The organism is Stenotrophomonas maltophilia group sp. LNF247, from assembly GCF_054083135.1.
Genome location: NZ_JBSRQL010000009.1, coordinates 114,016 through 169,304, shown reverse-complemented (window position 1 = coordinate 169,304; position 55,289 = coordinate 114,016). Strand labels below are relative to the sequence as shown.

At 67.9% G+C, this 55,289-nt stretch carries 52 protein-coding genes and 1 tRNA gene (1 of these 53 running past the window's edge); 25 read left to right on the top strand and 28 right to left on the bottom strand.

Annotation, left to right across the window (positions count from 1 at the left end; genetic code table 11):
- A protein-coding gene (locus ACTXG9_RS11445) for a methyl-accepting chemotaxis protein (RefSeq protein WP_456115817.1) crosses the window boundary here: on the bottom strand, positions 1-1,362 show its 5' portion. Its footprint begins 759 nt before the window's first position; only the first 1,362 of its 2,121 coding nucleotides appear in the window; its start codon is at positions 1,360-1,362; the stop codon falls past the left edge of the window.
- Positions 1,363-1,545: 183 nt separating this feature from the next.
- Between ACTXG9_RS11445 and ACTXG9_RS11440 the strand changes: the two genes are divergently transcribed.
- The gene (locus tag ACTXG9_RS11440; protein ID WP_021203480.1) at positions 1,546-2,001 is read left to right on the top strand and encodes an Rrf2 family transcriptional regulator; all 456 of its coding nucleotides are present in this window, start codon (positions 1,546-1,548) and stop codon (positions 1,999-2,001) included.
- Positions 1,991-2,896, top strand: coding sequence for an NAD(P)/FAD-dependent oxidoreductase (locus tag ACTXG9_RS11435; RefSeq protein WP_021203479.1), 906 nt, complete (start codon positions 1,991-1,993; stop codon positions 2,894-2,896). The genes ACTXG9_RS11440 and ACTXG9_RS11435 overlap by 11 nt, the downstream gene beginning before the upstream one ends.
- 109 nt (positions 2,897-3,005) lie before the next feature.
- Here ACTXG9_RS11435 and ACTXG9_RS11430 read toward each other — a convergent pair whose 3' ends face one another.
- The 4 genes from ACTXG9_RS11430 to ACTXG9_RS11415 form a co-directional block, all read right to left on the bottom strand.
- Positions 3,006-4,226, bottom strand: a complete 1,221-nt coding sequence (locus tag ACTXG9_RS11430; protein ID WP_019661691.1) for an RtcB family protein — start codon at positions 4,224-4,226, stop codon at positions 3,006-3,008.
- 56 nt (positions 4,227-4,282) lie between these two features.
- Positions 4,283-5,407, bottom strand: a complete 1,125-nt coding sequence (locus ACTXG9_RS11425; protein WP_134730892.1) for a slipin family protein — start codon at positions 5,405-5,407, stop codon at positions 4,283-4,285.
- Between the two features lie 356 nt (positions 5,408-5,763).
- A tRNA-Gln gene (locus ACTXG9_RS11420) sits at positions 5,764-5,835 on the bottom strand.
- Between the two features lie 649 nt (positions 5,836-6,484).
- The gene (locus ACTXG9_RS11415) at positions 6,485-7,441 is read right to left on the bottom strand and encodes an aldo/keto reductase (RefSeq protein ID WP_021203477.1); all 957 of its coding nucleotides are present in this window, start codon (positions 7,439-7,441) and stop codon (positions 6,485-6,487) included.
- 169 nt (positions 7,442-7,610) lie between these two features.
- On the opposite strand from ACTXG9_RS11415, the gene ACTXG9_RS11410 reads away from it, so the two are divergent.
- From ACTXG9_RS11410 to ACTXG9_RS11400, 3 genes are all read left to right on the top strand, one after another.
- Complete coding sequence (locus ACTXG9_RS11410) at positions 7,611-8,468, top strand: class I SAM-dependent methyltransferase (protein WP_019661688.1); 858 nt, start codon at positions 7,611-7,613, stop codon at positions 8,466-8,468.
- A gap of 111 nt (positions 8,469-8,579) precedes the next feature.
- Positions 8,580-8,831 (top strand): hypothetical protein, encoded by a 252-nt coding sequence (locus ACTXG9_RS11405; protein ID WP_329866904.1) that lies wholly within the window; start codon positions 8,580-8,582, stop codon positions 8,829-8,831.
- 88 nt (positions 8,832-8,919) lie between these two features.
- Complete coding sequence (locus ACTXG9_RS11400) at positions 8,920-9,459, top strand: pseudouridine synthase (protein ID WP_026347220.1); 540 nt, start codon at positions 8,920-8,922, stop codon at positions 9,457-9,459.
- A 90-nt stretch (positions 9,460-9,549) separates the two neighbouring features.
- Here the strand turns inward: ACTXG9_RS11400 and ACTXG9_RS11395 are convergent, their stop codons facing one another.
- Positions 9,550-9,939 (bottom strand): hypothetical protein, encoded by a 390-nt coding sequence (locus tag ACTXG9_RS11395; RefSeq protein WP_019661686.1) that lies wholly within the window; start codon positions 9,937-9,939, stop codon positions 9,550-9,552.
- A 120-nt stretch (positions 9,940-10,059) separates the two neighbouring features.
- Positions 10,060-12,564 (bottom strand): ATP-dependent helicase HrpB, encoded by a 2,505-nt coding sequence (hrpB, locus tag ACTXG9_RS11390; protein WP_111104579.1) that lies wholly within the window; start codon positions 12,562-12,564, stop codon positions 10,060-10,062.
- A gap of 67 nt (positions 12,565-12,631) precedes the next feature.
- Between hrpB and ACTXG9_RS11385 the strand changes: the two genes are divergently transcribed.
- On the top strand, positions 12,632-13,429 hold the full coding sequence (locus ACTXG9_RS11385) for a TatD family hydrolase (RefSeq protein WP_031270260.1): 798 nt from the start codon (positions 12,632-12,634) through the stop codon (positions 13,427-13,429).
- Positions 13,430-13,507: 78 nt separating this feature from the next.
- Here the strand turns inward: ACTXG9_RS11385 and ACTXG9_RS11380 are convergent, their stop codons facing one another.
- From ACTXG9_RS11380 to ACTXG9_RS11365, 4 genes are all read right to left on the bottom strand, one after another.
- Complete coding sequence (locus tag ACTXG9_RS11380; protein ID WP_456115818.1) at positions 13,508-14,401, bottom strand: epimerase; 894 nt, start codon at positions 14,399-14,401, stop codon at positions 13,508-13,510.
- A gap of 29 nt (positions 14,402-14,430) precedes the next feature.
- A complete protein-coding gene (panE, locus tag ACTXG9_RS11375; RefSeq protein ID WP_021202554.1) occupies positions 14,431-15,369 on the bottom strand; it encodes a 2-dehydropantoate 2-reductase in 939 nt (312 codons plus the stop codon).
- Positions 15,370-15,755: 386 nt separating this feature from the next.
- Entirely contained in the window at positions 15,756-16,547 is a 792-nt protein-coding gene (locus ACTXG9_RS11370) for an ABC transporter permease (RefSeq protein ID WP_005411568.1), read from the bottom strand.
- A complete protein-coding gene (locus ACTXG9_RS11365; protein ID WP_181451893.1) occupies positions 16,544-17,512 on the bottom strand; it encodes an ABC transporter ATP-binding protein in 969 nt (322 codons plus the stop codon). The genes ACTXG9_RS11370 and ACTXG9_RS11365 overlap by 4 nt, the downstream gene beginning before the upstream one ends.
- An 84-nt stretch (positions 17,513-17,596) precedes the next feature.
- Here ACTXG9_RS11365 and ACTXG9_RS11360 point away from each other — a divergent pair, with 84 nt between their 5' ends.
- Positions 17,597-18,346, top strand: coding sequence for a ferredoxin--NADP reductase (locus ACTXG9_RS11360; protein WP_019661680.1), 750 nt, complete (start codon positions 17,597-17,599; stop codon positions 18,344-18,346).
- 113 nt (positions 18,347-18,459) lie between these two features.
- Here the strand turns inward: ACTXG9_RS11360 and ACTXG9_RS11355 are convergent, their stop codons facing one another.
- The 3 genes from ACTXG9_RS11355 to ACTXG9_RS11345 all read right to left on the bottom strand — a co-directional run bounded on the left by ACTXG9_RS11355 (position 18,460) and on the right by ACTXG9_RS11345 (position 21,702).
- Entirely contained in the window at positions 18,460-19,632 is a 1,173-nt protein-coding gene (locus ACTXG9_RS11355) for a lytic polysaccharide monooxygenase (RefSeq protein ID WP_111103948.1), read from the bottom strand.
- Positions 19,633-19,810: 178 nt separating this feature from the next.
- On the bottom strand, positions 19,811-20,983 hold the full coding sequence (locus tag ACTXG9_RS11350) for a lytic polysaccharide monooxygenase auxiliary activity family 9 protein (RefSeq protein ID WP_021203315.1): 1,173 nt from the start codon (positions 20,981-20,983) through the stop codon (positions 19,811-19,813).
- 191 nt (positions 20,984-21,174) lie between these two features.
- The gene (locus ACTXG9_RS11345; protein ID WP_021203316.1) at positions 21,175-21,702 is read right to left on the bottom strand and encodes a DUF1203 domain-containing protein; all 528 of its coding nucleotides are present in this window, start codon (positions 21,700-21,702) and stop codon (positions 21,175-21,177) included.
- A 296-nt stretch (positions 21,703-21,998) separates the two neighbouring features.
- Here ACTXG9_RS11345 and ACTXG9_RS11340 point away from each other — a divergent pair, with 296 nt between their 5' ends.
- Genes ACTXG9_RS11340 through ACTXG9_RS11330 form a run of 3 tightly spaced genes read left to right on the top strand, consistent with a single transcriptional unit; the run spans position 21,999 to position 25,449 of the window.
- Positions 21,999-23,525, top strand: a complete 1,527-nt coding sequence (locus ACTXG9_RS11340) for an alpha/beta fold hydrolase (protein ID WP_206621346.1) — start codon at positions 21,999-22,001, stop codon at positions 23,523-23,525.
- Positions 23,522-24,268 carry an ATP-binding cassette domain-containing protein gene (locus ACTXG9_RS11335; protein ID WP_206621345.1) on the top strand — a complete coding sequence of 249 codons (747 nt, stop codon included), beginning with the start codon at positions 23,522-23,524 and terminating at the stop codon, positions 24,266-24,268. Before ACTXG9_RS11340 ends, ACTXG9_RS11335 begins: the two co-directional genes overlap by 4 nt.
- On the top strand, positions 24,265-25,449 hold the full coding sequence (locus ACTXG9_RS11330; protein WP_019661674.1) for an ABC transporter permease: 1,185 nt from the start codon (positions 24,265-24,267) through the stop codon (positions 25,447-25,449). Before ACTXG9_RS11335 ends, ACTXG9_RS11330 begins: the two co-directional genes overlap by 4 nt.
- A gap of 24 nt (positions 25,450-25,473) precedes the next feature.
- On the opposite strand, the gene ACTXG9_RS11325 is transcribed toward ACTXG9_RS11330, so the two are convergent.
- Both ACTXG9_RS11325 and ACTXG9_RS11320 read right to left on the bottom strand, forming a co-directional pair.
- The gene (locus ACTXG9_RS11325) at positions 25,474-26,184 is read right to left on the bottom strand and encodes a transposase (protein ID WP_032959053.1); all 711 of its coding nucleotides are present in this window, start codon (positions 26,182-26,184) and stop codon (positions 25,474-25,476) included.
- Positions 26,185-26,283: 99 nt separating this feature from the next.
- The gene (locus ACTXG9_RS11320) at positions 26,284-27,081 is read right to left on the bottom strand and encodes a helix-turn-helix domain-containing protein (protein ID WP_111103940.1); all 798 of its coding nucleotides are present in this window, start codon (positions 27,079-27,081) and stop codon (positions 26,284-26,286) included.
- A gap of 78 nt (positions 27,082-27,159) precedes the next feature.
- Here ACTXG9_RS11320 and ACTXG9_RS11315 point away from each other — a divergent pair, with 78 nt between their 5' ends.
- Positions 27,160-27,414, top strand: coding sequence for a hypothetical protein (locus tag ACTXG9_RS11315; protein ID WP_021203321.1), 255 nt, complete (start codon positions 27,160-27,162; stop codon positions 27,412-27,414).
- An 83-nt stretch (positions 27,415-27,497) separates the two neighbouring features.
- Here the strand turns inward: ACTXG9_RS11315 and ACTXG9_RS11310 are convergent, their stop codons facing one another.
- Positions 27,498-28,499, bottom strand: coding sequence for an energy transducer TonB (locus ACTXG9_RS11310; RefSeq protein ID WP_019661670.1), 1,002 nt, complete (start codon positions 28,497-28,499; stop codon positions 27,498-27,500).
- A 201-nt stretch (positions 28,500-28,700) separates the two neighbouring features.
- Positions 28,701-29,342, bottom strand: a complete 642-nt coding sequence (locus ACTXG9_RS11305; RefSeq protein ID WP_019661669.1) for a TIGR00645 family protein — start codon at positions 29,340-29,342, stop codon at positions 28,701-28,703.
- A gap of 110 nt (positions 29,343-29,452) precedes the next feature.
- On the opposite strand from ACTXG9_RS11305, the gene ACTXG9_RS11300 reads away from it, so the two are divergent.
- The 4 genes from ACTXG9_RS11300 (at position 29,453) to ACTXG9_RS11285 (ending at position 35,134) form a co-directional block, all read left to right on the top strand.
- Entirely contained in the window at positions 29,453-30,142 is a 690-nt protein-coding gene (locus ACTXG9_RS11300; RefSeq protein ID WP_197575325.1) for a glutathione binding-like protein, read from the top strand.
- A gap of 186 nt (positions 30,143-30,328) precedes the next feature.
- The gene (locus tag ACTXG9_RS11295; RefSeq protein WP_111103938.1) at positions 30,329-32,554 is read left to right on the top strand and encodes a S9 family peptidase; all 2,226 of its coding nucleotides are present in this window, start codon (positions 30,329-30,331) and stop codon (positions 32,552-32,554) included.
- A gap of 25 nt (positions 32,555-32,579) precedes the next feature.
- Positions 32,580-33,095 carry a cytochrome c oxidase assembly factor Coa1 family protein gene (locus ACTXG9_RS11290; protein WP_019661666.1) on the top strand — a complete coding sequence of 172 codons (516 nt, stop codon included), beginning with the start codon at positions 32,580-32,582 and terminating at the stop codon, positions 33,093-33,095.
- A 236-nt stretch (positions 33,096-33,331) separates the two neighbouring features.
- Positions 33,332-35,134: a DUF885 domain-containing protein gene (locus ACTXG9_RS11285; protein WP_111099156.1), complete on the top strand. Its 1,803-nt coding sequence runs from the start codon at positions 33,332-33,334 to the stop codon at positions 35,132-35,134.
- Positions 35,135-35,218: 84 nt separating this feature from the next.
- Here the strand turns inward: ACTXG9_RS11285 and ACTXG9_RS11280 are convergent, their stop codons facing one another.
- Positions 35,219-35,677 carry a hypothetical protein gene (locus ACTXG9_RS11280; RefSeq protein ID WP_010482223.1) on the bottom strand — a complete coding sequence of 153 codons (459 nt, stop codon included), beginning with the start codon at positions 35,675-35,677 and terminating at the stop codon, positions 35,219-35,221.
- 184 nt (positions 35,678-35,861) lie between these two features.
- Here ACTXG9_RS11280 and ACTXG9_RS11275 point away from each other — a divergent pair, with 184 nt between their 5' ends.
- The 4 genes from ACTXG9_RS11275 (at position 35,862) to ACTXG9_RS11260 (ending at position 38,459) form a co-directional block, all read left to right on the top strand.
- Positions 35,862-36,110: a hypothetical protein gene (locus ACTXG9_RS11275; protein ID WP_006475755.1), complete on the top strand. Its 249-nt coding sequence runs from the start codon at positions 35,862-35,864 to the stop codon at positions 36,108-36,110.
- A gap of 122 nt (positions 36,111-36,232) precedes the next feature.
- Positions 36,233-37,150 (top strand): bestrophin family protein, encoded by a 918-nt coding sequence (locus ACTXG9_RS11270; protein ID WP_456115701.1) that lies wholly within the window; start codon positions 36,233-36,235, stop codon positions 37,148-37,150.
- A 19-nt stretch (positions 37,151-37,169) separates the two neighbouring features.
- Complete coding sequence (gene hemB, locus ACTXG9_RS11265) at positions 37,170-38,159, top strand: porphobilinogen synthase (protein WP_006400669.1); 990 nt, start codon at positions 37,170-37,172, stop codon at positions 38,157-38,159.
- 30 nt (positions 38,160-38,189) lie between these two features.
- Positions 38,190-38,459, top strand: a complete 270-nt coding sequence (locus tag ACTXG9_RS11260) for a hypothetical protein (RefSeq protein ID WP_019661663.1) — start codon at positions 38,190-38,192, stop codon at positions 38,457-38,459.
- A gap of 148 nt (positions 38,460-38,607) precedes the next feature.
- Here ACTXG9_RS11260 and ACTXG9_RS11255 read toward each other — a convergent pair whose 3' ends face one another.
- Positions 38,608-39,480, bottom strand: coding sequence for a TolB-like translocation protein (locus tag ACTXG9_RS11255; protein ID WP_021203325.1), 873 nt, complete (start codon positions 39,478-39,480; stop codon positions 38,608-38,610).
- Between the two features lie 48 nt (positions 39,481-39,528).
- Between ACTXG9_RS11255 and aroE the strand changes: the two genes are divergently transcribed.
- From aroE to dinG, 3 genes are all read left to right on the top strand, one after another.
- Positions 39,529-40,374, top strand: coding sequence for a shikimate dehydrogenase (gene aroE / locus ACTXG9_RS11250; protein WP_456115702.1), 846 nt, complete (start codon positions 39,529-39,531; stop codon positions 40,372-40,374).
- Between the two features lie 3 nt (positions 40,375-40,377).
- The gene (locus ACTXG9_RS11245; RefSeq protein WP_456115703.1) at positions 40,378-40,731 is read left to right on the top strand and encodes a hypothetical protein; all 354 of its coding nucleotides are present in this window, start codon (positions 40,378-40,380) and stop codon (positions 40,729-40,731) included.
- Between the two features lie 182 nt (positions 40,732-40,913).
- The gene (gene dinG / locus ACTXG9_RS11240; protein ID WP_181451894.1) at positions 40,914-42,989 is read left to right on the top strand and encodes an ATP-dependent DNA helicase DinG; all 2,076 of its coding nucleotides are present in this window, start codon (positions 40,914-40,916) and stop codon (positions 42,987-42,989) included.
- A 39-nt stretch (positions 42,990-43,028) separates the two neighbouring features.
- Here dinG and ACTXG9_RS11235 read toward each other — a convergent pair whose 3' ends face one another.
- Positions 43,029-43,637, bottom strand: coding sequence for a hypothetical protein (locus ACTXG9_RS11235; protein ID WP_021203329.1), 609 nt, complete (start codon positions 43,635-43,637; stop codon positions 43,029-43,031).
- Between the two features lie 61 nt (positions 43,638-43,698).
- A complete protein-coding gene (gene ilvD / locus ACTXG9_RS11230; RefSeq protein WP_021203330.1) occupies positions 43,699-45,537 on the bottom strand; it encodes a dihydroxy-acid dehydratase in 1,839 nt (612 codons plus the stop codon).
- A gap of 467 nt (positions 45,538-46,004) precedes the next feature.
- On the opposite strand from ilvD, the gene ACTXG9_RS11225 reads away from it, so the two are divergent.
- The 3 genes from ACTXG9_RS11225 to ACTXG9_RS11215 are packed head-to-tail and all read left to right on the top strand — an operon-like array spanning position 46,005 to position 48,413.
- A complete protein-coding gene (locus tag ACTXG9_RS11225) occupies positions 46,005-46,577 on the top strand; it encodes a DUF1190 domain-containing protein (RefSeq protein WP_021203331.1) in 573 nt (190 codons plus the stop codon).
- A gap of 7 nt (positions 46,578-46,584) precedes the next feature.
- The gene (locus ACTXG9_RS11220; protein WP_021203332.1) at positions 46,585-47,763 is read left to right on the top strand and encodes a glutathionylspermidine synthase family protein; all 1,179 of its coding nucleotides are present in this window, start codon (positions 46,585-46,587) and stop codon (positions 47,761-47,763) included.
- Complete coding sequence (locus ACTXG9_RS11215; RefSeq protein WP_031270168.1) at positions 47,763-48,413, top strand: hypothetical protein; 651 nt, start codon at positions 47,763-47,765, stop codon at positions 48,411-48,413. Before ACTXG9_RS11220 ends, ACTXG9_RS11215 begins: the two co-directional genes overlap by 1 nt.
- A gap of 82 nt (positions 48,414-48,495) precedes the next feature.
- On the opposite strand, the gene ACTXG9_RS11210 is transcribed toward ACTXG9_RS11215, so the two are convergent.
- Genes ACTXG9_RS11210 through ACTXG9_RS11185 form a run of 6 tightly spaced genes read right to left on the bottom strand, consistent with a single transcriptional unit; the run spans position 48,496 to position 55,245 of the window.
- Complete coding sequence (locus ACTXG9_RS11210; RefSeq protein WP_111098622.1) at positions 48,496-49,794, bottom strand: DUF58 domain-containing protein; 1,299 nt, start codon at positions 49,792-49,794, stop codon at positions 48,496-48,498.
- Complete coding sequence (locus tag ACTXG9_RS11205; RefSeq protein ID WP_014648782.1) at positions 49,791-50,777, bottom strand: AAA family ATPase; 987 nt, start codon at positions 50,775-50,777, stop codon at positions 49,791-49,793. The genes ACTXG9_RS11210 and ACTXG9_RS11205 overlap by 4 nt, the downstream gene beginning before the upstream one ends.
- Positions 50,774-51,958: a DUF4350 domain-containing protein gene (locus ACTXG9_RS11200; RefSeq protein WP_456115704.1), complete on the bottom strand. Its 1,185-nt coding sequence runs from the start codon at positions 51,956-51,958 to the stop codon at positions 50,774-50,776. The genes ACTXG9_RS11205 and ACTXG9_RS11200 overlap by 4 nt, the downstream gene beginning before the upstream one ends.
- The gene (locus ACTXG9_RS11195; RefSeq protein ID WP_031270172.1) at positions 51,955-53,577 is read right to left on the bottom strand and encodes a DUF4129 domain-containing protein; all 1,623 of its coding nucleotides are present in this window, start codon (positions 53,575-53,577) and stop codon (positions 51,955-51,957) included. The genes ACTXG9_RS11200 and ACTXG9_RS11195 overlap by 4 nt, the downstream gene beginning before the upstream one ends.
- Positions 53,567-54,559: a stage II sporulation protein M gene (locus tag ACTXG9_RS11190; RefSeq protein WP_021203337.1), complete on the bottom strand. Its 993-nt coding sequence runs from the start codon at positions 54,557-54,559 to the stop codon at positions 53,567-53,569. Before ACTXG9_RS11190 ends, ACTXG9_RS11195 begins: the two co-directional genes overlap by 11 nt.
- A complete protein-coding gene (locus ACTXG9_RS11185; protein ID WP_019661651.1) occupies positions 54,556-55,245 on the bottom strand; it encodes an RDD family protein in 690 nt (229 codons plus the stop codon). Before ACTXG9_RS11185 ends, ACTXG9_RS11190 begins: the two co-directional genes overlap by 4 nt.
- Positions 55,246-55,289 lie beyond the last annotated feature (44 nt).

Below are 55,289 nucleotides of genomic sequence, written 5' to 3'. Positions count from 1 at the left end.
CGTGTGGATGTTGCCGGAGGCGTGCTTGATGTCGGTGACGATGGTTGCCAGCTGCGTAGCGGTGGTGTTGGCGTCGCCGGCGATACGCGCGAACACGCCCTGGAAATCACCGTGCATGCGCGCGCCGAGGCGGCCATAGGCAATCGCGCGCAGCATGCTGGAGACCTCGCCGAGGTTCAGTTCAGTGGTCTGCATCAATCGGTTCAAGCCGTCGACCATTGCGCGGAAATCATGCTCGAAGCGTGCGCTGTCGCCGCGCTGGCTGAAGTCACCGGCGGCGGCGGCTTCGGCCAGGCGGCGGATCTCGCCGTTGATCATGCCGAGATTGGCCTTGGCCGTATCCAATGCGTTGGTGATCACGGCCTTTTCGCCGGGCAGGCGTTCCATGTCCTGGCTGAGGTCACCGACGGCATAGCGGCCCATGATCGAGATCGCGCGCATCTTCACCTGGATGTGCGCGTCAACCAGCGTGTTGCAGTCGGCCACCATGGTGCCGAACGCGCCCGGGAACGCACTGGCCTCCATGCGATGGCTGATGCTGCCGGCGTCATGCGCCTGCGCCATCGTCGCCTGTGCGTCCAGTACGCCGCGCAGCGTGGACTGCACCGCCTGCATCGCCTGCGCGAGGCGACCGATCTCGTCGCGGCTGCGCACCTGCACCACGTGCTGCAGATCACCGGCGGCCACGGCACGCGCAGCGGCTTCCACCGCCAGCACCGGCTGCACCACCGCGCGCCGCAGCCACCAGGCCAGGCCCATCAGCAGCAACACGGCGGCCAGCACGGTCAGCGCCGCGCACAGCAGCAGGGTCTGCCGGGCCTGCTGCGAACGTGCCGCCAGCGCCGCTTCGGCCACCTGCGTGGCATGCGTACTCAATGCATCCAGAGCGGTCGCCACCGCGCGATCCTTGCCGCGCACCAGGTTGTCGCCGGCGGCCGGATCGTAGCCGGCCGCGGCAAATGCCTGCAGCGCCGCGTGATAGTCCTGCTGCAGCTGCGCGTGCAGGCCAACGAACGCCTGCGCCAGTTCACGCGTGCGCGCGTCCGGGCTGGTCACCAGGCCCTTGGCCAGCCGTTCGACCAGGCGGCCTTCGTTGTCGAAAGCGTCCAGGTGGCGCTGACGCAACGCGTCGTCGTGGCCGCGGAGCAGCACGTTCTTCCATTCCTGCACCTGGCCGCGGAACTCACGCTGCAGGCGTTCGGCGTCGCGGCTGTGCGTGACTTCGGGCGGAACCTCGGTGGACAACTTGAACCAGGCGGAGGCCAGGCCAGCCAGCGCGCACAGCAGGACCACGGCCAAGCCAACAGACACCGCGCCGAGCAGCTTGGACTGCAGGCGCGGAGCACGGACAGACGCATTCATGGGGAAGCACTCTCGGGAAGGGGCATTGCGGTATCGACCCGCCAAGCTCCCGCTGAAGTGCGACATAAATCACATTAGCGTTTCGTTTAGTGATGTGAAGGAACTGTTTCATAGGACAAATGTGTCCGTATGGAACAAATGTGGACCCTGGACAGGGGATATAAATGTAACTATCGTAGTTACATGAAGACCGCGAACCCGCTCTCCGACGCCCTTCACGTGATGGCGCATCTGGTCGGCCAGGACGGCCCGCGCACCTCCGAGCAGCTGGCGTCCTGCCTGCCGACCCATCCGGTGGTGATCCGCCGTCTGCTGGCGCAGCTGCACAGGGCGGGCCTGGTTCGCAGCGCCCGTGGCCATGGCGGTGGCAGCCACCTGGCCCGTGATGCTGCAACGATCACCCTGCATGACATCTATCTGGCTGTGGGCGCACCACCGCTGGTGCAGGTCGGCGCCCGCGACTCCGGCGGTGGCTGCCCGATCCAGCGGCTGGTCAACAGCGCCTTGCTCGATGGGGCGCGCGAAGCGCAGCGCCTGCTCGAAGCGCGGCTGCAGGCGACCACGCTGGACCAGCTTGGCGCCGACTTCGCCCGCCATCTCGCCCATCACCGTTCCCTGGAAGGTCATCATGAATCCTGATGTGCTCATCGTCGGCGGCAGCTATGCCGGCATTGCCGCCGGCCTGATCCTCGCCCGCGCCCGTCGCCCGGTCACCGTCATCGATGCCGGTTCACCGCGCAACCGTTTCGCCGGCCATTCGCACGGCGTGCTGGGGCTGGATGGCATCAGCGGCGCCGAGCTGCTGAAGACCGCGCGACAGCAGCTGCTGGACTACCCCACAGTGCGTTGGGTGCATGCCGAAGCCGTGCAGGCCACCGCCCGCGCCGAAGGCGTGGAAGTGCGTACCGCCGATGGCCAGGTGCTGGCCGCGCGCAAGCTGCTGCTGGCCAGCGGCATCGCCGACCAGTTGCCGGCGTTGCCGGGCCTCGCCGAGCGCTGGGGCAGCACCGTGCTGCACTGCCCGTACTGTCATGGCTATGAAGTGGGTGGTGGTGCCATTGGCCTGCTTGGCGGTCATCCGATGTCCGCCAGCAAGGCGCCGCTGTTCGCCGACTGGGGCAATGTCACGTTCTTCAGCATGGGACTGGACATCACGGATGAGGAACGCGCCGCCATGCAGCAGCGCGGCGTGCAGATCGAGACATCACCCGTGCTGGGCGTGCAGGGCGACCAGCCGACCTGGCTGGAAGTGGAGCTGGCCGACGGCCGCCGAATCGCCCAGCGTGCCTTGTTCGTGCCGGCCGCCCAGGTGATGGCCACGCCATTGGTGCAGCAGCTGGGCTGCACGTTGGTCGAGAGCCCGCTGGGCGTGCTGATCGAGGTCGATGCGATGAAGCAGACCTCGGTGCCGAACGTGTATGCCGCAGGCGATGCGACGACGGTCGGCAACATCACCCTGGCCATGGCCGAAGGCGTGCGCGCGGGCATCGGCGTGCACCACGCGCTGGTGGCCGAAGACAGCATCGCGCGCTGAACGTTGCACAGGTAGAGGCCGACCTTGGTCGGCGCTGTTCCATCCACGCATGGCGTGGATCTACTGCAATCGGGTGCGGTGGGTGCCGGCCTTGGCCGGCACCGCTCCGTTACCCCTTCACGCACAACACCTGGCGCAGGGTGTGCACCACGTCGACCAGGTCCAGCTGCGCGGCCATCACATCGTCGATCGACTTGTACGCGGCCGGTGACTCGTCCAGCACGCCGCTGTCCTTGCGGCATTCCACGTGCGCGGTGGCCTCGCGATGCTGGGCCAGCGTGATCTGCTGGCGCGCGGCGCCACGGCTCATCACCCGGCCGGCACCGTGGCTGCAGCTGTGGAAGCTGTCCGCGTTGCCCTTGCCACGCACGATGTAGCTGCGCGTGCCCATGCTGCCGGGAATGATGCCCAGCTCACCCTCGCGAGCGCTGACGGCCCCCTTCCGGGTCACCAGCAGCTCCTGCCCGTGGTGCGTTTCCTTCTGTACATAGTTGTGGTGGCAGTTCACCGCCATTGCCGCCAGCTGGAACTTCGGCAGCCGGTGGCGCATCTCGGCCAGCACGCGCGACATCATCGCCTCGCGGTTCTGCCGGGCGTAGTCCTGCGCCCACGACACGGCTTCGACGTAGTCATCGAACAGCGGCTCGCCTTCCATGAAGAACGCCAGGTCCTTGTCCGGCAGGTGGAAGCCCAGCACGCGCCGGGCCAGTTCCTCGCGCGCCTTCTCGATGAAGTAGGTACCGATCAGGTTGCCGGTGCCGCGCGAGCCGCTGTGCAGCATCACCCACACCGTATCCGTCTCGTCCAGGCACAGTTCGATGAAGTGGTTGCCGCCGCCCAGCGTACCCAGCTGGCGGTCCAGCTTATCGGTGCGGATCCTGCGGTGCTTGTCCTTGATCTTCTCCAGGCCGTCGGCCAGCCCGGACTGCACCAGCCGCGTGTGGATGCTGTCGGGCATGCGGTGATGCTCGCCGCCGCGCCCGTTGCCGACCGGAATGCTGCGCTCGATGCTGTTGCGCAGCTGCCGCAGGTCGTCGGGCAGGTCGTTGGCGCGCAGCGTGGTGCGCACCGCCGCCATGCCGCAGCCGATGTCAACGCCGACCGCGGCCGGGATGATCGCACCGCGGGTCGGGATCACCGAGCCGACGGTCGCGCCCTTGCCCAGGTGCACGTCCGGCATCACGGCCACCCACGGCCCGACGAACGGGATCGCGGCGATGTTGCGCAGCTGCTCATGCGCCTGCGCTTCCAGCGGCACACCGTTGACCCAGCCCTTGATCGGCGTGGTGCCCTCGACGTGCAGCCATTGATAGTTGTGTTGAGTGTCCATGTCTTCGTGTATGTCCTTGATGGGCCGGCGGCGCGTCCCTGCGCCGCCGCTACCCCCTACCTGATCGTCACCAGCTGCTTCAGCACGCCATCCAGGCCGCCGAACACGGTGAGCGTGTCGATCTTCTCGGTGACCTTCTCCAGTGCCTCCAGCTCCTTCAAGCGCATCAGCACCGGGTTGTCCTCGATCAGCTTTGCGGTGTTGAGCTGTGATCGCGTGGCGTTGGCCTCCTCGCGGCGACGGATCACGCTGGCCTGGGCCTGCTTCTCGGCCAGCACCACGCCGTTGAGGATCTCCTTCATCTCGCCCGGCAGGATCACGTCCTTGATGCCGACGCTGAGCAACCGCACGCCGTGGCCCTCGATTGCCGCCTGCACATGTGAGGCGATCTCGCCGTCCAGCGCCGCCTTGTCACCCAGCAGCTCATCCAGGCTGCGCACGGCAATCGCCTGGCGCAGGCCGAACTGCAGCTGCCGATAGATGAACTCATCGGCATTGCTCAGCGTGCGGTGTGCACGCACCGGGTCGACCACCTGCACGGTCGCGGCCAGGTTCACCCGCAGGGTCACCTTGTCGCGGCTGAGCAGCTCCTGGCCGGACACGTCCAGTGAACGTGCACGCAGTTCCACACGCTCCACCGACACGTTGCCGTTGAAGTTCCAGAACGCGTGCAGGCCGGCATCCAGCGTCTGCCGCAGCGTGCCGTCGATGAACAGCAGGCCCACCGACTCGCTCGGCACGGTGCTGATCACCGCCACACGCGGCAGCACGCCCAACTGGCCCAGGCGCTGCTGCACGTCCGCCGGAATGCGCGGATCGTCACCCAGCGCCATGACGCGTACCTGGGTGTCGACCGAACCGCGCCAGTACAGACGGCGGCTGCCCGGCGGCAGCACTTCATCTATGCGGCCGTTGCGCAGCAACAGACCGACCTCGCTGGCGCCGACGTTGGCCAGCACGAAGTGCGTGTCCAACCGCGCGCCCAGTGCCTCGATCAGGCTGTCCTGGTCGCTGCCGGTGTAGGCCGTGCCCTTCGATGCAGTGTGGATGTCCACGTGTGGGCGGCCGCCGAACAGCGACAGGCGGTGCACGCCCGGCAGCAGGATCTGCTGGAAACGACGGTTGCGATACACCAGGCCGCGCTCGCCGTCGCCGATCACGACCTTGATGGTCCAGAACATGGGAGTCTCTCCTTGTATGGCTCTGGTGGTTCGACCCGTTGCGGATGAATCGCCATGACCCGGGTCGATCAGGTCGTGGCGCGGCCGCCTGCACACCGCGTGCAGGCAGCGGAAGAGGGCGGCCATCGGCGGACGGTCCGCGCGCGGAGCTTTCGGTGCACCGGCAGTGCTGCCATCGTCGTTCCCGGCAGGCAGCACCGGGGCGGAACGTGGCTGGCAGTGGCGGCGGGCCGGGGCCCGGCGTGCGGTCCGTTGCCGTCCACGCCCCGTCCGAAGGCGATGGCGGTGGACGGCGACGATGGCCGCTGGGGCTTGCGCCCCGGGTGTTGCTTCAAGTCATGACGTGACAGGTCATGTGGTTGGAGTGGGAGTCGAACCCACGACAGACGGAATCAGGATCCGTTGCTCTGACCAAGCTGAGCTATCCAGTTGGGGACCGCGCGGAATCGAACCGCGTACCGGCGAACCGGCGCCTGCCTCCAGCAGGCGATCCAGGCGATGGCATGTCCGCGACCTCCGGCATACGCCACGGCAACGCCGCGCGCACCAGCCCGTGGTGGAAACGGGACCGTTGGAGAATCGAGGGTGCAGGCCACCGACATTATCGGCGAGCGATAATGTTTGGGTGCGATGCAGATAATGTCCAGGCGCTGCCGGTCGCGCGAAGTAAATCCTTCGGCGGGGCAGGAAAGGCCTGGGTCAGTGAGCGGCGGGTTGCCGCGCGGGGTGCAGTTCTGGCATCGCGGGTCCTTGTGCCGACGCAAAAAAAACGCCCCCGGGACTTGCGTTCCGAGGGCGTCGTCAGGCCTCGGAGATCGGGGTGGCCGATCTCCGCAGGGCGGATATCAGGCCGTTGTAAGCTGGTCTTCCTTGCCGAACGCGCGCGCCAGCACGTCCATGCGCAGGCATGGCAGCAGTTTGGCGGTGGCGACGGAATGCGCGTTCAAGGGAAGTTTCCAGTGGTTGTTGAAACGAGGTGCGCACGATAAACCACGATTTAGTCGCGCGCAACCAATTTGTTCAATTATTTTCTTCGGTATGCGTGCAATGCCGGCCAGCGGCCGGCACTACCGGCCCTCAGGCTTCCGCGCTGGCGGCATCCAGCTGCGCGACATCCTGCACGCTCAGCGATACGTTGGCTGCTGCCAGCAGATCGTGCAGTTGTTCGACGCTGGTGGCGCTGACGATCGGTGCGGTGATCGACGGCCGTGCGATCTGCCAGGCCAGTGCGATCTGCGCAGCGCTGGCGCCGTGCTTGCTGGCCACGTCATCCAGCGCCTGCAGGATGCGCAGGCCGCGCGGATTCAGATAGCGCTTCACCACCGTTTCGCCACGTGCCGGGCTCTTGGCTGCATCGGCCGGCGTGCGGTACTTGCCGCTGAGGAAGCCACTGGCCAGCGCGTAGTAGCCGATCACGCCGATCTGTTCGCGCTGCACCAGCGGTTCCAGTTCCTTTTCGTAGCCGGCGCGGTCATACAAGTTGTACTCCGGCTGCAGGGTTTCGTAACGCGGCAGTTTGTAGTCGGTGGACACCTTCAGCGCATCGGCCAGGCGCGTAGCGCTGTAGTTGGAGGCGCCGATCGCACGCACCTTGCCGGCTTCGATCAACCGCCCGAACGCGGCCAGGGTCGCTTCCAGCGGCGTCGACTCGTCATCCTCGTGGGCCTGGTACAGGTCGATCACGTCGGTCTGCAGGCGGCGCAGCGAATCCTCGACCGCGGCATTGATGTTGTCCGGGGTCAGGCCGGGGCGTTCGGCCCACTTGGCCACCTTGGTTGCCAGCACCACCTTGTCGCGCTTTCCGCTGCGGGCAAACCACTTGCCGATCAGCGTCTCCGATTCGCCGCCGGCATTGCCGGGCACCCAGGCCGAGTACACATCGGCGGTGTCGACCAGGTTGAAGCCGGCATCGACGAAGGCATCGAGCAGGGCGAAGCTGGCCTTTTCATCGGCGCTCCAGCCGAACACGTTGCCACCGAAGGCGAGCGGACGTACATGCAGGCCGGAACGGCCCAGTTCGCGGGTTGCCGTCATGGGCACGGACTCCTTGGGGGAAGTGCTGCAGAATAGAACGCGTAGTGTGACCGTGCTGCGGCGGTGACCACAAAACAGTGTTCCGCGCCGCGCACGCCGCTAACGTTTTGTGAACACCTGGGACGCCGCGGCTGCTAGTCTCGCCGCATCTTCCGCTGGAGTCGCTCCGATGATGCCTGCTTCGTCCCTGCGTGGTTGCCGCCTGCTGCTTGCTTCGGCCCTGCTTGCCGCCGTTCCCGCGTTCGCCGCACCGTCCACGGTGGCGCCGGCGAAGATCCAGGTCTCACCGGCCATCGATGCGGCGGTGAAGGCGTCGACCCGTGATGCCAACAACGTCAAGCGCGATGGCTTCCGTCATCCGGCGCAGACGCTGTCGTTCTTCAAGGTGGCACCGGAAAAGACCGTCATCGAGATCACCCCCGGCAACGGCTGGTACTCGGAGATCCTGGCGCCGCTGTTGCACGACAAGGGCCACTACGTTGCTGCGGTGGTCGATCCGATGGCGGTGCCCGAAGGCCGCGGCCGTGACTACCAGCAGCGCAGCCGCGACAGCCTGGAGAAGAAGTACGCCGGTGCGCCGGCACAGTTCGGCAAGACTGCCGTGGTCGCCTACGATCCGGCCAAGCCGGTGTTCGGCCCGGCCAATTCAGCCGATGTGGTGCTGACCTTCCGCAACGTGCACAACTGGCGCAAGGCCGGCCAGGCGCAGGGCATGTTCCAGGGCTTCTTCAACGTGCTCAAGCCGGGCGGCGTGCTGGGCGTGGTCGAGCATCGTGCCAAGGCCGACGTAGCCGACGATGATGACACCGGCTATGTCGGCCAGCAGCAGGTGATCGCGATGGCCGAGGCGGCTGGTTTCAAGCTGGATGCACGCAGCGAGGTCAACGCCAACCCGCGCGACACCAAGGACCACCCGAACGGCGTGTGGACGCTGCCGCCGACCAACCAGCACGACAAGGCCGATGATGCGAAGTACCAGGCGATCGGTGAAAGCGACCGCATGACCCTGCGCTTCATCAAGCCGTAGCGGGCGGCGCCGGGCTGCGCCCGGTGAGCGCTGCGGCGTCACAATGGACGTAACGTGTATCCGCCGGGCGTGGCCCGGCCCTGCTGCCAATGGAGTGGACAGTTGAAGAAGGTGTTCTATATCGCTGTTGCAGTGCTGGTGTTGGCGCGGCTGATTGACTTCGTGTTCTACGGTGGCCATGCCTACGACCTGGTGGCGACCGTGGGGTTTGCCGTGCTGTTTGCCGGTGCGCTGCTGGAGGAGCGTGCGCGTGCCATGAATTCGCCGCCGGTTCGCCTGCGGCGCCGGGCCAATGTCATCGCGGCGTGCGGCATCGCACTGGTGTTGGGTTCGTTCCTGCTGGAGTGGAAGGTCTTCGGCTGATCCCGCCGCAGCCTCGGCCAAAGCGGTGCCCGGCGAGCGAGCAGCGCGGCGTGGGACAATGCGCCATCTGCCGCCCGCCGTGCCCGCAATGCTGATCGCCTTCAACAAGCCCTTCAACGTGCTCTGCCAGTTCACCGACCGCAGCGTACCGCCGCGGCCGACGCTGGCCGGGTTCGGCCTGCCGCCGCGCGTGTATGCCGCCGGTCGCCTGGACCATGACAGCGAAGGCCTGCTGCTGCTGACGGATAACGGTACGCTGGCGCACAAGCTGACCGACCCCAGGCATAAGGCCGACAAGACCTACTGGGTGCAGGTGGAAGGCACGCCCAGCGATGAGCAGCTGCAACGGCTGCGCGATGGGGTGGAGCTGAATGACGGACCGACCTTGCCGGCGAAGATCGAGCGCCTCGATCCGGCGCCGTCGCTGTGGACACGCGATCCGCCGGTGCGCTTCCGCAAGACCGTGCCCGACAGTTGGCTGGCGATCACGATCCGCGAGGGCCGCAACCGCCAGGTGCGGCGGATGACCGCGGCGGTGAACCTGCCGACGCTGCGGCTGGTCCGCGTGTCGATGGGACCCTACCGCCTGGACGACCTGCAGCCGGGGCAGTGGCGGCAGATCGGCTGAAACAGGAAGGGCCGGATACCCTACGGTATCCGGCCCTCATAGCGGGCTGATGGGCTCAGTTCCTGCGGAAGGAAGCCGACCCCGGCAGACTCAGGCGTCGCTGCCGATATCGCTGTGCTCGTCCACCACGGTGTCGTTGCGGCGGTCACGCGCATTGATGCGCTGCGCCTGGCCATTCACCACGTGGCCGTTGGCGGCCTTCTTCTTCTGCTGCTTGCGGTACAGCGCATAGCCGAGCAGGCCGACACCCACCGCAGCGGCGGCAATGGTCACCGCCGGGTTGCGCCGGGCGAACTTGGTGGCCACCTTGCCACCGGTCTTGACGGCGCCCAGCGCCGCGCCGGTCTTGATCCAGTCACTGGCCTGCGGCCCAAGGTGGCGCAGGCTGCCACCGGCACTCTTCAGGCCGTCGCCGGCGCTGTGGGCCAGGTCCAGGGCGCGCTCCAGAGCGCGGTCGGTGATTACGGTCAGCTTGCTCATGCGGGGGTCCTTTGCCTCGGGTCGAAGTCCAGTGTCGCGTGTTGCCCGTAAACGGTATGTCAGTCGAGGTGGCACGCGGTGTGACTTTACCGCAGCCATTCAGGATCAGGCAGGGTCCGGCTACGTCCCGCGCGGCTTGGCCCGATGCGTGGCCGTGGCCGTCCACGGGTCATCCGGCCACGGATGGCGCGGATAACGGCCCTTCATTTCCTTTTTCACCTCGGCGTAGGTGCTTTCCCAGAAGTTGCGCAGGTCCTGGGTGACCTGCAGCGGGCGGCCGCCGGGGGAGAGCAGGTGCAGGGTCAGCGGCACGCGGCCATCGGCGATGCGCGGCGTGTCGGCCAGGCCGAACAGTTCCTGCAGCTTCACCGCCAGCACCGGCGGCAGCGGGTCGCCGCTCTCGCTGTCCAGTGCGTAGGTGATCGGCCGCTCCAACCCAGAGGGCACGGTGATGCGGGTCGGTGCATGACGCTCGACCAGCTGCCGTTGTGACCACTCCAGGGGCGACTTCAGCGCCTCGCCGAAGCTGGATTCATCCAGCGCATCCAGTCGCGTCCTGCCGGCGAACGCGGGCTGCAGCCATTGTGCGCGCGTGGCCAGCAGGGCGTCGTCGCTGCAGTCGGGCAGGCCGAGCTCGGGCATCCAGCGGCGCAGCGATTCCACCCGTGCCTGCCACTGGCGCAGGCCTTCGGTCCACGGCAGCGCCTGCAGGCCGAGCTCGGCCACCGCATCGGTCAGCGCCTGCGCGGCGTGCTGCGGATCGACCCGGCCGGCCGAGCGGCTGTCCAACACGATCCGGTCGAAACGGGTCTCGCGCAGGGCCACCAGGGCGCGGCGCTCGCTGTCCCAGCGCACCACGTCTTCGGTGACGAAGCGCTCCGGCCACGCATGGCGCAGAGCACTTTCATCGACCGGTGCGGCACGCAGCAACAACGCATCGCGCGCTTCGAAGCGCAGTTCGCTGGCCACCAGCCACGGCTCGCCGCGCAGGTCGCTCAGCTCGTGCAGGCGCGCGCTGCGGCCATTGGCCAGGAGGTAGCGCAATGGATCGCTGGGATGCTGGACGCCAATCCGGTCTGGGAAGGCGTGCGCGAGCAGGTCGCCCAGCTCATGGGCCTCGATGCTGGCCGGCGGCGTGGCTTCGCAGCGCAGGCGGCGACGCCACTGCCTGGCGGCGGCATCGATGGCGGCCAGCCCGCTGCGGTTGGCATCGCCCGGTATGCGGCCATTGCGGAACGCAGCCAGTGCGCGCCAGCGGCTCGCCAGCGCGTCACCGCCCTGGCGCAGCGGGTCGCGCGCTTCCAGCAGGGCGGCCAGATCGGTGGCCAGCGCCTGCGCGCGGGCATCGGGCGCTGCCAGCAGCATCGCCGCCATCCGCGGGTGCGTACCCAGCGCCAGTACACGGCGCCCGAGTGCGGTGATCGCGCCCGAGTCCGACAGTGCACCCAGGCGTTGCAGCAGTTCGCGCGCCGCACCCATCGGGCCGGCCGGTGGCGGGTCGAGGAAGCGCAGGTCGCTGCTGCCCCACGCGGCCAGTTCCAGCGCCAGTCCGGCCAGTTCCACCTGGTCGATCTCGGCACGGCGCTGCGGCTCCAATCGCTGCGACTGCGGCCACAGCCGCCAGGCCACGCCTTCGGCCACGCGACCGGCGCGACCGGCGCGCTGGTCGGCCGACGCCTGGGCGATGGACACCACGTCCAGCCGGGTGAAGCCGCTGTTGGGGTCGTAGCGCGGTTCGCGCGCCTGGCCGCTGTCGATCACCACGCGCACGCCGGGCAGGGTCACCGACGACTCGGCCACGTTGGTCGCCAGCACCACGCGACGGCGGCCATCGCTGGCCATCTGCAGCACGCGCGCCTGTTGTTCCACCGGCAGCTCGCCATGCAACGCCAGCACCTCGACGTTGCCATCGAGTGACTCCTGCAGGCCGGCCTGGACGCGCGCGATCTCGCGCTGGCCGGGCAGGAACACCAGCAGGTCACCGGGGTGATCGGCCAGGGCCTGCTGCACCGCGCGGCGCACCTGCAGTTCCAGCGTCTCATCGCGGCGCGCCGGGAAATGGCTGACCGTCACCGGGTAGCTGCGGCCCTCGCTGCTCAGCCGCGGCGCATCGAGGAAGCGTGCCAGGCGCTCGCCATCCAGCGTGGCCGACATCACTACCAGGCGCAGGTCATCGCGCAGCTGCGCCTGCACGTCCAGCGCCAGCGCCAGGCCGAGGTCACCGCTGAGATGGCGCTCGTGGAATTCGTCGAACAGGATCGCGCCGACCTCTTCCAGCATCGGGTCCTCCTGCAGCATGCGGGTCAGGATGCCTTCGGTGACGACTTCAATGCGCGTACGCGCCGAAACCTTGTTCTCGAAGCGGATACGGTAGCCGACCGTGCCACCGACCTCCTCGCCCAGCTGCCGTGCCATGAACAGCGCGGCGCTGCGTGCGGCGACCCGGCGCGGCTCCAGCAGGATGATTTTCCGGCCTTGCAGCCATGACGCTTCGAGCAGGGCCAGTGGTACCTGGGTGGTCTTGCCGGCGCCGGGCGGGGCTTCCAGCACCAGCCGTGGCTGCACGGCCAGGTGCTGCTGGATCTGCGGCAGCAGCGGGGAAATCGGGAAGAGCGGGGCGTTCATGTGCAAAGGATAAGGGGCCACGGCGGGCGCAGGTACAATGCGCGGGCACTTTTCCCCCGCGATGACCATGCACCTGATCGATATCGGCGCCAACCTGACCCACGATTCCTTCGACCGCGACCGTGACGCCGTGCTGGACCGCGCGCGCCAGGCCGGCGTGGTGCAGATGGTCATCACCGGCGCCAGCCGCGAGCACTCGCCGTTGGCGGTGCAGCTGGCCCAGCAGCACCCGGGCTTCCTGTACGCGACGGCCGGCGTGCACCCGCATCACGCGGTGGAGTACACCGAGGAATGTGATGCCGAGATGCGCGCGCTGCATGACCACCCGGAAGTGGTGGCCGTGGGTGAGTGCGGGCTGGACTACTTCCGTGACTTCTCGCCGCGCCCGGCGCAGCACCGTGCCTTCGAGCGACAGCTGCAGCTGGCCGCTGAGAATGGAAAGCCGCTGTTCCTGCACCAACGCGATGCGCATACCGATTTCATGGCACAGATGAAGAACTTCGAAGGCCGCATCGGCCCGGCGGTGGTGCATTGCTTCACCGGCGAACGCGACGAACTGTTCGACTACCTGGATCAGGACTGGTACATCGGCATCACCGGCTGGCTGTGTGACGAGCGCCGTGGCGCGCACCTGCGCGAACTGGTGAAGAACATCCCGGCCAACCGCCTGATGATCGAGACCGACGCACCGTACCTGCTGCCGCGCACGCTGAAGCCGATGCCGAAGGACCGCCGCAACGAACCGATGTTCCTCTCGCATATCGTGGAAGAACTGGCACGTGACCGTGGCGAGGACGTTGCAGTGACGGCGGCCAATGCGACTGCGGCGACGCGTGCGTTCTTCCGCCTGCCCAACGCCGGTTGATCCGTAGAGCCGAGCCCATGCTCGGCTTATCGCGCGCAGCGCGAAAGACGCAAAGAGCAGCCGAGCATGGGCTCGGCTCTACAAAGCGCTGTCCGGTAGCGCCGGGCCATGCCCGGCGAGCGAAGCGGCCAGCGCCTGCAGCCCTTCCCGATACGTTGGAAACCGCGGTGCCCACCCCAGCGCTTCACGCGTGCCACGGCTGTCGATGCGCTTGTTGCTCTCGTAGAAGCGCCGTAGCGTCGGGCTGAGTGCAGGGTCGTCCCACGCCACGGCAGGTGGCATCGCAAACCCGCCCAGCTTCGCGGCGAAGGCCAGCACATCCTGCGTTGGTGCCGGCTCGTCATCGCTGGGCAGGTATATCCCCTGCGCAACCGGTCGCTGCATCGCCGCGACGATCACTGCCGCAAGATCCTCTACGTGCAGGCGGTTGAACGCCAGGCCCGGCCGAATCACATGGCGGGCACGGCCCTGTGACAGCTGCAGCAACGCATTGCGCCCCGGCCCGTACAGGCCGGGCAGGCGGAACACCGCCGAAGCGATGCCACGTACCTCTGCAAGCGCACGCCATTGCGCTTCGGCACGCAGGCGCTGCACGCCGGCTGCTTCGGTGGCATCGGCTGCGCTGCGCTCGTCAACCCAGCCGCCGGCCCGATCGGCATACACCGACGTGGACGACAGATAGCCCAGCCATCGCAGTGCCGGGCTGGCCCGCAGAGCCGGCAGCAGCAGGCGCAGTGCCGGGTCGCCCGCGGCATCTGGCGGCACGCTGCACAGCACGGCCTCGGCCTGCGCGACCTCATCGAGCAGGGCGGGCGACGGTGGGGAGTCAGCGTGCAGCTGATGCCGCAGCAGGCCATCGTCGGGCGCCGACGAGGGGTTACGCACCGTGCCGACGACGTGCACGCCCCGCGCCTGCAGATGCGGGGCCAGCACGCATCCGCTCCAGCCCATACCGAGGATCAGCACCCGCATAGGCAGCGCGCTGGCCTGCAACGGGAGGCTCACGCGCCGCGCAGTGCCTGGTAGGCCTGCAGGCTGCTGTAGGCGACCTGCAGCAGCAGGGCTTCCTGGTCGGCCTTGCGTGCACGCGCCAGCATGTCGCCGACGATCTGCTCGGCCTCGACCTGCTGGCCAGCCTCCAGGTCCCGCAGCATCGATGCCTTCAATGCAGAGCCGGCCTGGGTGAGGGTGCCGCGCGCGGTGTCCTGCGCGGCATCGGGAATCGGCTCACCGGCAGCTTCGGCCACGGCCAGGCACTCGTCGTACAGGCCACGTACGATCGCCTCGCCATCATCGGTGGCGACGATGGTGCCGATATCCGCACGCAGCAGGCAGGTCGCGGCGGCCAGCGCGGTCAGGAAGGTGTACTTGATCCACTGTTCCTGGCCGATGTGTTCGCTCGCCAGGTGATCAAGATGGGCCTGCGCGCAGACAGCGGCGAAGGCACGCACGCGTGCGGACGCCGCGCCGCCATCGCGCTCGCCGAAGGTGAGCTTGGCCGGCTTGCCCAGGTGCAGCACCGCACCGTCGGGGGCCTTGGTGGCGCTGATGAAGCACAGGCCGCCGAGCACGGCGTCGCGGCCGAAGCGCAGGTCCAGCGCGTTGTAGTGGTGCAGGCCGTTGAGGATCGGCAGCACGGCGGTGTTCGCACCCACGGCTGGAGCAATGGCGTCGATCGAGCTGTCGAGGTCGTAGGCCTTGCAGCTGAGGATGACCAGATCGAACGGCTTCTGCGCGGCCAATGCGGGCAGTGCATCAGCGGTGACATGCTGCACGGGGAAGCTGGCATCGCCGAGCGGGCTGCGGATCACCAGGCCGTCGCGGTCCAGCTGGGCGGCGCGCGCGGGGCGCACGAGGAAGGTCACGTCCACGCCGGCCTGGGCCAGGCGACCACCGAAGTAACCGCCGGTACCGCCGGCGCCGAGGATCAGGATGCGCATTGCACGTTCACCGCTTTCTGGGGGAATCAGATCTGCGATTGTGCCGGAGATTGCGGGCAAAAAAGAGCCGAGCATCGGCTTGGCTCTACAGAGATCGCTTCATCCACGCATGGCTTGGATCCATCGTGTCGACCAAGGTCGACACCTACCAACAGCAGCGCAGAACGGCTCCCCGGCAGATCGCAGGAATTTGTCGAAGGCGGGGTGGGTCCGGTTGCGGGGGCGTGAGCGCCATGGATGGCGCGACCGAGCCTCCATGGACGGATTCACGGCGTCCCCCGCAACCGGACCCACCCCGCCATCCCCCGGATAGTCAGCTTTTGCCGTTGAAGTTGACGTTGACGTTGATTCAGCGGGTGCAGGGCCGCAGGCCCTGCAGGCAAAACTCAGCTGCGCATGCCCACGCCACGGCGCAGCAGCCACAGCGCCAGCGCCGTCAGCACCACCACGAAACCGATCATCAGACCGTAGGCCACCGGCAGCGGTACATCGCTGCTGCCCAACAGGCCATAGCGGAACGCGTTGACCATGTAGAAGATCGGGTTGGCGTGCGTGGCCGCCTCGGCCCAGCCCGGCAGCAGCTTCACCGAATAGAACACGCCACCCAGATAGGTCAGCGGGGTCAGGATGAAGGTCGGCACGATCGCCACGTCATCGAACTTCTTCGCATACACCGCGTTGATGAAACCGGCCAGCGAGAAGATCGTCGCGCCCAGGATCACCGTGGTCAGCATCACCAGCGGGTGCGGGATGCGCACCGGGGTGAAGAACATCGCGATGATCAGCACGATCACGCCCACCATCAGGCCGCGCAGCACCGCGCCAGCCACATAGCCCCACAGGATCACCCAGTTCGGCATCGGGCTGACCAGCAGCTCTTCGACGTGGCGGCCGAATTTGGCGCCGAAAAACGAGGAGCTGATGTTGCCGTAGCTGTTCTGGATCACGCTCATCATCACCAGGCCCGGCACGATGAACTGCATGTAGGTGTAGCCGCCCATGTCACCCACGCGCGACCCGATCAGGTTGCCGAAGATGAGGAAGTACAGGGTCATGGTGATCGCCGGCGGCACCAGGGTCTGGCCCCAGATGCGCATGATGCGGGCGACTTCGCGGCGCACGATGGTCATCAGCGCGATGCGGTTGCGCTGGCCGTCGGTCAGCTCGGTGGTGCTCATGCAGGCTTCTCCATGTTGCCGGTGAGGCGCACGAACAGCTCCTCCAGGCGGTTGCTCTTGGTACGCATCGAACGCACGCGGATGCCGGACTCGTTCAGCGTAGCGAACACGCGGTTGAGGTCCATCGCGCGTGGCATGTCGATGTCCAGCGTGTGCGGGTCCGGGGCGGTCAGCGTCGCGCCCTCGATCACCGGCAGCTGCGCCGGCAGGTCACCGTCGATGTCCAGCAGGAAGCCTTCCACGTCCAGCTTGGCCAGCAGGGTGCGCATCGGCCCCTGTTCGACGATCTGGCCATGGTTGATGATCGCCAGGTGGCGGCACAGGTACTCGGCCTCTTCCAGGTAGTGCGTGGTGAGGATGATCGTGGTGCCGGCACCGTTGATCTCCTTCAGCACGCGCCACATGTCGCGGCGGATCTCGATGTCCACGCCGGCGGTCGGTTCGTCCAGGATCAGCAGGCGCGGGCGGGTCATCATCGCGCGGGCGATCATCAGCCGGCGCTTCATGCCGCCGGACAGTGTGCGGCTCATCACCTGTGCCTTTTCCCACAGGTGCGCGCGCTTCAGTTCCTCTTCGGCGCGCTGCTCGGCTTCCTCGCGCGGCACGCCATAGAAGCCGGCGTAGTTCACCAGGATGTCGAAGGGCTTCTCGAACAGGTTGAAGTTGATTTCCTGAGGCACCAGCCCGATCAGGCGCATGGTCGCGCTGCGGTTGCGCACCAGGTCGCTGCCGAACACCTCCACCTGGCCCTCGCTGAGGTTGACCAGGGAGCTGATGATGCCGATCAGGGTCGACTTGCCGGCCCCGTTGGGGCCGAGCAGGGCGAAGAAGTCGCCCGGGGCCACTTCCAGGGAAACGCCCTTCAGGGCCTGGGTGCCGTTGTCGTAGGTCTTGCGCAGGTCGCGCACGCGCAGGGCGGGCGCCGTATCGTTCTGGGATGCCAAGCTCGAAGCCTTCGCGCCCATGGGCTGGCGCTGGAGAGGGGCGGGGAGGGGCTATTATAGAAGACCCCGAGGGCTTGCCCCGGCTACACACTGTCCCGAAAAGTCGTGCCTGTTCAATTCCCCCTCAAGCTGGTCGGCTGCCGCATGCTGGCCCCGACCGTCGGCCACTACCAGTTCGTGCGTGATGATGGACAGCCACTGGATTTCCAGCCCGGCCAGTTCATCCAGGTCCATTTCAGCTACGCCGACGGCACCGAAACCAAGCGCAGCTACTCGCTGGCGACCATCCACGACCATGCGCTGGGCCCGGGCGAGGCGGTGGACATCGCGGTCAGTTTCGTGCCCGGTGGTGCTGCCACGGCCCTGTTCGAGGCACTGGAGCCGGGCGGCCAGATCAGTGCGTCCGGCCCCTATGGCCGGTTCTGCCTGAATCCCGGTGACCACAACGCCCGTTACCTGCTGATCGCCACCGGTACCGGCGTTACCCCGTACCGTTCCATGCTGCCGCTGCTGGAAAAGGCCATGGCCGAACGCGATGTGCAGATCGTGCTGCTGCAGGGCGCGCGCAGCCCGGGCGAGCTGCTGTACAGCGAAGATTTCTACAGCTTCGCCGAAAAGCACGCGAACTTCCGCTATGTTCCGTGCCTGTCGCGCGAATTGCCGGCCGAACCGCACCCGGATGTACAGCACGGCTACGTGCAGCAGGCGCTGGCCGGTTTCACGCCGGACCCGGCCACCGACATCGCCTACCTGTGCGGCAACCCGGACATGGTCGATGCCTGCGCCGAGCTGCTGAAGGCCGCCGGCCTGGGCAACCCGCAGATCCGCCGCGAGAAGTACGTCAGCAGCAAGTAAGCCAGGGTAGTGCCGGCCGCTGGCCGGCAACCCCACGAACCCTGGTAATGCCGGCCGCTGGCCGGCAATCCCGCAAATCGGAGGCGGCATCACGCCGCCCCCGGTGCCATGCCTCAGTACGCGATCCAGGCATCACGCCAGGCAAAGCCGGTGCCTGGGCGATAGGCATCGGCGTTGATGTTGCACCACGCACCTTCCGGGAACGGGCGGCAGGCGTACAGCTTGCCGTCGGTGCCCTTCACCACGGTCTCGCCCGGCTTGTAGCTGCCGAGGCCTGCCGGATACACGAAGTCGAAATCGCCACCCGGCGGATCGACCGGATCGACCGGGCCCGGACCCGGAATCTGGGTTTCCAGTTCAAAGCGATGACCCGGCTTCAGGTAGACACGGTTCTCGGTGGCGGACGCCACCGGCGTGATCACGCCGTTCTTCATCACGCCGACGCGGGCGTGCTGGGCGCTGCCATTGACCTTGCTGGCCAGCGCCATCGGCCACTGCGCCGGAGCGGTCTGGCCGGCGGCCAGGGTCACTTCCGGGCGCTCCAGATCGTTGCCGTTGGCATTGAACACGCGCAGGGTCAGCGTGGTGCCTGCCTCCAGCGCACCGCGGGCGGTGACCGGGCCGGCATCCTGCCACTGCGGCGGCGGAATCACGCCGTTGCCGCCTTCGAAGCGGACATCCATGCAGGTGTAGAACGCTTCACCCGAATCCGAACGCTGCCAGGTGTTGTAGATGATGTGCTGGCCACTGCGCTTGGGCAGCGGGCAGTCCAGCTTGTAGGTCTTGCCGTCCACCGGCACGTTGCCCAGTGTGCAGAATTCCTGCAGGTCGGCCCAGCGCAGCGGGCTGCCCGGCTGCCAGCCATCACGGGTGACATAGAACTTCCACTCGCGGGTGGCATGCGGGGCCGGGGCATAGAACTCAAAGGTGTAGCGGCCACGCGCGTCGGCGCGGATTGGTGTGGTCGGCCAGTCGGTACGGTTCAGGTCAAGGCCGCGGTACTTGGGAATGCTGGCACTGCACAGTTCGCCATCGCGCACCAGTTCGCGATGGTTGCCATTGGCATTGCCGTGGGCAATCGCGCTCCAGTCGTAGAACGGCTGCGCGCCGCCAATGGCCTTGGCTGCGGCACAGGCCGGGTTGGTCGGGTTTTCCGGATTGCCCTCGTGGCACTGCTTCACGCGGCTGAGCGGCTTGGTCATGGTGCCGTGGGCGAAGGCGCTGCCGGACAAGGCCAGGCCGGCGACGACGGACAGTGCGAAGACTGCCCGATGGGACAGGTGCATGCAGAGACTCCTTTGCGAGGTGTGGGAAACCTCAAGGAGTCTTCACATGCAGATGCGCCGGCAACATCGGACAAGTTTGAAATCGATGGCGGCTGTGTTCGATCTGCAACACGGTGCTTACTTTGCCGTCATCCGGGCGAAAGGCGGTGCGTTGTGCACCGCCTCCCGCATCACTGCCTCAGTACGCGATCCACGCATCGCGCCAGGCCGCGCCCACGCCCGGCCGGTAGGCCTCGGCATTGACGTTGCACCATGCACCCTCCGGGAACGGACGGCAGGCGTACAGCTTGCCGTCGGTGCCCTTCACCACGGTCTGGCCCGGCACGTAGCCGCCGATACCGGCCGGGTACACATGGTCGAAATCACCGCCCGGCGACGGCGTGCCCGGGTCCGGCACCTTCGTGTCGAGCTGGAAGCGGTTGCCATCCTTCAGGTACACGCGGTTGGCGGTGGCCGAGGCCGTCGGCGTGATTGCACCATTGGCCAGCACGCCCACGCGCGCATGCTGGGCACTGGCATTGACCTTGCGGGCCAGCGCCAAGGGCCATTGCGCGGCCGAGGTCTGGCCGCTGGCCAGCGTCGCTTCCACACGTTCGACATCGTTGCCGCTGGCATTGAACACGCGCAGTGCCAGCGTCGTACCGACCGGCAATTCACCGCGGGCGGTGACCGGGCCGGCATCCTGCCATTGCGGAGCCGGCGTCGTACCACCGCCGCCGCCTTCAAAGCGCACGTCCATGCAGGTGTAGAACGCCTCGGTCGAATCCGAGCGCTGCCAGGTGTTGTAGATCACATGCTGGCCGGTGCGCTGCGGCAGCGTGCACTGCAGCTTGTAGGTGCCATCGGCAGAGAGCGGTGTATTGCCCAGCGTGCAGAACTCCTGCAGGTCGGCCCAGCGCAACGGGCTGCCCGGTTGCCAGCCGTCGCGGGTGACGAAGAAGCGCCAGTCGCGCGTGGCGTGCGGCGCGGTTGCCTTGAACACGAAGGTGAACCTGCCATTGGCATCGGCGTGGATCGGCGTGGTCTGCCAGTCACTGCGGTTCACGTCCAGGCCGCGGAAGGTCGGGTTGTTGCCGCTGCACAGCTTGCCGTCGGGCACCACGGCCTGATGGTTGCCGTTGGCGTTGGCCTGGTTGATGCCGTTCCAGTCGTAGAACGCCTGTGAACCGCCAATCGCTTTTGCAGCGGCACAGGCCGGGTTGGTCGGATTCTCGGGATTGCCCTGGAAGCAGGCATAGACGCGGCTGACCGGCGTGGTCATCGTGCCGTGGGCGAACGCGTTGCCGGCCAGGCACAGGCCCGCAGCGGCGAACGAGGTGGCCAGCAACAGCGGTGTGGGTCGGAATGACATGGCGCATCCTTGTGGTCGTCGAAAGGGAACGGTGACCGCAGGCGCTGCGCTGGGCGGCGGACTTTCGGCGGCACCAGGGCGAGTATCGAGTCGCACTGCAGGCGGCGGAACCATCGCAGTGCCGATCCGTGACTGCGCATGTGAAGCCCTTCCCGCAGGCTTCACGCAGGGCTGAACGGATGCGCTGGACGTCACGTGACCGGCGTGGCATCGATCACGTCATGGAGATCACGCGACGCAGTCCCGGTACCCACCCGATCTGCCTGGCACGAGAAACAGCCATGCGCGGCGTTGTGCAGCTGGACAAACGCCACCGACGGGTCGGCAAACAGCGCATCCAGATGGCCGCCCACCTCGGTGCCCGCACAGACCTGGGCACCGCACATCAGCGCGGCGTGGTCATAGGCACGCATCGAGATCATCCGGCGCTGCACATACGGGGGCACCTCGCCCGGCGGCAGGACGCAACGGGTCACGCCGCGCTGCACGAAGATCGGGCCGGCGGCGCGGTACGGCGAATGCAGCGGCAGGTGGGCGTGGGACAGCAGGAGCAGCTCGCTGCCAGGCGCGGGATCGCTCAGGCTGATCCGGCAGGGATGTCCGCCGCTGGCGCCGACCCAGCGACGCTGGATGCCGAGCGCAGCGAGCGCGCAGTCGCTCATCTCGAACAGGTGCAGGAAGGGGCGATGGTCGATGCCACCGAGGTACCACGTGTGCATGGGTGTCTCCTGGGTCTGCGGCGGATTCTGCGCGTGCGCCGGCGGCCGTGCTCGCCGTTTTCAGACCCCGCATCGCCGTCAGGCCGGGGCACTGGCCCGTGGGGCGCTGCGGGTCGCCGCCGATGCCGCCCTGTGCCGACCAAGGCCGAGGGGCAGGACCGTCCGGTCTGCGCGCCGTTGGCGGCGGATTCGTCATTGCCCATCGCCGTCGGCGCGCTGCCCGTGTAAGTTGGGTCACATCTTCCGCGGCAGCCCGTCGTGGTTGCCAGGAACGTCTTCCAGGGGAAACGAGCACGATGCAAAGACACCTCCTCGCGCTGGCCGGGATGCTGGCCAGCCTGATGCTTGCCGGTTGCAGCCAGTCGCCGTCACCCGGCGCCGAGGGCGCCACTGACGCACCCGGCCGCCGCTTCGGCACGATCGATTTCCAGCCCTGCACGCTGTCCACGGTAGGTGCCAGCGCCAACGTGGAGGCGCAGTGCGCCACCCTGCAGGTGCCGGAGGACCGGGCCCAGCCTGACGGTCGCCGGATCGGCCTGCGTATCGCCTGGCTGGAATCGGGCAGCAGCGGCGCCAGCCAGCCGGATCCGGTGTTCTTCCTGGCCGGCGGCCCCGGCCAGGCGGCCAGCGAGGTGGCGGTCATCGTCGATACTGCACTGCGCCAGGTGCGCAAACAGCGCGACGTGTTCCTGATCGACCAGCGCGGCACCGGCGGTTCCAACCCGCTCAGCTGCCTGGGCGCGGACGGGAAGGAGCTGCCGATGGACGAGGATGCCGCGCCTTCCGAGGCATCGCTGCGCGACTACGCCCAGCGCTGTGCCGCATCGCTGCAGGGGCGTGCCGATGCGCGCTTCTACACCACCACCGAGGCGATCGCCGATCTGGATGCGGTGCGTGCGGCGCTCGGTGTGAACCAGCTCAACCTGGTTGGCGGCTCCTACGGTACCCGCGTGGCCCAGCGCTATGCGGGTACCTATCCACAGCACACCCGCAGCATCGTCATCGATGGCGTGGTGCCGAATGAGCTGGTGGTGGGCGGCGATTTCGCCAGGACATTCGAGGACGCGATCGCCCTGCAGTCGGCGCAGTGCCGCAAGGACGTTACCTGCAGCAAGCGCTTCCCGACCGATACCCGTGCGCAGCTGCGCAGCGTGGTCGAGACCCTGCGCCGTGCACCGGTTCCGGTCGAGTATCGCGACCCCGGCACCTACGGGACCCGGAAGGATGTGCTGACACCGGACAGCGTGGTGGGCTTGGCTTTTGCGTTTTCCTACGTACCCCAGTACGCCTCATTGCTGCCGCTGGTTCTTGATGAAGCCGCGCACGGCCGCTACGCGCCGCTCGCCTCGCTGGCACGCGGTGCGAACCGCAGCATGGATTTCCAGATCAACCGCGGGATGCATTGGTCGGTGATCTGTAGCGAAGATGCGCCGCGCTACCACGCGCCGGCCGAGGATCCCGAGCGGCTGTTTGGCAACGAGGTGGCCAGTGCGTTCTTCGCGGCCTGCCCGGTGTGGCCGCACCGTCCGGCACCGGCAGCCAATGCCGTGCCGCTGCGCAGTGACGTACCGGCGCTGCTGTTGTCTGGTGAACTGGACCCGGTGACCCCGCCGCGCTATGCCGAGCAGGTCCTCAAGGGCCTGCCCAATGGACGCGCGCTGGTCGCCCGTGGCCAGGGCCACGGCACGCTGACCGCCGGCTGCATGCCGCGCCTGCTCGGCCAGTTCATCGACACGACCGATGCCAAGGCGCTGGACGCCGGCTGCCTGGATACGCTGAGCTACGTGCCGGCGTTCACCTCGTTCAACGGATGGGAACCATGATCGTCGCCGACAACCTGCACAAGGCCTTCGACACCCGCACCGGCCGTATCCAGGCAGTGTCCAACGTCGGCTTCCGCGCCGGGGATGGCCGCATCACCGGCCTGCTGGGGCCCAATGGTGCCGGCAAGACCACCACCATGCGCATGCTGTACACGCTGATGACGCCCGATCAGGGCAGCATCACTGTCGACGGCATCGATGCGGCGCGCAATCCGGTGGAGGTGCGTCGCCACCTCGGCGTGCTGCCTGATGCGCGTGGCGTCTACAAGCGCCTGACTGCGCGCGAGAACATCGCCTACTTCGGCGAACTGCATGGCCTGTCGGCCGAGCGCATCCGCGAACGCATCGAGGTGCTCTCGCATGCGCTGGACATGAGTGACATCCTCGACCGCCAGACCGATGGCTTCTCGCAGGGCCAGCGCACCAAGACCGCGATTGCCCGCGCGCTGGTGCACGACCCTCGCAACGTCATTCTCGATGAACCGACCAACGGCCTGGACGTGATGACCACGCGCGCGCTGCGCCGCTTCCTGCTGGGCCTGCGCGACGAGGGTCGCTGCGTGATCCTGTCCAGCCACATCATGCAGGAGGTGGCCGCGCTGTGCGATCACATCGTGATCATCGCCAAGGGCACGGTGATGGCCGCCGGCAGCGCCGACGAACTGCGTGCGCAGGCCGGCGAATCCAACCTGGAAGATGCGTTCGTGAAACTGATCGGCAGCGAAGAGGGCCTGCACGCATGAGCATGATGTCGACCCTGATGACGGTGATGCGCAAGGAGCTGCGTGACCTGTCGCGTGACCGCCGCACGCTGCTTCTGACCCTGCTGTTCGGGCCACTGCTGTACCCGGTGCTGCTGCTGGGCATGGGCAAGCTGGCCGAGAGCCGGGTGCGCACCCAGATTGAACAACCGCTGCAGATTCCGACCATCGGTGCGGACAACGCGCCGAACCTGGTGCGCTTCCTCGCCGCGCAGGGGCTGAACACCGCACCGGCACCGAAGGACCTGGCCGAGGCCATCCGCACCCAGGACATCGATGTGGCGCTGCGCATCAGCGATGAGTTCGGCAAGGACTGGGCCGAGGGCAAGCCGGCGCTGGTGGAGGTGATCAAGGACAGCACGCGTCGCGCGGCCGAAGTACCCAGTGCACGCCTGGAGGCGGCGCTGGCCACCTACAACGGCCAGGTCGGTGCCTTGCGCCTGATGGCACGCGGCATCGACGCACAGGTGGCACGCCCGCTGGACGTGGCGCGCCAGGACCTGGCCAGTGCCGAGGCCAAGCGCGGCATGATCCTGTCGATGCTGCTGCCGGTACTGCTGACGCTGACCTCGTTCATCGGTGGCGCCTACCTGGTGATGGACGCCACGGCCGGCGAGCGCGAGCGGCAGTCACTGGAACCCTTGCTGGCCACGCCGGGCTCGCGCAGTGCGATCGTCAGCGGCAAGATCGCCGCCGCCTGCGTGGTCGGTTTCGTGTCGCTGCTGCTGACCCTGGTCGCGTTCAAGGTGAGCGCGCAGATCGCCCCCGGCAACATCGGCCGCCAGTTCAACATGAACGTCGGCTCGATGCTGCAGATGCTGCTGGTGATGTTGCCGATGCTGCTGATCGGCACCTCGCTGCTGACCTTCCTGTCGGCTGCGGCCAAGAGCATGAAGGAAGCGCAGAGCCACATGACCTGGCTGATGCTGCTGCCGATGCTGCCTGGCTACGCCCTGGTGGCCTATCCGCTGAAGAGCGAGATGTGGCAGTACGCCGTGCCGTTCCTGTCGCAGAACCAGATGCTGCTGAAGGTGATCCGCCACGAGACCATCACCCCGACGGTCTGGGCGATCTACCTCGGTGCCAGCCTCGGCCTGGCCGCTATGCTGTGGTTCGCCGCCGTGCGCCGCTACCACAACGAGCGCCTGGCCATCTCCGGCTGACCGCAAAAAAGGGGACGGAGGGGATTAAGTCGTTTCTGCCCCTCCCGTCCCCTCCTTGCGCGGGCGGCCTTGTCTTCGCATCGCCACCGGCCGCCCGAGCGTCTTCTCTACCATCCGCAGGAACGCAGCATCCCCCAACGGACGCTGTTTGGCGCTATGACTGCGGATTGCGGGCAGATCGGCGGACGCATTCACATCGCGCAGGAATCGCGCATACACCGCCGTCCTGTTGCGAGCGGTCGCGGCCAACGCTCTGAATGCGGGATGCGGGGTCAGCATGGGGTCATCGCGTCGTTGAAGGTTGCCGTGCACGCTGGACCACGGATGATCTTCAGCACTGACCGCAATGCCGGCACGAACGGGATTGCGTTCGATGTAGCGGTATACGCTGAGCAGGTAAGCGTCGCTGTCGATCATCGAGGAATGGAAGCGGCCCTGCCACAGGGGACCGGTGCGGCCGTGCCGCTGGTTGAAAGCCTGCACATAGTTGTTGCCCTGCATGCGCATTGCATCGGCCAGCCCACGCTGCGTGGATGGCGTGGCCAGCAGGTGGATGTGGTTGTCCATCAGTACGTAGGCATGCAGTGCGACGCGGTGCTTGAGGAAAGCGCTGTGCAGCAGATGCAGGAACAGTTGCCGGTCGATGTCGTCGACAAAGATCGCACCCTTGTTCACACCGCGCTGGATCACGTGATAGGCCTGGCCGGCCAGCATCAGGCGCGCTTGTCGGGGCATGGGATTCCCAGGTCGAAGGGTGCCTCAGCCTGGCATCGGCACCGTGGCGTGGGGCATCAGGTAATGCCGCGCCGGCGTATCGGAGGAGTCAGAAGCGACCTAATCCCCTCCGTCCCCTTTTGCGTACCGCGCAGGCGTCACACCCATCTCGCGCTTGAACACGGCGATGAACGAACTGGGCGTGTCGTAGCCCATCGACAGCGCAACGCTGATCACCGGCTCGCCTGCCAGCAGGCGTGGCAGTGACAGCAGCACGCGCAGGCGCTGCCGCCACTGGCTCAAGGTCATGCCAGTTTCGGCCTGCCAACGGCGGGCGAGACTGCGGCTGGACAGTCCGCTGGTGGCTGCCCACGCTTCGACGCTGCGAAGGTCGTCCGGCGACCGTGCCAGCGCCGCCGCGATCCGCCGCAACCGTCGATCCTGCGGTTGTGGCAGGGCAAGTGGCAAGGGAATGCTGGCACGGATCTCATCGGCGATGACGCCGGCCAGGCGTGCCTGCGCAGCGTCCAGTGCCTGATGCGGCCAGCGCAGTGCCCGCGTCACCGCCGCCTGCAACAGCACGTCGGGTTGGAAAATGCGGGGCAGCGGCGGCAGATCCAGGCCGGCATCGGCGCGGACGTACAGGCTCCAGCCATCGAATGCGTCTGCCCCTACCAGGGCGTGGGGCAGCAAGGGCGGTATCCAGGCAACATGCCCCGCCGGCAGCAGCCAGTGCAGGTCGCCGGCCTCGATCCGCAGCAGGCCGTGGTGGGCACCCAGCAACTGGCCGCGCACGTGCTGGTGGCGCGCGGTGCGCCGCCTTCCGGGCACGCGCAGCTGGCCGGCCAGCACGATGGGGCCGTCGTCGGCGTCCGCCAATGCCGGATCAATCAAGCCGGTCGGTGTCTGATCTGCCATATCCATTGGCAGTTATACGGCAGAAGCGCCGATCCGCGCGCGCCACACTGGGCGCCCATTCCAACACGAGCCGCCCCGATGCAGCCCCAGGACATTCTTCCCGACCATCAGAACGACGTGCAGGTAAACGGCCTCACCGTGCGCAAGGGCAGCGTGGGCGCCTTCCTCGCCAGCGTCCGTGACTGGCAGGACCCCGCCAGCGATGACGCCACCCGCGCCACCGCCGAAGCAGATCTGCGTGGGCTGCTGCCGGGCCTGCATGCGCTGGGCCTGTTCCAGGTGCTGGCCGCGCGCGATCCGGCACTGCAAGGCCTGATTGACAGCCTCTCCTGAAGCGGAAACGGCCCGGAGATGCCGGGCCGTGTGGTCATTTTGGGGCGGAAACGACTTAATCCCCTCCGTCCCCTTTTCTGCGGTCAGCCGCCTGGCGCGAACACCAGGGTGCGGCGGGTGGTGACCGGCGCGCTGACCGGCTCGAAGCGCCAGCGCTTGACTGCGTTCAGGGCTTCGCGGTCGAAGGTGCGGCCGGAGGTTGCGCGCAGCACGCGGGCGTTGACCACCGAGCCGTCGGTACCGACCGTGATCTCCACCAGCACTTCGCCCGACGTTCCCGAACGCAGTGCCTCGGCCGGATAGCGCGGCGCCGGCGTACTGATCGGGCGCAGGGTGGGCGCGGCGGCAGCCGCGGCCTGGCGCGCCGCGCTGGCCTGCTGGGCCGCGGCCTGCTGCTGCTTCTGTTCGGCTTCGCGGCGTGCGGCGGCCTGGCGCTCGGCTTCCTGGCGTTCGTTGTCGCGGCGTGCGGCGTCCTGCTGGGCAGCGATCTGCTTGGCCGCGTCGGCTTCCTTGGCGCGTTGTTCGGCCAGGCGCTGCTGTTCGATCTGCTGCTTGCTGCGCTCCTCGGCGTCCTTCTTTGCCTTCTCCGCTTCGGTCTCGGTGCGCTTGGCCGCGTTTTCCACGCCCTTGGACAGACCGTCCTTCAGGCGCGGCAGGGCGGGCGCGGAGGCATCCACCTTCTCGATCAGTGCCACCAGGCGCTGTGCTTCGGTGTAGTCCTCGCGGCCCAGGTGCTGCTCGGCGGCGATCAGGGTGTAGGGCAGCAGGTCGGTCAGCGCGCTCTTCACCGAGGCGTCGTCCGGGGTCTTGTCGCGCAGGGCGAGGTAGTACTCGATGGCATTGTCGCCGGCCGGCGCGTACATGCGGTTCTCGCGCAGGGCCTGGCTGGCCGACTCACGCAGCTGCTCGGTGCCCATCGACTGCACCTTGGCGGCGACCACCGGTGCGGCCGGTGCAGCGGCGGTGGGGGCGGCGGCCGGAGCCGGTGCTGCGGATTCTTCCTTGCCCGAGCAGGCGGCCAGCGCCAGTGCCAAAGCAACCGGCAGCCACCGGCGCGCGGCGGTGATCGTTGAGACGTGCGACATCCTGCTCCCCTCTAGAAGACGACGTGACGTAAATCATTGATATGCATGGCCGGGACCCGTGGTCCAGGCGCGGCAGGGTGGCGTTTCCCGACGCCACCGCCGGCAACGGCGAGGATGCAATCTAGCATCCCGGCCACCGCCCCGCACAAGGGGTGGTGGCCGGGTGGGGCCGCAGTGATCATGTCGTGGCCGGCGGCGACCTCAGTGGTCGTGTGCCTTGTCGTGCGACTTGCTGTGGCCGTTGGACATCAGCTTGTCGGTCCAGGCGATGCCGATCGCCGACAGGATGAACACGCAGTGGATGATGGTCTGCCACAGCACACCTTCCTGGGTCATGGTCGTGCAGGTATCGACGCCAGCGTTGTAGAAACTGGTCGACGCCGAAGACACTGCCGCTGCCCATTGTTCCGGTTTGCACAGCGGCAGTCCCTTCAACGCGCTGGTGGCGATGAAGGTCTTCAGCAGGTGGATCGAGGAGATGCCGATGATCGCCATCGCCAGCTTCACCTTCAGCACGCTGGCGTTGACGTGGCTCAGCCATTCCGGCTGGTCCGGGTGGCCTTCCAGGCGCAGGCGCGAGACGAAGGTTTCATAGCCGCCGACGATCACCATCACCAGCAGGTTGGAGATCATCACCACGTCGATCAGGCCCAGCACGATCAGCATGATCTGCTGTTCGCCCATCGACACCGAGTGGGACAGCAGGTGCCACAGTTCCTTGCCGAACAGGAACACGTAGACGCACTGGGCAAGGATCAGGCCCAGGTACAACGGCAGCTGCAGCCAGCGCGAGGCGAAGATCAGCGAGGACAACGGGGACAAGGGACGAGGACTGTGGCTCATGCAGGACAGTGCGTTTCGGGGGAGCCGCGAGGTTACCGGCCCGCCATGACGGTGCCAACCCAACTCACGCACTAGACTTCAGGTTCCTTTCCGCACCCCGAGCCGCCGCCATGATCGACCTGTATTACTGGCCCACCCCGAACGGCCACAAAGTGACCCTGCTGTTGGAGGAAGCCGGCCTGGAGTACCGCATCCACCCGGTCAACATCGGTTCGGGCGACCAGTTCAAGCCGGAATTCCTGGCCATCTCGCCGAACAACAAGATGCCGGCCATCGTCGACCATGCCCCGGCCGATGGCGGTGCTCCCCAGAGTGTGTTCGAGTCCGGCGCGATCCTGCTGTACCTGGCCGAGAAGACCGGCCGCTTCCTGCCCAGCGACGCGCGTGGCCGCGTGACCACCCTGGAATGGCTGTTCTGGCAGATGGCGGGCCTGGGCCCGATGAGTGGCCAGATGGGCCACTTCAACGTGTACGCGCCGGAGAAGATTCCCTATGCCATCGAGCGCTACGACAACGAGGTGCGCCGCCTGCACGGGGTGATGGACAAGCGCCTGGCCCAGCACGCCTTCCTGGCCGGCGATGAGTACACCATCGCCGACATGGTCAGCTACCCGTGGGTCGGCGCCTACGACACGCTGCCGGTGGACTTCGCCGCGTTCCCGAACCTCAAGCGCTGGCATGAAGCGATTGCCGCACGCCCGGCCACCCAGCGCGCCTATGCCCTGCGCCAGCAGGTGAACCCCAACGCCGGCAAGCCGCTCAGCGACGAAGAGCGCAAGCACCTGTTCGGCCAGCGTTGAACCAGGACGGCGTCATTCACGCGTGACGTGGATCTACGGGTGGTGGGTGCCGACCCTTGGTCGGCACTCGTCCGCACTGCTATGGGCAGAAGGTCATGCTGCCTTCCCGCACGGGCTTGGTTAGGATGGGGGACGACCGTCCCGCGCCCCGCGTGGAGGCGGACCTGCCGTTTGCCGGGATCCTCCATGCGCCACCTGTTCGCTTCGCTCGCCCTCATGCTTGCCACCACAACCGCTGCCCACGCTGAAAAGCTGACCCTGGAAGCCATCACCGGTCCGCTGCCGCTGTCCGGCCCGACCTTGATGAAGCCCAAGGTGGCACCGGACGGATCGCAGGTCAGCTTCCTGCGCGGCAAGGACAGCGACCGAAACCAGCTGGACCTGTGGACCTACGACATCGGTAGCGGCCAGACCCGGCTGCTGGTTGATTCCAAGGTGGTGCTGCCCGGCACCGAGACCCTCAGCGACGAGGAAAAGGCACGCCGCGAGCGCCAGCGCATCGCCGCGATGACCGGCATCGTTGATTACCAGTGGTCGCCGGACGCGCAGCGCCTGCTGTTCCCGCTGGGCGGCGAACTCTACCTGTACGACCTCAAGCAGCAGGGCCAGGCGGCCGTGCGCCAGCTGACCCACGGTGAAGGTTTCGCCACCGACGCCAAGCTGTCGCCCAAGGGCGGTTTCGTCAGCTTCATCCGCGGCCGCAACCTGTGGGTGATCGACCTGGCCAATGGCAAGCAGCTGCAGCTGACCCACGACGGCAGCACCACCATCGGCAACGGCGTGGCCGAGTTCGTCGCCGATGAGGAGATGGATCGCCACACCGGCTACTGGTGGGCGCCGGATGATTCGGCCATTGCCTTTGCCCGCATCGATGAATCGCCGGTGCCGGTACAGAAGCGCTACGAGGTCTATGCCGACCGCACCGACGTGATCGAGCAGCGTTACCCGGCCGCCGGCGACGCCAACGTGCGCGTGCAGCTGGGCGTGATCGCACCGGCCGCCGATGCGCAGCCGCGCTGGGTCGACCTCGGCAGGGAACAGGATATCTACCTGGCCCGCGTCGATTGGCGCGATCCGCAGCACCTGAGTTTCCAGCGCCAGTCGCGTGACCAGAAGCAGCTGGACCTGGTGGAAGTGGCGCTCGACTCCAACCGCCAGCGCGTGCTCGCCCACGAGACCAGCCCGACCTGGGTGCCGCTGCATAACAGCCTGCGCTTCCTGGAAGACGGCAGCGTGCTGTGGTCGTCCGAGCGTACCGGCTTCCAGCACCTGTACCGCATCGACAGCAAGGGCAAGACCACCGCGCTGACCCACGGCAACTGGCCGGTGGACGAACTGCTGGCGGTTGATGAGAAGGCCGGCAAGGCCTACTTCCGCGCCGGCATCGAAACCTCGCGCGAAAGCCAGATCTACGCGGTATCGCTGCAGGGCGGCGAGCCCCAGCGCCTGTCCAAGGCACCGGGCATGCACAGCGCCACGTTCGCCCGCAATGCCAGCGTCTATGTCGACAGCTGGTCCAACAGCACCACGCCGCCGCAGATCGAGCTGTTCCGCGCCAATGGCGAGAAGATCGCTACGCTGGTGGAGAACGACCTGGCCGATCCCAGGCACCCGTATGCGCGCTACCGCGACGCGCAGCGCCCGGTCGAGTTCGGCACGCTGACCGCCGCCGATGGCAAGACCCCACTGAACTACAGCCTGATCAAGCCGGCCGGGTTTGATCCGTCCAAGCGCTACCCGGTGGCGGTGTATGTCTATGGCGGCCCGGCCAGCCAGACCGTCACCGACAGCTGGCCCGGCCGCGGTGATCACCTGTTCAACCAGTACCTGGCCCAGCAGGGCTACGTGGTGTTCTCGCTGGACAACCGCGGCACCCCGCGTCGCGGCCGCGACTTCGGTGGTGCGCTGTACGGGAAGCAGGGCACGGTGGAAGTGACCGACCAGCTGCGCGGCGTGGCCTGGCTCAAGCAGCAGCCGTGGGTGGACCCGGCGCGCATTGGCGTGCAGGGCTGGTCCAACGGCGGTTACATGACCCTGATGCTGCTGGCCAAGGCCTCGAACCAGTACGCCTGCGGAGTGGCCGGTGCGCCGGTGACCGACTGGGGCCTGTACGACAGCCACTACACCGAACGCTACATGGATCTGCCGGCACGCAATGAAGCCGGTTATCGCGAAGCGCGCGTGCTGACCCATATCGACGGCCTGCGCTCGCCGCTGCTGCTGATCCACGGCATGGCCGACGACAACGTGCTGTTCACCAACTCGACCAGCCTGATGAGCGCGCTGCAGAAGCGTGCACAGCCGTTCGAGCTGATGACCTACCCGGGTGCCAAGCATGGCCTGTCGGGCGCCGATGCCCTGCATCGCTACCGCGTGGCCGAAGCCTTCCTGGGACGCTGCCTGAAACCCTGATCCGCAACCGGGAAGGAGCCCGCCGATGACCCTGCCACCGCCGATTCCCGCCCATCGCCAGACGTCCACCGGATGGTGGCGCCGCCACTGGCGCTGGGCGATGCCGCTGACGGTGGTGCTGGTGCTGGGTGGCGCCGGTGGCGTGGTGACCTGGAGCCTGTTGCGCTGGAGCGAGGCGGCACGCGAAAGTCCACCGATGCGCGAAGCGTTGCGCCGCGCGGGCTGCAGCATCGAACTGGTGGAAGCCTTCGGCGAGCCGCTGCATATCGAATCGATGCCGCTGGGCAGCATGCAGACCGCCATCAACGGCCAGCGCGACGTTGGCCTGACCGTTGCGCTGGAAGGGCCGCAGGCACGCGGGCGGTTGTTCGTGCAGGGCATCCGTCGTGACGATGTCTGGGACTACCCGGTGATGTACGTGCTGGCCGAAGACAAGCAGACCTTCGACCTGACGGCGCTGGATGATGATGAGGCTGCGCAGGAGTGCGAGCTGCAGGCTTGCCGTGATCGCGGCGAATGCCCGCTGACCGCCGCGTTGTGACCTCCCCGGGCAGGCGACTGCGGGACGTCGACCGGGTAGAGTCGACTGTCAGTCGACTGCTCTTCGGTCGGATAGCGAAACCCCCGCGCTGCGCGCGATAGTCGACTGACAGTCGACTCTACGCCGGCAGGCTTCCGCGGAGCCCCGGCTGCACAACCAGCCGCCATGACTTCCCGCCGATTGTCGCCATCGCCGTGAGCGCGTAGGGTGCGGGCAACCCTGTCCTGGAGTGCACCATGAAGCCGATTGCATTGGCAGTTGCCCTGGCCCTGACCGCCGCCCCGTTGCTGTCCGCACCGCCAGCGCTGGCCGCGCCAGCTGCCAAGGCCACTACTCCGGCCAGCCCGGCCTGGGTTGCCCGCAGCAATGCACTGGCGCAGATCCTGCTTGATGCACAAGGCCCGTTCCAGCCGGAGGAAACCGGCTTCTTCGGCGTTCCCGGCTACGACGACAAGGTCGCAGACCTTGGCCCGGACAACGGCAAGCGCTATCGCGCCGCCATGGCCAAAGCCCGCGATGAACTCAAGGCAAAGCTGGCCACCGAAAAGGATTCCAACGTCCGCCAGGACCTGGAGATCATGATCCACGCCGCCAGCCAGAACATCGAAGGCAGCGAGCTCAACGAGAAATACCTGCTGCCGTGGAGTGATGCGCCGCAGACCGTGTTCAGCGGCCTCAACCTGCTGCTGTCCGACCAGGTGCCGGCCGAGCGCCGGGCCAAGGCGATCGACCGCCTCAAGGCCTATGCCGGCCTGCAGCCGGGCGGCACCGCCTTCACCACGCTGGCCCGCCAGCGCTACGAAGAGCGCCTGAAGGACACCAGCCTGCTGCAGCCGACCAAGATCGAAGTGCAGCAGTCGCTGGACAACGTCGAGACCTACATCACCGGCATCGAGTCGCTGCTGAAGAAGTACCAGATCGCCGGCACCGATGAAGCAATGAAGGCCCTGGCCGGGCAGATGAAGGACTACGCCGCCTGGACCCGCAAGGACGTGCTGCCGAAGGCACGCACCGATGCGCGCCTGCCAGCGCCGCTGTACGCCTACCAGCTCAAGCAGGTCGGCATCGACATCGACCCGAAGCTGCTGATGCAGCGCGCGCAGCTGGAGTTCATGGAAACCCGCTCGGCGATGCAGCAGCTGGCGCCGCTGGTGGTGAAGGACAAGGGCCTGAAGGTGGCCGACCCGAGCGACCCGGTGGCGGTGATCCGCGCGCTGAAGGCCGACAAGATCGCCGACGACCATCTGGAAGGCCACTACCGCAAGGTGATCGACGCGATCGATCCGCTGATCCGCGAGCATGCCATCGTCGACGTGCCCCAGCGCGCCATGCAGATGCGCCTGGGTTCGGCCGCCGAGAGCGCGGCCAGTCCCGCGCCGCATTTCCTGCCGGCGCCGCTGGTCAACAACACCGGGCAGCAGGGCACCTTCGTGCTGCCGCTGGGCAACCCGGCAGCGGGCCCGGGCGCGCAGTACGACGACTTCAACTTCGGTGCGGCAGCATGGACGCTGAGCGCGCATGAAGGCCGCCCCGGCCACGAGCTCCAGTTCACCGCGATGGTCGAGCGTGGCGTGTCGCTGGCACGCACCATGTTCGCGTTCAATTCGGTGAACGTGGAAGGCTGGGCACTGTATGCCGAGGCCGAGATGGTGCCCTACGAACCGCTGGACGGTCAGATGATCGCCCTGCAGTTCCGCCTGCTGCGCGCCGCGCGCGCGATGCTGGACCCGATGCTCAACCTGGGCCTGACCGACCGCGCCAACGGCGAGCGCGTGCTGATGGAGCAGGTCGGCCTGTCCAAGGCAATGGCCACCCAGGAACTGGATCGCTACATGGTGCGCATGCCGGGCCAGGCCGGCAGCTACTTCTACGGCTACACCCGCATCCTGGAACTGCGCATGCAGACCGAGCTGGCACTGGGTGCGAAGTTCGACCGCCTTGCGTTCAACAACTTCCTGCTCGACCAGGGCCTGCTGCCGCCGGACCAGCTGGCTGATGCGGTGAACAAGGTGTTCGTGCCGAAGTACCGGCAGAAATAATCGGTAGCGCCGGGCCATGCCCGGCGAGCGCAGCGGGAGAGACGCCGGGCATGGCCCGGCGCTACCCGCGGTGACGCTGCCGCCTCACCGCTGCGGGGTAATCACCTGTGTCGGCAATCGCGCCGGCGGTGCCGGATTCGGCACCCAGATCGCGACGCCGGCGGCGCGCTTCTGCGTGGTCGGAATACCGATGCCGACGCCGCCACCCACATGCGAGCCGAACGTGCCGGCGCCCACCGACATGCCCACCGGCGAGCCACTGCTGCCCACGCCCATCAGCACCACGCCATTGGCGCCCAGCGCGGCGGCCTCACGCTTCAGGCGTGCCACGGCGGCATCGGTCTGGCCCTGTGTGCCGAAGCCGACGGCGGACGCCGATTCCAGCTGGGCGATTTCCTGGGAACCGGCCGGAGGCGTCGAATAGATCTGCACCAGTGCCGGATCGATGGGTGCGCGGGCGCGGCCCAGCATCACCTTGGAGGTGCTGGCACAGCCGGCGGCGACCAGCAGGATGGCCGCCAACGCGGCCCAACGGATGTTCATGGCACGACCCCTGTAGGACTGGTTGCGATCATCGGCGGGCCACTCTGAATCGGCGCCAACACCCGGGCCAGGGCACGCACGTCAGCACGCTAGCACGCCGGGGGTGACAGCCCCGCCAACGGCAGTAGGCGACGGCAGCGGGAACGTCTATGGTTGGGGCAGGAACCAACTGCGGGAGAGTGGCATGGGCGTGATCAGTCTGTTGTGGGGCGTACTGGCGCTGTTGTGGATGATCCTGGCGCTGATTCCACTGCTCGGCTGGGGCAACTGGTTCCTTATCCCGTTCGCTGCGGTGGGCGCGGTCATCGCCGCGCTGGGCATCCTGTTCACCCACCCGAGCAAGCGTGGCCGGGCCTGGGCCGGCCTGGTCCTGAACGGCATCGTGGTGGTGGTGGGCATCCTCCGCCTCGGCCTGGGTGGTGGCGTCATCTGAGCCCGCGCCCGGGTGCGACAGGGCGTCGCAGGCGCACGGCCGATGGCCGGGCGGGGGCGTACAATGAATGGCTGCGCGAGCCCCCCGCGTGCCTGTGAATCCGCGCCCGGCGCGGCTGCCCCATGATCATCCGACCCCGCCCCCACGGCTGGCAACTGCTGTACATCCTGCGCGGTTCGATCGTCAAAGCGATCGCGCCCAAGGTGCTGGCCATCCTGATCCTGTCCATCGCCGTGGCTGCGGTGGTGGAACTGGCGCCGCCGACCGGCATCGAACGCGTGTCGGTCACGCCGTTCACGCTGCTCGGCTTGGTGCTGTCGATCTTCCTCAGCTTCCGCAACAGCGCCTGCTACGAGCGCTGGTGGGAAGGCCGCAAGCTGTGGGGCCAGCTGGTCTACGAATCGCGTTCGCTGGCCCGCCAGGTGAACCTGCTGCTGGCCGATGACACCGGCCGCCGTCGCCGCATCGCCTACGTCACCACCGCGTTCGCCCACGCCCTGGCCGGGCGCCTGCGTGGGCGCATCGTGGCGCTGATGGCCCTGCCGTGGCTGGACAAGCGCCAGCGCGAACAGCTGGGCCAGCGCGAGAACGTGCCCGACGCGCTGCTGGCGATGATCGCCGCCGAACTGGCCCAGGCGCTGCGCAGCGGTGAGCTCGATCCGATCCTCTACACCCAGCTGGAAGAGCGCCTGCACGCGATGTCGTCGATCCAGGCCGGCTGCGAGCGCATCCTCACCACGCCGCTGCGGTTCGCCTACACCCTGCTGCTGCACCGCTGCGCGTGGATGTTCTGCGTGCTGCTGCCGTTCGGCCTGGCCAGTTCGCTGGGCTGGGGCACGCCGGTGCTGTCGGCGGTGCTGGCCTATGCCTTCTTCGGCCTGGACCAGCTGGGCGAAGAAATGGAAGACCCCTTCGGCCTTGAGCCGAACGATCTGCCGCTGGACGCGCTGGTGCGCACGATCGAGATCGACCAGCTCGATGCGCTCGGCGAACGCCCGTTGCCCGAACCCCTGCTGCCGCAGGGCTACCTGTTGCAATAGCCACTCCTCGGAGCCTGCCATGTCCCACCCGCTGTACCGCCCGCGCCGCATGCGCCACGACGAGTTCTCGCGCCGCCTGATGCGCGAGAACACGCTGACCACCGACGACCTGATCTACCCGGTGTTCGTGCACGAACTGGCCGGCCGCACCGCAGTGCCGTCGATGCCGGGCGTGGAGCGGCTGTCGATCGAAGAACTGCTGAAGGTTGCCGAAGAGGCGCTGGAGCTGGGCATTCCGGTGATCGACCTGTTCCCGGTGATCGACCCGTCGCTGAAGTCGCTGGATGCATCGGCCGCCTGGGCCGAGGACGGCCTGGCGCAGCGTGCGATCCGCGCGCTGAAGTCGCGCTTCCCGGAGCTGGGCGTGATGACCGACGTGGCGCTGGACCCGTACACCACCCACGGCCAGGACGGCATCATCGATGACAAGGGCTACGTGCTGAACGACATCACCGTGGAAGCGCTGGTCAAGCAGTCGGTGTCGCACGCCGAAGCCGGGGTCGACATCGTCTCGCCGTCGGACATGATGGACGGCCGCATCGGCGCGATCCGCCGTGCGCTGGATGCCGACAACCACATCAACGTGCGCATCATGGCCTACTCGGCCAAGTACGCCTCGGCGTTCTACGGCCCGTTCCGTGATGCGGTGGGTAGCGCGGCCAGCCTCGGCAAGGCCGACAAGAAGACCTACCAGATGGACCCGGCCAACGGCGACGAGGCCCTGCGCGAGATCGCGCTGGACCTGGAAGAGGGCGCCGACATGGTGATGGTCAAGCCGGGCATGCCGTACCTGGACCTGGTGCGCCGGGTGAAGGAGACATTCGGTGTGCCGACCTTCGCCTATCAGGTGAGTGGCGAGTACGCGATGATGAAGGCCGCCTTCGCCAACGGCTGGCTGGACGAACGCGCCTGCGTGCTGGAGTCGCTGCTGGGCTTCAAGCGGGCCGGTGCCGACGGCGTACTGACCTATTTCGCGCCGCAGGTGGCGCGATGGCTGCGCGAGCGCTGACAATAGCGACACAATAGACGGAGGACTGCGATGGCACCCGAACTGGGATGGATGCAATGGCTGATCTGGGGCACCGGAACACTGGTGTTCGGCGCCATCATCGTCGGTGTCTTCATCGCCGCCTGGCGGGCCGGCAAGCGCCCGCCGGAACAGCTCTCCGCTGCCCGCCACGTGGCCCGTGAGCAGGCGCTGCCGGACAGCGTGCAGGCCGAGCTGGCCGCGTTGAACCAGCGCAAGGACAACGGCCAGCTGAGTGAGCTGGAGTACGAGCAGCAGCGCGCCAAGGTGTTGTCTCGCTGACGGGTGGGTGCCAACCTTGGTTGGCACCTTGGCGTGCCGACCAAGGTCGGCACCTACCCCGCGATCATCTACGCATCGCGTGGATCTATCGCACGCACCTGGCACCTCCATCGCCCTGGTAGTCGCCAACCTTGGTTGGCGTCTGCCGTTACCGCGCGCCTGGCACGCACCCGGCCACCGCCGCCACCTTCGGCACCGCCAAGCGGTACACGTCCACGCCACCGGCGCGCGGCGCCTTCGCCGCGCTGCTGGCCACCAGCATCTCGCCCGGCTTGGCGTTGTCGATCACCGGCGCGCCGGTCCAGCCGCCGGTCTGGTTGAACGACAGTCCCAACGGCTGCAGGGCCGCGCCACTCCACGCGCAGCCGCTGCTCCACACCTGTGCGGTCGTGCCGCTGCCGCGGCTGAACACCACCGCGCCGTCGTTGCCCAGCCAGTCGCCGTCGGTCTCGTCGTCGCCGCTGTTCAAGGTGGTCAGTGCGGTTGCCGGGCCACGCACGCCCTGCGCGTCCAGCGTCGCCACGAGCAGGTCCCAGCCGGCACCACGCCCCTGCTGGCGGGCGAACAACAGCCGCTTGCCATCCACGCTCAGGGCTGGTCCGCGCTCTTCGCGGCGGTCACCGTCGCCCGCCAAAGGCTGCGCCTTGCCCAGCTGGCCATCGGCGGAGAGTGCGGCGCGGTACAGCGCCAGCCTGCCCTCGCGGCCGGCCGCGAACAGCAGCCAGCGGCCGTCACGGCTGAAGTAGGGATCACGGACCTCACCGGCCACGCCTACCGGCAGGGCCTGCGCCTGCTGCCAGCGGCCGCCGACCACGCGCGCCTCCCACAGGCCCCAGCCAGCCTCACCGCGGCGGGCAAAGACGATGCGCTGGCCATCGGGACTGATCGTGGCGCGGCCCTCGTCGGCACGGGTGGAGACCACGCCCATGCCTTCGATGCCGTACTCGTTCAACGCCATCGCCACGGGGGCAGAGAGTAGACTGGCGGCAAGCACCAGCAGGGGCGGGGTGATGCGCATCATCCGGGTCCGTGCACGAAAGAGCATCAGTCTAGCCAGCTTGAGGATTCCATGACCGACCGTTACGCCGTCTTCGGACACCCCGTTGCCCACTCGAAGTCGCCGCAGATCCACGCGACGTTCGGTCGCCAGGAAGGCATCAGCATCGACTACCGTGCAATCGACCTGGCCCCTGATGCGTTCCTGGCCGGCCTGGAAGCCTTCGCCGCCGAAGGCGGTGTCGGTGCCAACGTCACCTCGCCGCACAAGGAAGCCGCGTTCTCGGTGTGCACCACCCTGACCGCGCGCGCGCGCCGCGCCGGCTCGGTCAACACGCTGCTGCGCAAGGGCGACCGCTGGCACGGCGATACCACCGATGGCATCGGCCTGGTGCGTGACCTGACCGACCGCCATGGCCTGGACCTGCGTGGCCGCCGCGTGCTGCTGATCGGCGCCGGCGGTTCCGCGCGCAGCGTCGCGCCGGCGCTGCTCGATGCCGGCATCACCGAGCTGGTGGTGGTCAACCGCACACCGGAACGCGCCGATGAACTGATCGACGCGATGGGCGAACCGGGCCGCGCGATCAGCCGCTACTGGGAAGACCTGCGTGATCTGGGTGACTTCGAGCTGATCGTCAATGCCACCTCGGCCGGCCGCGACCGCGACGTCGAGTTCAAGCTGCCGCTGTCGCTGGTCAACTCGATGACCACCGCCGTCGACCTCAACTACGGCGAGGCTGCCATCGCCTTCCTGGCCTGGGCACGCGCGTCCAACTGCCGCAATACCGTGGATGGGCTGGGCATGCTGGTCGAACAGGCCGCCGAGAGCTTCCTGCAGTGGCATGGCGTGCGCCCGCAGACCGATGAGGTCTACCAGTCGCTGCGGCAGGGCACGGCCGTGCTGGCCGGCGAGGACTGATCGATGGACGGCACAACCCTGCTGGTGACCGTGCTGAGCATGGTGGGCGTGCGCCTGCCGGTGCTGATCGCGCTGTGCATCGGCCTGGTCTGGGTGGTCGGCGCGCCGCGCGATGCCACCCGCACCGGCGCCCTGGCCGGCCTGCTGCTGTTGCTGCTGTCCAGTCTCGGCGGCCTGGCAGCGGGCATCCTGCCGATGTGGCTGGTCAGCAGCGGCAACTTCGGCGCTGTGTCGGGCATGGGCACCATCCTCGGCGTGCTGCACTTCGCGCTGGCAATGGTTGAGGCCATCGGCGTGGTGCTGCTGGTGTGGGCGCTGGTGCGCCTGCTGCGGCTGCGTGGCAACGTGGTGCAGTGACCTCCCGGTGACGGCCCTGGTCTGTCCCCAGCAGCGTCCGGCGTGTTCATCCGGCCGCCGGGTGTCGTCGCTGGCTTGTTCAGGCAGGCAGCGGCGGCGGTCGTGGCCGGCCATGCGACAATGACCGGCCTGATCCAGCTACGGTAGTTCCCGGCGTGACCGAAACCGTCGCCGCTCCGCGCATGCTCGATGACGCCTTGAAGGACGCGATCCGCAAGGCGTACACCACGCTGCAGGCCAATACCCCCGGCTTCTCCACCCGCCGCTCGCAGAGCCAGATGATCGGCGTGGTGTCGCGTGCGCTGTCGAAAAGTGGCGGCGTCGGCGTGGTCGAGGCGCCCACCGGCGTCGGCAAGAGCCTGGGCTACCTCACCGCAGGTGTACCGATCGCGCTGGCCACCAGGAAGAAGCTGGTGATCAGCACCGGCACCGTGGCGCTGCAGTCGCAGCTGGTCGAGCGCGACATTCCCAACTTCCTCAAGGCCACCGGCCTGGAGGCGACCGTGGCGCTGGCCAAGGGCCGTACCCGCTACCTGTGCACGCGCAATGCCGCCGAGGCGCAGGGCGAGGGCTCGCAGGGCGGCATGTTCGAGGATGACGCGCCGCTGTTCGACCGGCCGCTGGCGCCGATCGAGATGGACATCGCCAAGCGCCTGACCGACGCCTTCACCAGCGGCAGCTGGGACGGCGATATCGACAACGCACCGGAGACCATCAGCCCCGGCCTGCGCAGCCGCATCACCACGCCGGCTTCGGGCTGCGCCGGGCGCCGTTGTGCGTATTCGGCGCAGTGCGCGGTGCTGCGCTCGCGCAATACCGTGCGCGATGCGCAGATCGTGGTCACCAACCACGCGCTGCTGCTGTCGGCGTTGTCGATCGGTGACAGCGACAACGGCCAGCCGTTGATTGCGCCGCCGTCGGACATGCTGCTGGTGCTGGACGAAGGCCATCACATCGGCAACGTGGCCATCGACCAGGGTGCGGCCAGCCTGGCGCTGGATGAAATGGCCAAGCGTACCGGCCGCCTGCAGATCCTGATCGCCGGTGCCTACCGCGCGGTCGACAAGGACCGGCTCGGCAACCTGCTGCCGAACGAAGCGATCGAAGTGGCCAGCAACGTGGCCAAGCAGTTGCGCGCGTTCCGCGATCATATCGAGCGCGTGTGGATGCCGGCGCCGGCGGACGAAGAGCCGATGTGGCGCGCGGCCAATGGGCGACTGCCCGAGGCCTGGCGCGAGCCGATCGAGGCGCTGGCCGACGATACCCGCAGCCTCTACAACTGGGCGCATGCCGCCACCGCGCAGGTGGCCAAGGGCAAGCCGGACGATGCCGCACGCGAGCGCCTGCAGCGCAACCTGGGCATGGCGCTGGAGATGATCGAGCAGCAGTACAACCTGTGGCAGGCCTGGCGCCGCGAGGACAAGGACGGCGCGCCGCCGATGGCGCGCTGGGTCACCGCCACTCGCGACGGCGACCTGGTGCTGCACGGCTCGCCGGTGTCGGCCGCGCACGTGCTGCGCAAGCTGCTGTGGGATGAAGTGGACTCGGTGGTGATGACCTCGGCGACGCTGACCGGCGGTGGCGATTTCCAGTCGCTGGCGATCGACAACGGCATTCCGGAAGAGGCCGAGATGGTCTCGCTGTCGTCGCCGTTCGACCTGCCCAACCAGGCCGAGCTGATCGTGCCGAAGTTTCCGGTCACCCCCGACGATCGCGAAGGCCATCCCCGCGAAGTGGCGCGCTACCTGGACACCGAGCTGGACTGGGCCAAGGGTTCGATGGTGCTGTTCACCTCGCGCTGGAAGATGGAGAAGGTGGTCGGGCTGATGTCGGCCGCGCGCCGCAAGCAGGTGCTGGTGCAGGGCGAGATGTCCAAGACCCGGCTGATCGACGAGCACCTGCGCCGCGTGGCCGCAGGCGAGGGTTCGGTGCTGTTCGGACTGAACTCGTTCGGTGAAGGCCTCGACCTGCCCGGCGAAGCCTGCACCACGGTAGTGATCACCCAGGTGCCGTTCGCCGTGCCGACCGACCCGCAGACCGCCACCCTCAGCGAGTGGTTCGAAGGGCGCGGGTTGAATGCCTTCAACCTGATCGCCATTCCGCATGCGCTGCGCACGCTGACCCAGTTCGCCGGCCGCCTGATCCGCACCTCCACCGACACCGGCCGCGTGATCATCCTCGATTCGCGGCTGCTGACCCGCCGCTACGGCAAGCGCATCATCGACGCGCTGCCACCGTTCAAGCGCGTGATCGGCTGAGACGCACCGGTAGCGCTGGGACATGCCCGGCGGAGAGCCTCACCTGCTTTCCGGGTTCCGGCACCCTGGCCCATAGGCCTCCGCGTAGGGTTTGCCGAAGCAGCGCAGCAGTCCATCAAGCACGTCCAGGTTCGGCGGCCACGGCATCTGCACCCGTTGCCCGCCCTCGGTGGTGAAGTGGTAGCGACCGTCCTTGATGTTCTCCGCCATGATGGTGGGCGTCGGTATCGCGAGCAGCCTCGCACGAGCCTTTTCAAGGGCGCTGCGGTCCTGGCGCAGGAACGCAACCATGCCATCCACATAGGCATTCCAGTATCCCGGGTCGCCTCCGTTCACCGGCTTGTGGCTGCGTTCCATCAGCATGATCGCCTTTGCGGTCTGCCCCAGCTCCGCGCGAAGCTGGCCCTCGTGCCACGTGATGATGGCATTGCCTGCTGCCTTGGGCAGTGCGCCGTAGGCGGACAGCAGATCGGCAGCTTCGCGGGTACAGCCACGGTCGGCCAGCGTGCGCCAGCCACCTTCCAGGTCCTGATCGAACGCAGCCGGTTCCATCGCCAGCATCGCTGCACGGTCGTAGCGGCAATCGGGCGCTTCTGGCGGTTCTGCTGACGTGGCCATGGCAGCGGCCAGCGCAAAGGAAAGCAACATCCTCTCAACCTCCGTGTTGGTGACCTCCTGGCCACCATAACGGATCACGACCGTATGGCGGTCAATCGCCGAGCAGGGCGGTGTTGCGTACGGCACCCTTGTCGGCGCTGGTGGCGAGCAGGGCGTAAGCCTTCAACGCGCTGGTGACCTTGCGTGGGCGTGGTGCGCGTGGCTTCCAGCCGCTCGCATCGGCGTCGGCGCGGCGTTGGGCCAGCGTGGCCTCATCCAGCAGCAGGTCGATGCGGCGGGCGGGAATGTCGATGCGGATGCGGTCGCCGTCTTCCACCAGGCCGATCGTGCCGCCGCTGGCGGCTTCCGGCGAGACGTGGCCGATCGACAGGCCCGAGGTGCCGCCGGAGAAGCGGCCGTCGGTGAGCAGCGCGCACTGCTTGCCCAGCCCCTTCGATTTCAGGTAGCTGGTCGGGTACAGCATCTCCTGCATGCCCGGGCCGCCCTTCGGCCCTTCGTAGCGGATCACCACCACCTCGCCCGGCTGCACCTCGTCGGCGAGGATGCCGGCGACGGCGGCGTCCTGGCTTTCATAGACGCGCGCGGGGCCTTCGAACACATGGATCGATTCGTCCACGCCGGCGGTTTTCACCACGCAGCCATCGACAGCCAGGTTGCCGCGCAGCACCGCGAGGCCGCCCTCCAGCGAATACGCATGTTGCAGCGAACGGATGCAGCCCCCGGCGCGGTCCAGGTCCAGCGTCGGCCAGCGCGTGGCCTGGCTGAAGGCCTCCTGGGTGGGAATGCCGGCTGGGCCGGCCTTGAAGAAGGTGTGCAGGGTGTCGTTGTCACTGCGCACCACGTCCCAGCGTTTCAGTGCGTCGGCCAGGCTGGCGCTGTGCACGGTCGGCACTGTGGTATCGAGCAGGCCGGCGCGATCCAGTTCACCGAGGATGCCGAACACGCCGCCGGCGCGGTGCACGTCCTCGATGTGGTACTTCGGTGTGTTCGGCGCCACCTTGCACAGCTGCGGGACGCGTCGCGACAGCGCGTCGATGTGGGTCAGGTCGAAGTCGACCTCCGCTTCCTGCGCTGCGGCCAGCAGATGCAGGATGGTGTTGGTGGAGCCGCCCATGGCGATGTCCAGGGTCATCGCGTTGGCGAACGCGGCCTGGGTGGCGATCCCGCGCGGCAGCGCGCTCGGGTCTTCGCCGCCGTACCAGCGATGGCAGAGCTCGACGATCAGGCGGCCGGCGCGGCGGAACAGCGCCTCGCGGTCGGCATGGGTGGCCAGCGTAGTGCCGTTGCCGGGCAGCGACAGGCCCAGCGCTTCGGTCAGGCAGTTCATCGAGTTGGCGGTGAACATGCCCGAGCAGGAGCCGCAGGTGGGACAGGCGCTGCGCTCGAACGCGGCCACCTTCTCGTCGGAGGCGCTGTCATCGGCGGCCACCACCATCGCGTCGACCAGGTCCAGCTTGTGCTCGGACAGCCTGGTCTTGCCCGCTTCCATCGGCCCGCCGGAGACGAACACCACCGGGATGTTCAGGCGCAGCGCGGCCATCAGCATGCCAGGGGTGATCTTGTCACAGTTGCTGATGCACACCAGCGCGTCGGCGCAGTGCGCGTTGACCATGTACTCCACGGCGTCGGCGATGATCTCGCGGCTGGGCAGCGAGTACAGCATGCCGTCGTGGCCCATCGCGATGCCGTCGTCCACGGCGATGGTGTTGAATTCCTTGGCGACACCGCCGACCTGTTCGATCTCATGCGCGACCAGCTGGCCAAGATCCTTCAGGTGCACGTGGCCGGGCACGAACTGGGTGAAGGAGTTGGCGATGGCGATGATCGGCTTGTGGAAGTCGCCGTCTTTCATGCCGGTGGCACGCCACAGGGCGCGGGCGCCGGCCATGTTGCGGCCGGCGGTGGAAGTGCGGGAACGGTATTCGGGCATGGCGGGCGGAACGGGCGTGCCGTACGACGTGGGGGTCAGCCGATCATGGCCAATTTTTTCGGTTGCTGCTGCAACCACCGGAGGTGGTCCGGCCGGACTGCGCCCGGCACCCGCGGTAGTGCCGGCCGCTGGCCGGCAACCTCAACAGCAACAGCTGGCCTATCCGTGGGATGGCGGGGTGGGTCCGGTGGCAGGGGACGCCGTTAACCCGTCCATGGGGGCTTGGTCGCCGCATCCATGCGGCTCACTGATCTGGCCCCCTGAAAACGGACCCACCCCGCCTTCGACGTTTCCTGCGGCTGTTGGTAGGTGTCGACCTTGGTCGACACCGGTGGATCCACGTCATGCGCGGATGATGGGGAACGACGAAAATGAAAGGCCGTTCATCTTTCGCACTTTGCCGATTCCGGTTGCTGGCCCGGATTTGGCATCATTGGGGCATTGATCCGTCGACAGGGCATGAGGCCATGAAACGTTCCCGCACCACCGCGCTGCTGCTTATGAGCGCCGCGCCGCTGCTGTTCACCGCCTGCCAGAAGGAGCCGGAGGTGAAGGTGCAGGAAGGCCTGTACACCTCGGTGGAGGCCTGCACCGAGGCCACCGGTGATCCGTCGTCGTGCCGCAATGCCTTTGCCGAAGCGCAGAAGCAGGCCGCCGATGCGGCACCGAAGTACGCCAGCAAGGAAGCCTGCGAGAAGGACTACAAGCCGGAACAGTGCGTGCAGCAGCACACCTCGGCCGGCACCTCGTTCATCGGCCCGATGATGATGGGCTTCTTCATGTCGCAGATGCTGAGCAACCGCGGCGGCCTCGCCCCGCAGGCGCCGGCGTCGTCACCGGCTTACCAGGACAAGAACGCTGGCTGGGCGCGCCCGGCACCGGGCGGCACCGGCGGCCTGAACACCGCCAGCGGCATCGGTGCCGGCAAGGCCGGCCTGGCGCCGGTCACCAGCGAGCCGAACCGTGCGGTCACTGCCAGCCGTGGTGGCTTCGGCAACACCAGCGCGCGCCGCAGCAGCAGCGGCAGCTACGGCGGCTGATCGACCCATGCAGCGTATCCGGATTGCCGAGCGTGCCCAGTGGCGGGCACGCGCGGAGGAAGCGGGTTTCCGTTTCCATACCATCGATGGCCAGCCGTACTGGGATGAACGCGCGTACTACGCGTTCACCCTGCGCCAGATCGAACAGGACATCGAAGACCCCAGCGCCGAGCTGCACCAGATGGCGCTGGACCTGGTCGGTGATGTCATCGCCAGCGAGCGCCTGATGGACCAGCTGGCGATTCCGTCGCATTACCGCGACTGGATCGCCGACAGCTGGCGCCAGCGCCAGCCGCACCTGTACGGGCGCCTGGACCTGGCCTACGACGGCACCGGCCCGGCCAAGCTGTACGAGCTGAATTACGACACGCCGACCTCGCTGTTCGAGGCCAGCTTCTTCCAGTGGCAGTGGCTGGAAGACCAGCGCAACGCCGGCCGCCTGCCGCAGCATGCCGACCAGTTCAATGCGATCCATGAGGCGCTGGTCGAGCGCTTCGGCGAACTGGCCACGCAGCTGCCGCCGCCGCTGTTCTTCAGCGCGGTGGGCAGCTCCGAAGAAGACCGTGGCACTGTCGATTACCTGCGCGACTGCGCCTCGCAGGCCGGTCTGCATGGCCAGGCCATCGCCATCGAGGATATCGGCCTGTCCGAGGACGGCCGCTTCACCGCGCTGGATGATTCGGTGATCGGCACGCTGTTCAAGCTGTACCCGTTGGAAGACCTGATGGCTGAAGAGTTTGGCCGCGCGCTGCCCGGTTCCGGCGTGCAGCTGCTGGAACCGGCCTGGAAGGCGGTGCTGAGCAACAAGGGCATCCTGCCGCTGCTGTGGCAGCGCAACGTGGGCCATCCGAACCTGCTGGAGGCTCACTTCGATGACGGCAGCACGCTGCCGTCGGGCTGGGTGCGCAAGCCGCTGTTCTCGCGCGAGGGCGCCAACATCGAGATGCATCTGGCCGATGGCAGCACCCAGCGCAGCGACGGTCCCTACGATGGCCCGGCGATCATCCAGCGCGCACATCCGCTGACCCGCTTCGAAGGCGGCTATCCGCTGATCGGCAGCTGGGTGATCGGTGACCACGCCTGCGGCATCGGCATCCGCGAGGACGACAGCGCGATCACCCGCGACAGTGCGCGCTTCGTGCCGCACGCGATCGTAGATGAGGCACCGACGCGGATCTACGTCTGATGACGGTGCAGCGCTGGCCTGGCCGGCATGGGCGTGCCACGCCCGTGCCGGGTCGGCATTTCGATGACGGGCGCAGCCTGCAGGCATTCGCGGACCGCGTCGCGGTGCGTTGCCATCGCTGCGACACCTCCGGTTGGGTTATCGCCAGCTGGAAACCCTATCGATGGACCGCGCGTTTCCGCTGCACCGGCTGCAGTTCTGCGTTGGATAGTGGTGACTGGGTCGGTGCGGTCTACATGCTGGGCCGCCAACCTTGTGGATTCTGTGGGTATCAGTGGCTGCATGTGCGTCGCCGGGCTCCCGCCGGAGTGCCTGCACCGGCGTGCTTCGCTGCTCGATGTGCGCAATGTGATCGCAGTACCGATGTTTCGGTCGCGGTGCGTCCGTTGCGTGACGCCGAGCCTGCCGATCCGCACTTCGGATTGCCGCTGCGCCTGGTCGAACCGACCCGCGCGGGCCTGCTCTGGGCCTATAACGCTGAACATCTGCAGGCACTGCACGAATACGCGGGCGCGACGTTGCGCGAAAGCCGCGGCCATCACCGATCCATGTTCTCGCGCCTGCCGCAGTGGATGAAGCTGGCCCGCAACCGGGTGCTGCTGCAGCGTGCGGTGGAGCGGTTGCAGCGGCGGTTGTTGGGTGAGCGCTGATACGGCAGCCGAGCGTGGGCTCGGCTCTACGGAACAACACGTGTAGAGCCGAGCCCATGCTCGGCTCCGGTCAAGCGCAGGGCTACAACAACCCTTCGCGCTTCACCGCCAGATAGCGCTCCACCAGCGCGCCGGGCAGGGCGTCGGCGGTCACGTCCAGCACCATCACCTTCTCGTTGCGCAGTGCCTCGTGCGCCTTCGCGCGCTGCTGCAGGTACAGCGCGGCGGCACCGGCCTGGGTGGCGTCTTCCAGGGTCTGCACGTCACCCTCCAGCGCGCCATCCAGCTCGCGCTCGCGCAGGCTGGCCACGCATACCAGGTGGCGCCGCTGCAGCAGGCGCACCGCCGCCAGCAGGTCTTCGATGTCCTCGTCGCGCACATTGCTGACCAGCATCACCAGCGCACGCCGGCGCTGGCGCAGCGATACTTCGGTGGCCGCAGCCAGGTAGTCGGTGGCCACCGCGCGCGGCTGCAGGTCGTAGCTGGCGCGCAGCAGGTGCTCGACCGTGCCCATGCCGCGCTGTGGTGCCACCCAGCGGCGTTCGCCCCCGGCAGCGTACAGGCCGGCGGCATCGCCCTGGCGCAGCGCCAGGTAGGCCACCACCAGCGAGGCATTCAAGGCATGGTCGAAGTGCGAGAGCCCGCCTTCGCTGGCCAGCATGCGCCGGCCACTGTCGAGCATCAGCAGCAACTGCTGGTTCTTCTCGTCCTGGTACTCGCGCGAGATCAGCTTGCGCGCACGTGCGGTGGCCTTCCAGTCCAGCTGGCGCAGGCTGTCGCCGATGCGGTACTCGCGCATCTGGTGGAAGTCGGTGCCTTCGCCACGGCGGCGCTTGACGTGCGCACCGACCAGCCGCGAGGCCTGGTCGGCACTGAACAATGCGAAGCGGGTGAGCGGCACGAAGTTCGGATAGACCCGCACCTCCAGCGCCGGCGGCAGCGTGCGTTGCTGCCACCACAGGCGCCACGGCGAGCGCATGCGCAGGTGCACCCCCTCGAAGCGGAAGTGCCCACGCTGCAGCGGCTGCAGGTGGTAGTGCAGGGTGGACGCCGTACCGGCCTGCAGGCTCACGCGCTGCGGCAGCGCTTCCAGCGGCCAGCCGCCGGGCACCAGGTCGAACACCTGCACCGTCATCGATTGCTCGGCCTGCACACGCAACGCCGCCTCGCGGCGCACGCCCAGTGCCAGCGCTTCGGGCAGCTCGCGCTGCACCTGCGGCGATGCACGCCGCCACTGCCGCCACAGGTCCCACAGCGCGGGCAACGCGATGGCCACGGCCGCCAGTGCCCAGCTCCAGCGCGGCAGCCATCCGCCCAGCACCAGCCCGCCCAGGGCGGCCCAGGCCAGCAGCAGCGCCAGCAGCAGCGGGGCCGGCCTCATCGGCGCGGCGCTTCCACCTTGGCCAGCAGCGCGCCCAGCACGTCGTCGGCGTCCTGGCCTTCAATCTGCAGTTCCGGGGCCAGCGCGATGCGGTGCCGCAGCGCCGGGCGGGCGATGTCGCGCACGTCGTCCGGCGTGACGAAGTCGCGGCCGGCCAGCACCGCCTGTGCGCGCGAGGCACGCACCAGCGCGATGCTGCCGCGCGGACCGGCGCCGACGGCGATGCCCGGCCACTGCCGGGTGGCGGCGACGATGCGCACCGCGTAGTCGATCACCTCGTCATCGACGGTGATCGCCGCAGTGGCACGCTGCAGTTCCAGCAGCTCGCCGGCACCGAGCACACGCGGCACCTGGCTCAGGTCGAAATCGCTGGCAGCGCGGCCGCTGGTGATCGCGGTCACCATGCGCTTCTCGTCCTCCAGCTGGGGGTAGTCGATCAGCACCTTCAGCAGGAAGCGGTCCAGCTGTGCTTCCGGCAGCGGGTAGGTGCCTTCCTGCTCCAGCGGGTTCTGCGTGGCCAGCGCCATGAACGGCGGCGCCAGGGTGAAGGCCTTGCCCTCAATGGTCACCTGGCCTTCCTGCATTACTTCCAGCAGCGCCGACTGGGTCTTGGCCGGTGCACGGTTGATCTCGTCGGCCAGCAGCAGGTTGGTGAACACCGGGCCGCGGCGGATCTTGAAGCTCTCGCTCTTCGGGTCGTACACCGCGTGGCCACTGACGTCGCTGGGCATCAGGTCGGGGGTGAACTGCACGCGCCCGTAGTCCAGCTCCAGGGCCTGTGCCAGTGCACGCACCAGCAGGGTCTTGCCCAGCCCGGGCACGCCCTCGATCAGCACGTGGCCACCGGCCAGCAGCGCCACCAGGATCTGGTCCAGTACATCGGCCTGGCCGATGAAGGCGTGTCCAACGGCGGTGCGGATGGCATCGACGCGTTCGATCAGGCGGGCGTTGGCGGCCGCCGGCAGCTCGGGGACTTCGGTCATAGCAGGGATCTCATCTGGAGCAGCAAGCGGATACGCTCGCGCAGGGCGGAGGAATCGTGCGGCGGAGGTGGCGTCAGTGCGGCGGCAACACGGCCTTGCGGCCACTTCAGCAGTTCGGCGATGGCCTGTTCGCGTGGCGCACCATCCAGTGCGGCAGCCACCGGTGCGCGCAGGCGCAGGCGGTGCAGGAACAGGGCGAGAACGGCCTCGTACAGGCGCGTACCGTGGCCGAAACGCAGCAGCAATTCACCACTGGCGTGCACGTGTTCCAGCAGCGAACGGCGTTCCAGTACCGGTGACGGCAGCAGGCTGCCGAAGCGTTGCGAGCGGGCCCACAACCAGCCCAGCAGGGCCAGCAGCAGCGGCGCCCACAGCGGCCAGCCCTGGTAGAACAGGCGCGCCCACAGCGACGGTGGACGGCTGGCATAGATCAGCCAGACCGCACCCTTGCCGTAGTTCGGATCGAGCAGATAGCGGGTCAGGTCGCGGTGAGCCTTGTCGTGCAGGCCATCGCTGGCACCGCCGGCAGCCGCGGCCAGGCGCGCGGCAGGCGAGTCGACATCACCGCGCAGGAACTCCATGTCCGCCAGCACGCTCACCTTGCCCTGGCCATGGCGCAGGCGCGCGAACACCAGGTCACGGTCACCGCCCCAGCGGCGTTCGGCCTGCGCATTGGCGGCAAAACCCAGGGTGAAGCGGCGGCCAGCACAGAATTCAACGTGGCCAGGATCGTCGTCGACATGGAACGGCTGGCAATCGCTGCGCTGGAACAGGCTGTCCACGCCCAGCCGGTCCAGCAGGGGGCCCTGCTTGCTGCCGGCATCGTCCTCGACCGGCGGCGGTGTACGTACAAGCAGGTGGCCGCCACGGTCGACCCAGTCCAGCAGCGCGCTGGCAACGGGCGCCGGCAGTTCGCTGCTGTCCTGCAGCACCACCAGCGTGTCGTGCGGACCCAGCGCCATCTGCTGCAGGTCCAGCCGCGGCCGCGAGTGCACGGCGATGCCATCAGCGCGCAGGGCCTGGCCGAGCACGTACAGCGGGTTGTAGGCCGCCTCGCCCCGTGGCGGCAGCCGGATGGTCTCGGTTACCCGCTCGTGCGTGCGCAGGTAGAGGATCGCCAGCGGTACGCCGAGCAGCACCAATGCACCGAGCAGCAGCGACCAGAACAGGCGCGGACTCATGCCTGCCACCCGTACTGCTGGCGCAGGGCATCGGCCATCGCATCGAAATCGGCGCGGCTGGGCAGGCGGCCACCGTAGGCGGCGTACTGCCACATGCGCACGATGCGCGCGAACAGGTCACGGTCGCTGGCCTCGGGCATGCGCCGCGACGCGCGCAGGCATTGCGCTTCGGTGGCACCGGGTGGAAGCGCGATACCGCTGCGCTCGCCCACCGTGCGCACGCTGGCGCGGTACAGAAGGGCCAGCGCCTGCCGCGGCCGGCCCTGGTCCCAGAGCAGGCCGGCCTGGGTGGCCACGTCCGGCGGCAGCACCACCGGCAACTCCACCTGTTCCTCCACCACCGGCGGTGCGGCCTCGGCCTTGCGTCGGCCACTGCCCCGCAGCCACGGCAGCCACAGCCGTGCGGTCAGCAGCAGCACCAGCAGCAGGACGCCGAGCAGCCCCCACAGGCCCCATTCGGCCAGCCGCGCCAGCCAGGCGATGCCGTCCTTGCGCGCTTTGCGTTCACCGTTGCTGTTGGTGCCACGCTGCAGCTGCTTGTCTTCCTTCTTCTCTTCCTCGGCCTGTTCGATCGGCTTCCAGCGGGTGACCTGGCGGGTCGGGCGCTGCAGCGGGTCTTCATAGGCGCGGTTCACTGCCTGACGGAAACCGGCGGTGTCCACCGGCGTACCGCCGAAGATCGCTGCCGGGGTGTTGGCCGGGTCGATGGTCGGTGCTTCGTCGCTTTCCTCGGCGTCGATGCCACGGTCGTTGGGCTTGCCCATGGCTCGTTCGGGCTCGGCGTCTGTGTCCTGCGCATGCACCGGTGCGGAGACCAGCGGCAGTGCCAGGCACAGCAGCAGGGCCAGCGTCGATGCCGCCGGCAGCAGCCGCTCGCGCAGGCGGCGCAGAGCGATCTCCACATCCCAGGCTTCCATCTGCGTGCGCCGGTTCAAGTACAGGCCAAAGCCCGCACCGACGAAGAACGGGCCGATCAGCACCGAGGCCAGCCAGCACGCCAGGTTGAAGCCCAGCCGTGCCCATGCGGGTGTGTCCTGGCCGATCATGTCCCATGCGGCGCGCCATGATTCGGACATCAGCTCCAGTGGCATGAACATGAACACCGCACCGATCGCGCCGGATACCAGTACCACTTCGAAGGCCATGCAGCTCACGGTCAGCACCAGTGCCGCGCCTGCAGCCCCGGCGGCCACCGCACGGCGGCGTGGGCCGCGCTGGTCCGGTGTGTTGCCTTCCAGCAGGTTCACCGGCAGGCACAGGCTGCGCAGTACGCTGAAGCGGCGCCAGCCCAGGTAGCCCCAGAAGCCGCTGTTGCCCCAGTGACGTTGCGCACGCAGCGCGGCCAGCGTGCCGACTGGTTCACCGAAGATGCCGCGCGACAGCACATACAGCGGCGCACGTTCGAACAGCGGTTTGCACCACCACATCGCCAGCCAGGCCCAGCCGAAGGCATCCAGCCACCAGCCCAGCGCGTTGAAGATCACGAACAGCGGTGCACTGGCCAGCAGCCAGCTGCCCCACAGCGCGCGCGCGTGACGGCGGGACAGCGCGGTGCCCAGCTCCATCGCTTCCCAGCCACTGCGGGCACGCAGCGCCACGTCCAGGTGGTCAATGCGCATGGCCAGCTCCACGTCCGCCGCGCCACAGCCACAGCAGCACGCCGGCCCACAACACACCGGCCACGCTGAACTTGCCCCATGCAGGTACTTCGGCGATCGATGACCAGAAGGCTTCGATGAAGGCGGCCACCAACAGCATGAAGGCGACGCCGAGGCACAGCCGCGCGCCGATGCGGCCGCCGTCGACGAGTGCATCCAGGCGGCTGCGCCGGCCCGGCGCCAGCAGCTTCATGCCCAGCTGCAGGCCGGCACCGCCGGCGATCACGATCGCAGTCAGCTCGAAGGCGCCGTGGCCGACCACGAAGCGCCAGAACGGGTCGCCATGGCCGATGTGCTGCAGGTGGCCTGCCACTGAACCGATGATCACGCCGTTGAACAGCAGCACCAGCAGCGTGCCCAGCCCGGCCAGCAGCCCGCTGGCGAAGGCGCGCAGGGCGATGCTGATGTTGTTCATGATGTAGTGGCCGAACATCATCCAGTCGGTGCCGCTGTCACGCCCCAGGCGCTCGGCGGCGGGATCGTACATGCGCTCCATCTCGGCGATCTGGCGGTTGTCCATCAGCATGTGGATCAGGTCCGGATAGACCTGCACCAGCACGAAGCAGGCCACCGCCGGCAGCGCGAACATCGCCAGCGCCGCCCACATGCTGCGCGCCTGGCTGCGCACCAGCAGCGGAAAATCGGCCACCAGGAACTCCAGGGCACGCCGCCAGCGCGTTGGCGGCGTGCGATACAGCACGCTGTGGCCCTGCTGCATCAGCTGCTGCAGGCGTTGCACCAGCTGCGGGCTGTAGCCGCGCTCGCGGGCCAGCGCCAGCTGCTGGCACAGCCGCCGGTAGCGCTGCGGGAAGGTAGTGTCGTCCAGTGCCAGGCCGCTGGCCTTGCGGCGCGTGCGGCGTGAGGCGCCGGCACGCAGCAGCAGCCACTGCTCCAGATCCTGCCATTCCTGCTGGTAGCGGGCGACGAACTGCTCCTGTTTCATCGCCGCCCCAGCAGCCAGTTGGCCATCGCATACAGGCGCAACACGCCGACCTGGCCGTGGGTGCCGGTCAGTGGCTCGGCAATACCGGCCAGCTCCTGCTGGCGCGCCGCCGACAAGCGTGGCGCGCGCTCGGCGAAGGCCATCAGCGCGGCCTGTTCCTCTGGTCGCAGGGGCTGCGGCGGGGCCAGCACGCTGCCGATGGTCGGCGGCGGTGGCAGGTACAGCGCGGGCGCATGCACCACCACAGTGCCTGCCACCAGGTCGCCCAGACGGCGGCCATGAGGATCGAACAGGCTGCTGATCAGGCCCAGCGCATAGCCGAAGGGCAGCATGTCCACCGTGCGCAGCAGGTTGCGGGTGATCGCCGCCATCCAGCCTGCCGGCGCGCCATCGCGGGACAGCACGCGCAGCCCCAGCGCACGCTTGCCCAGGGTGCGTCCCCACACTGCTTCGCAGACGATCGGGTAGGCCCAGTAGACCAGGAACATCAGCACCAGGTAGAGGCCGGAACCGAACTGGTCCAGCAGTGCCAGCGGAATCGACATCAGCACCAGTGCCGCGATGCGCACGCCGAGATCGACCAGCCAGGCCATCGCCCTCGGTACCGGGCCGGCTGCAGGCAACTGCAGCGGCACACCCTCCGGCGTTACCACCTCGCGGTAGGTATCGAGCATCGGTGCGGCCATCAGCGTGATGGCCTTCGTTGTGGGCGCCGGAGTCCTCTCCGGCA

Excerpts from the sequence above, each read along its gene's own strand:
- ACTXG9_RS11345 (WP_021203316.1), bottom strand. The coding sequence starts at position 21,702 with ATGCACACGTGGTACCTCGGTGGCATCGACCATCGCCCCTTCCTGCAC.
- ACTXG9_RS11435 (WP_021203479.1), top strand. The coding sequence starts at position 1,991 with ATGAATCCTGATGTGCTCATCGTCGGCGGCAGCTATGCCGGCATTGCC.
- ACTXG9_RS11340 (WP_206621346.1), top strand. The coding sequence starts at position 21,999 with ATGCAAAGACACCTCCTCGCGCTGGCCGGGATGCTGGCCAGCCTGATG.
- ACTXG9_RS11280 (WP_010482223.1), bottom strand. The coding sequence starts at position 35,677 with ATGAACATCCGTTGGGCCGCGTTGGCGGCCATCCTGCTGGTCGCCGCC.
- ACTXG9_RS11370 (WP_005411568.1), bottom strand. The coding sequence starts at position 16,547 with ATGAGCACCACCGAGCTGACCGACGGCCAGCGCAACCGCATCGCGCTG.
- ACTXG9_RS11325 (WP_032959053.1), bottom strand. The coding sequence starts at position 26,184 with ATGCCCCGACAAGCGCGCCTGATGCTGGCCGGCCAGGCCTATCACGTG.
- ACTXG9_RS11295 (WP_111103938.1), top strand. The coding sequence starts at position 30,329 with ATGCGCCACCTGTTCGCTTCGCTCGCCCTCATGCTTGCCACCACAACC.
- ACTXG9_RS11385 (WP_031270260.1), top strand. The coding sequence starts at position 12,632 with ATGCACCTGATCGATATCGGCGCCAACCTGACCCACGATTCCTTCGAC.
- ACTXG9_RS11190 (WP_021203337.1), bottom strand. The coding sequence starts at position 54,559 with ATGAAACAGGAGCAGTTCGTCGCCCGCTACCAGCAGGAATGGCAGGAT.
- ACTXG9_RS11335 (WP_206621345.1), top strand. The coding sequence starts at position 23,522 with ATGATCGTCGCCGACAACCTGCACAAGGCCTTCGACACCCGCACCGGC.
- ACTXG9_RS11290 (WP_019661666.1), top strand. The coding sequence starts at position 32,580 with ATGACCCTGCCACCGCCGATTCCCGCCCATCGCCAGACGTCCACCGGA.
- ACTXG9_RS11185 (WP_019661651.1), bottom strand. The coding sequence starts at position 55,245 with ATGGCCGCACCGATGCTCGATACCTACCGCGAGGTGGTAACGCCGGAG.
- ACTXG9_RS11400 (WP_026347220.1), top strand. The coding sequence starts at position 8,920 with ATGCTGATCGCCTTCAACAAGCCCTTCAACGTGCTCTGCCAGTTCACC.
- ACTXG9_RS11350 (WP_021203315.1), bottom strand. The coding sequence starts at position 20,983 with ATGTCATTCCGACCCACACCGCTGTTGCTGGCCACCTCGTTCGCCGCT.
- ACTXG9_RS11430 (WP_019661691.1), bottom strand. The coding sequence starts at position 4,226 with ATGGACACTCAACACAACTATCAATGGCTGCACGTCGAGGGCACCACG.
- ACTXG9_RS11200 (WP_456115704.1), bottom strand. The coding sequence starts at position 51,958 with ATGAGTCCGCGCCTGTTCTGGTCGCTGCTGCTCGGTGCATTGGTGCTG.
- ACTXG9_RS11285 (WP_111099156.1), top strand. The coding sequence starts at position 33,332 with ATGAAGCCGATTGCATTGGCAGTTGCCCTGGCCCTGACCGCCGCCCCG.
- ACTXG9_RS11235 (WP_021203329.1), bottom strand. The coding sequence starts at position 43,637 with ATGTTGCTTTCCTTTGCGCTGGCCGCTGCCATGGCCACGTCAGCAGAA.
- ilvD (WP_021203330.1), bottom strand. The coding sequence starts at position 45,537 with ATGCCCGAATACCGTTCCCGCACTTCCACCGCCGGCCGCAACATGGCC.
- panE (WP_021202554.1), bottom strand. The coding sequence starts at position 15,369 with ATGCGCATCCTGATCCTCGGCGCCGGCGGTACCGGCGGTTACTTCGGT.
- ACTXG9_RS11245 (WP_456115703.1), top strand. The coding sequence starts at position 40,378 with ATGGACGGCACAACCCTGCTGGTGACCGTGCTGAGCATGGTGGGCGTG.
- ACTXG9_RS11255 (WP_021203325.1), bottom strand. The coding sequence starts at position 39,480 with ATGATGCGCATCACCCCGCCCCTGCTGGTGCTTGCCGCCAGTCTACTC.
- ACTXG9_RS11275 (WP_006475755.1), top strand. The coding sequence starts at position 35,862 with ATGGGCGTGATCAGTCTGTTGTGGGGCGTACTGGCGCTGTTGTGGATG.
- ACTXG9_RS11425 (WP_134730892.1), bottom strand. The coding sequence starts at position 5,407 with ATGTTCTGGACCATCAAGGTCGTGATCGGCGACGGCGAGCGCGGCCTG.
- ACTXG9_RS11210 (WP_111098622.1), bottom strand. The coding sequence starts at position 49,794 with ATGAGGCCGGCCCCGCTGCTGCTGGCGCTGCTGCTGGCCTGGGCCGCC.
- ACTXG9_RS11355 (WP_111103948.1), bottom strand. The coding sequence starts at position 19,632 with ATGCACCTGTCCCATCGGGCAGTCTTCGCACTGTCCGTCGTCGCCGGC.
- ACTXG9_RS11330 (WP_019661674.1), top strand. The coding sequence starts at position 24,265 with ATGAGCATGATGTCGACCCTGATGACGGTGATGCGCAAGGAGCTGCGT.
- ACTXG9_RS11260 (WP_019661663.1), top strand. The coding sequence starts at position 38,190 with ATGGCACCCGAACTGGGATGGATGCAATGGCTGATCTGGGGCACCGGA.
- aroE (WP_456115702.1), top strand. The coding sequence starts at position 39,529 with ATGACCGACCGTTACGCCGTCTTCGGACACCCCGTTGCCCACTCGAAG.
- ACTXG9_RS11440 (WP_021203480.1), top strand. The coding sequence starts at position 1,546 with ATGAAGACCGCGAACCCGCTCTCCGACGCCCTTCACGTGATGGCGCAT.
- ACTXG9_RS11415 (WP_021203477.1), bottom strand. The coding sequence starts at position 7,441 with ATGACGGCAACCCGCGAACTGGGCCGTTCCGGCCTGCATGTACGTCCG.
- ACTXG9_RS11315 (WP_021203321.1), top strand. The coding sequence starts at position 27,160 with ATGCAGCCCCAGGACATTCTTCCCGACCATCAGAACGACGTGCAGGTA.
- ACTXG9_RS11270 (WP_456115701.1), top strand. The coding sequence starts at position 36,233 with ATGATCATCCGACCCCGCCCCCACGGCTGGCAACTGCTGTACATCCTG.
- ACTXG9_RS11410 (WP_019661688.1), top strand. The coding sequence starts at position 7,611 with ATGATGCCTGCTTCGTCCCTGCGTGGTTGCCGCCTGCTGCTTGCTTCG.
- ACTXG9_RS11365 (WP_181451893.1), bottom strand. The coding sequence starts at position 17,512 with ATGGGCGCGAAGGCTTCGAGCTTGGCATCCCAGAACGATACGGCGCCC.
- ACTXG9_RS11305 (WP_019661669.1), bottom strand. The coding sequence starts at position 29,342 with ATGAGCCACAGTCCTCGTCCCTTGTCCCCGTTGTCCTCGCTGATCTTC.
- ACTXG9_RS11195 (WP_031270172.1), bottom strand. The coding sequence starts at position 53,577 with ATGCGCATTGACCACCTGGACGTGGCGCTGCGTGCCCGCAGTGGCTGG.
- ACTXG9_RS11395 (WP_019661686.1), bottom strand. The coding sequence starts at position 9,939 with ATGAGCAAGCTGACCGTAATCACCGACCGCGCTCTGGAGCGCGCCCTG.
- dinG (WP_181451894.1), top strand. The coding sequence starts at position 40,914 with ATGCTCGATGACGCCTTGAAGGACGCGATCCGCAAGGCGTACACCACG.
- ACTXG9_RS11220 (WP_021203332.1), top strand. The coding sequence starts at position 46,585 with ATGCAGCGTATCCGGATTGCCGAGCGTGCCCAGTGGCGGGCACGCGCG.
- ACTXG9_RS11310 (WP_019661670.1), bottom strand. The coding sequence starts at position 28,499 with ATGTCGCACGTCTCAACGATCACCGCCGCGCGCCGGTGGCTGCCGGTT.
- hrpB (WP_111104579.1), bottom strand. The coding sequence starts at position 12,564 with ATGAACGCCCCGCTCTTCCCGATTTCCCCGCTGCTGCCGCAGATCCAG.
- ACTXG9_RS11300 (WP_197575325.1), top strand. The coding sequence starts at position 29,453 with ATGATCGACCTGTATTACTGGCCCACCCCGAACGGCCACAAAGTGACC.
- ACTXG9_RS11380 (WP_456115818.1), bottom strand. The coding sequence starts at position 14,401 with ATGCGGGTGCTGATCCTCGGTATGGGCTGGAGCGGATGCGTGCTGGCC.
- ACTXG9_RS11205 (WP_014648782.1), bottom strand. The coding sequence starts at position 50,777 with ATGACCGAAGTCCCCGAGCTGCCGGCGGCCGCCAACGCCCGCCTGATC.
- ACTXG9_RS11215 (WP_031270168.1), top strand. The coding sequence starts at position 47,763 with ATGACGGTGCAGCGCTGGCCTGGCCGGCATGGGCGTGCCACGCCCGTG.
- ACTXG9_RS11320 (WP_111103940.1), bottom strand. The coding sequence starts at position 27,081 with ATGGCAGATCAGACACCGACCGGCTTGATTGATCCGGCATTGGCGGAC.
- hemB (WP_006400669.1), top strand. The coding sequence starts at position 37,170 with ATGTCCCACCCGCTGTACCGCCCGCGCCGCATGCGCCACGACGAGTTC.
- ACTXG9_RS11225 (WP_021203331.1), top strand. The coding sequence starts at position 46,005 with ATGAAACGTTCCCGCACCACCGCGCTGCTGCTTATGAGCGCCGCGCCG.